The sequence below is a fragment of the Paenibacillus turicensis genome (assembly GCF_050461185.1).
Lineage (GTDB): Bacteria > Bacillota > Bacilli > Paenibacillales > Paenibacillaceae > Fontibacillus > Fontibacillus turicensis_A.
The window spans coordinates 57672-115342 of the sequence record NZ_JBCMOR010000009.1; the positions used below are offsets into that span (position 1 = coordinate 57672).

At 40.2% G+C, this 57671-nt stretch carries 45 protein-coding genes (2 of these 45 cut by a window edge); 44 read left to right on the forward strand and 1 reads right to left on the reverse strand.

Translation table 11 applies throughout. The features are described 5' to 3' along the window. The 22 genes from ABE099_RS14680 to ABE099_RS14785 form a co-directional block, all read left to right on the forward strand. Nucleotides 1–179, forward strand: the 3' portion of a protein-coding gene (locus ABE099_RS14680) for a TIGR01440 family protein (protein ID WP_430031888.1). 412 nt of this gene lie to the left of the window's left edge; only the last 179 of its 591 coding nucleotides appear in the window; its start codon lies beyond the left edge, outside the window; it ends in the stop codon at nt 177–179. Between the two features lie 57 nt (nt 180–236). Next, nucleotides 237–1487, forward strand: a complete 1251-nt coding sequence (glyA, locus tag ABE099_RS14685; RefSeq protein WP_430031889.1) for a serine hydroxymethyltransferase — start codon at nt 237–239, stop codon at nt 1485–1487. A 184-nt stretch (nt 1488–1671) separates the two neighbouring features. Further along, a complete protein-coding gene (gene upp, locus ABE099_RS14690; RefSeq protein ID WP_430031890.1) occupies nt 1672–2301 on the forward strand; it encodes a uracil phosphoribosyltransferase in 630 nt (209 codons plus the stop codon). A gap of 49 nt (nt 2302–2350) precedes the next feature. After that, complete coding sequence (wecB, locus tag ABE099_RS14695; protein WP_430031891.1) at nt 2351–3493, forward strand: non-hydrolyzing UDP-N-acetylglucosamine 2-epimerase; 1143 nt, start codon at nt 2351–2353, stop codon at nt 3491–3493. A 378-nt stretch (nt 3494–3871) separates the two neighbouring features. Then, nucleotides 3872–4249 carry an ATP synthase subunit I gene (locus ABE099_RS14700; RefSeq protein WP_210090539.1) on the forward strand — a complete coding sequence of 126 codons (378 nt, stop codon included), beginning with the start codon at nt 3872–3874 and terminating at the stop codon, nt 4247–4249. A gap of 32 nt (nt 4250–4281) precedes the next feature. Beyond that, nucleotides 4282–5049, forward strand: coding sequence for a F0F1 ATP synthase subunit A (gene atpB / locus ABE099_RS14705; protein WP_430031892.1), 768 nt, complete (start codon nt 4282–4284; stop codon nt 5047–5049). A gap of 98 nt (nt 5050–5147) precedes the next feature. After that, entirely contained in the window at nt 5148–5360 is a 213-nt protein-coding gene (gene atpE / locus ABE099_RS14710; RefSeq protein WP_210090541.1) for a F0F1 ATP synthase subunit C, read from the forward strand. 141 nt (nt 5361–5501) lie between these two features. Next, nucleotides 5502–5993, forward strand: a complete 492-nt coding sequence (gene atpF / locus ABE099_RS14715; RefSeq protein ID WP_430031893.1) for a F0F1 ATP synthase subunit B — start codon at nt 5502–5504, stop codon at nt 5991–5993. Beyond that, nucleotides 5990–6538: a F0F1 ATP synthase subunit delta gene (locus ABE099_RS14720; RefSeq protein WP_430031894.1), complete on the forward strand. Its 549-nt coding sequence runs from the start codon at nt 5990–5992 to the stop codon at nt 6536–6538. Before atpF ends, ABE099_RS14720 begins: the two co-directional genes overlap by 4 nt. A gap of 15 nt (nt 6539–6553) precedes the next feature. Beyond that, complete coding sequence (gene atpA, locus ABE099_RS14725) at nt 6554–8068, forward strand: F0F1 ATP synthase subunit alpha (protein WP_210090544.1); 1515 nt, start codon at nt 6554–6556, stop codon at nt 8066–8068. Between the two features lie 199 nt (nt 8069–8267). Continuing rightward, nucleotides 8268–9128, forward strand: a complete 861-nt coding sequence (gene atpG, locus ABE099_RS14730) for an ATP synthase F1 subunit gamma (RefSeq protein ID WP_210090545.1) — start codon at nt 8268–8270, stop codon at nt 9126–9128. Between the two features lie 73 nt (nt 9129–9201). Continuing rightward, nucleotides 9202–10602: a F0F1 ATP synthase subunit beta gene (gene atpD / locus ABE099_RS14735; protein ID WP_430031895.1), complete on the forward strand. Its 1401-nt coding sequence runs from the start codon at nt 9202–9204 to the stop codon at nt 10600–10602. Between the two features lie 61 nt (nt 10603–10663). Then, a complete protein-coding gene (locus tag ABE099_RS14740) occupies nt 10664–11077 on the forward strand; it encodes a F0F1 ATP synthase subunit epsilon (protein WP_430031896.1) in 414 nt (137 codons plus the stop codon). 269 nt (nt 11078–11346) lie between these two features. Next, nucleotides 11347–11592 carry a DUF1146 family protein gene (locus ABE099_RS14745; protein WP_430031973.1) on the forward strand — a complete coding sequence of 82 codons (246 nt, stop codon included), beginning with the start codon at nt 11347–11349 and terminating at the stop codon, nt 11590–11592. Between the two features lie 267 nt (nt 11593–11859). Continuing rightward, nucleotides 11860–13203, forward strand: coding sequence for a UDP-N-acetylglucosamine 1-carboxyvinyltransferase (gene murA / locus ABE099_RS14750; RefSeq protein WP_430031897.1), 1344 nt, complete (start codon nt 11860–11862; stop codon nt 13201–13203). 168 nt (nt 13204–13371) lie between these two features. Further along, entirely contained in the window at nt 13372–14568 is a 1197-nt protein-coding gene (gene spoIID, locus ABE099_RS14755; protein ID WP_430031898.1) for a stage II sporulation protein D, read from the forward strand. 60 nt (nt 14569–14628) lie between these two features. Beyond that, nucleotides 14629–15372 carry a peptidoglycan DD-metalloendopeptidase family protein gene (locus ABE099_RS14760; RefSeq protein WP_430031899.1) on the forward strand — a complete coding sequence of 248 codons (744 nt, stop codon included), beginning with the start codon at nt 14629–14631 and terminating at the stop codon, nt 15370–15372. Between the two features lie 216 nt (nt 15373–15588). After that, on the forward strand, nt 15589–15873 hold the full coding sequence (spoIIID, locus tag ABE099_RS14765; RefSeq protein WP_430031900.1) for a sporulation transcriptional regulator SpoIIID: 285 nt from the start codon (nt 15589–15591) through the stop codon (nt 15871–15873). 282 nt (nt 15874–16155) lie between these two features. Continuing rightward, nucleotides 16156–17154 carry a rod shape-determining protein gene (locus ABE099_RS14770; RefSeq protein WP_342453977.1) on the forward strand — a complete coding sequence of 333 codons (999 nt, stop codon included), beginning with the start codon at nt 16156–16158 and terminating at the stop codon, nt 17152–17154. A 104-nt stretch (nt 17155–17258) separates the two neighbouring features. Further along, nucleotides 17259–18140, forward strand: coding sequence for a flagellar hook-basal body protein (locus tag ABE099_RS14775; protein WP_430031901.1), 882 nt, complete (start codon nt 17259–17261; stop codon nt 18138–18140). A 15-nt stretch (nt 18141–18155) separates the two neighbouring features. Further along, nucleotides 18156–18998: a flagellar hook-basal body protein gene (locus ABE099_RS14780; protein ID WP_430031902.1), complete on the forward strand. Its 843-nt coding sequence runs from the start codon at nt 18156–18158 to the stop codon at nt 18996–18998. A gap of 11 nt (nt 18999–19009) precedes the next feature. Further along, nucleotides 19010–19306: a DNA-directed RNA polymerase subunit beta gene (locus ABE099_RS14785; RefSeq protein WP_430031903.1), complete on the forward strand. Its 297-nt coding sequence runs from the start codon at nt 19010–19012 to the stop codon at nt 19304–19306. A 127-nt stretch (nt 19307–19433) separates the two neighbouring features. Here the strand turns inward: ABE099_RS14785 and ABE099_RS14790 are convergent, their stop codons facing one another. Continuing rightward, on the reverse strand, nt 19434–20381 hold the full coding sequence (locus ABE099_RS14790) for an Rpn family recombination-promoting nuclease/putative transposase (RefSeq protein WP_430031904.1): 948 nt from the start codon (nt 20379–20381) through the stop codon (nt 19434–19436). 377 nt (nt 20382–20758) lie between these two features. Here ABE099_RS14790 and fabZ point away from each other — a divergent pair, with 377 nt between their 5' ends. The 22 genes from fabZ to ABE099_RS14900 all read left to right on the forward strand — a co-directional run. Then, nucleotides 20759–21181 (forward strand): 3-hydroxyacyl-ACP dehydratase FabZ, encoded by a 423-nt coding sequence (gene fabZ / locus ABE099_RS14795; RefSeq protein WP_210090556.1) that lies wholly within the window; start codon nt 20759–20761, stop codon nt 21179–21181. 108 nt (nt 21182–21289) lie between these two features. After that, on the forward strand, nt 21290–23005 hold the full coding sequence (locus ABE099_RS14800) for a phospho-sugar mutase (RefSeq protein WP_430031905.1): 1716 nt from the start codon (nt 21290–21292) through the stop codon (nt 23003–23005). A gap of 103 nt (nt 23006–23108) precedes the next feature. Beyond that, nucleotides 23109–25130 carry a DUF5693 family protein gene (locus tag ABE099_RS14805; protein ID WP_430031906.1) on the forward strand — a complete coding sequence of 674 codons (2022 nt, stop codon included), beginning with the start codon at nt 23109–23111 and terminating at the stop codon, nt 25128–25130. Then, nucleotides 25100–26257 (forward strand): polysaccharide pyruvyl transferase CsaB, encoded by a 1158-nt coding sequence (gene csaB, locus ABE099_RS14810; RefSeq protein ID WP_430031907.1) that lies wholly within the window; start codon nt 25100–25102, stop codon nt 26255–26257. Before ABE099_RS14805 ends, csaB begins: the two co-directional genes overlap by 31 nt. A gap of 5 nt (nt 26258–26262) precedes the next feature. Further along, complete coding sequence (locus tag ABE099_RS14815) at nt 26263–27021, forward strand: WecB/TagA/CpsF family glycosyltransferase (RefSeq protein WP_430031908.1); 759 nt, start codon at nt 26263–26265, stop codon at nt 27019–27021. A 112-nt stretch (nt 27022–27133) separates the two neighbouring features. Then, nucleotides 27134–28252, forward strand: coding sequence for an MraY family glycosyltransferase (locus ABE099_RS14820; RefSeq protein ID WP_430031909.1), 1119 nt, complete (start codon nt 27134–27136; stop codon nt 28250–28252). Between the two features lie 311 nt (nt 28253–28563). After that, nucleotides 28564–32532, forward strand: a complete 3969-nt coding sequence (locus ABE099_RS14825) for an S-layer homology domain-containing protein (protein ID WP_430031910.1) — start codon at nt 28564–28566, stop codon at nt 32530–32532. 161 nt (nt 32533–32693) lie between these two features. Beyond that, nucleotides 32694–33035 (forward strand): hypothetical protein, encoded by a 342-nt coding sequence (locus ABE099_RS14830; RefSeq protein ID WP_430031911.1) that lies wholly within the window; start codon nt 32694–32696, stop codon nt 33033–33035. 844 nt (nt 33036–33879) lie between these two features. Further along, nucleotides 33880–37206, forward strand: a complete 3327-nt coding sequence (locus ABE099_RS14835) for an S-layer homology domain-containing protein (RefSeq protein WP_430031912.1) — start codon at nt 33880–33882, stop codon at nt 37204–37206. 736 nt (nt 37207–37942) lie between these two features. Next, nucleotides 37943–40462, forward strand: coding sequence for a hypothetical protein (locus ABE099_RS14840; RefSeq protein WP_430031913.1), 2520 nt, complete (start codon nt 37943–37945; stop codon nt 40460–40462). A 145-nt stretch (nt 40463–40607) separates the two neighbouring features. Continuing rightward, nucleotides 40608–41144, forward strand: coding sequence for a hypothetical protein (locus ABE099_RS14845; RefSeq protein WP_430031914.1), 537 nt, complete (start codon nt 40608–40610; stop codon nt 41142–41144). Nucleotides 41145–41323: 179 nt separating this feature from the next. After that, nucleotides 41324–41599 carry a small, acid-soluble spore protein, alpha/beta type gene (locus tag ABE099_RS14850; RefSeq protein WP_430031915.1) on the forward strand — a complete coding sequence of 92 codons (276 nt, stop codon included), beginning with the start codon at nt 41324–41326 and terminating at the stop codon, nt 41597–41599. A 462-nt stretch (nt 41600–42061) separates the two neighbouring features. Then, the gene (locus tag ABE099_RS14855) at nt 42062–42403 is read left to right on the forward strand and encodes a hypothetical protein (protein WP_430031916.1); all 342 of its coding nucleotides are present in this window, start codon (nt 42062–42064) and stop codon (nt 42401–42403) included. Nucleotides 42404–42665: 262 nt separating this feature from the next. Further along, nucleotides 42666–43868, forward strand: a complete 1203-nt coding sequence (gene metK / locus ABE099_RS14860; protein WP_430031974.1) for a methionine adenosyltransferase — start codon at nt 42666–42668, stop codon at nt 43866–43868. A 259-nt stretch (nt 43869–44127) separates the two neighbouring features. After that, nucleotides 44128–45525 (forward strand): helix-turn-helix domain-containing protein, encoded by a 1398-nt coding sequence (locus ABE099_RS14865; protein ID WP_430031917.1) that lies wholly within the window; start codon nt 44128–44130, stop codon nt 45523–45525. Beyond that, nucleotides 45488–45613, forward strand: a complete 126-nt coding sequence (locus ABE099_RS14870; RefSeq protein WP_430031918.1) for a hypothetical protein — start codon at nt 45488–45490, stop codon at nt 45611–45613. The genes ABE099_RS14865 and ABE099_RS14870 overlap by 38 nt, the downstream gene beginning before the upstream one ends. A gap of 229 nt (nt 45614–45842) precedes the next feature. After that, complete coding sequence (locus tag ABE099_RS14875) at nt 45843–49610, forward strand: SwmB domain-containing protein (protein WP_430031919.1); 3768 nt, start codon at nt 45843–45845, stop codon at nt 49608–49610. Between the two features lie 946 nt (nt 49611–50556). Beyond that, complete coding sequence (locus ABE099_RS14880; protein ID WP_430031920.1) at nt 50557–53298, forward strand: stalk domain-containing protein; 2742 nt, start codon at nt 50557–50559, stop codon at nt 53296–53298. 49 nt (nt 53299–53347) lie between these two features. Continuing rightward, a complete protein-coding gene (locus ABE099_RS14885) occupies nt 53348–54520 on the forward strand; it encodes a sensor histidine kinase (protein ID WP_210090576.1) in 1173 nt (390 codons plus the stop codon). Next, on the forward strand, nt 54513–55229 hold the full coding sequence (locus tag ABE099_RS14890; RefSeq protein ID WP_430031921.1) for a response regulator: 717 nt from the start codon (nt 54513–54515) through the stop codon (nt 55227–55229). The genes ABE099_RS14885 and ABE099_RS14890 overlap by 8 nt, the downstream gene beginning before the upstream one ends. 153 nt (nt 55230–55382) lie before the next feature. Beyond that, nucleotides 55383–55973, forward strand: coding sequence for a hypothetical protein (locus tag ABE099_RS14895; protein ID WP_430031922.1), 591 nt, complete (start codon nt 55383–55385; stop codon nt 55971–55973). A gap of 277 nt (nt 55974–56250) precedes the next feature. Then, a protein-coding gene (locus tag ABE099_RS14900; protein ID WP_430031923.1) for a DEAD/DEAH box helicase crosses the window boundary here: on the forward strand, nt 56251–57671 show its 5' portion. The gene runs 1105 nt beyond the window's last position; only the first 1421 of its 2526 coding nucleotides appear in the window; the start codon lies at nt 56251–56253; the stop codon falls past the right edge of the window.

Sequence of the window (57671 nt, forward strand, 5' to 3'; positions counted from 1 at the left end):
TTGGGGAAACGATGATCGGGATGCACCTTCGTCCTGTTGCAGTTCCAGTAAGAACCTACATTCGTTTTATTGGTCACGCTAGAGTGAACGCCGCTTGGACTCGTCCGAAGCTTATTGGTGGGGCGAGGGCACAATATGCGCAAGCAGAGACATCTGGTAATACAAGCAGCTGTGAGTAAGGTATTAACAACTTTATCATAAACAATCAAATTCACTTATTCGGGAGGAAATGGAACATGGATCAATTGAAGAAGCAAGACCCTGCTATATTAGAGGCAATGAATTTAGAGCTACATCGTCAACAAAACAATATCGAGCTGATTGCCTCTGAGAATATCGTCAGTGAAGCAGTAATTGAAGCAATGGGTTCTGTACTAACGAACAAGTATGCAGAAGGATATCCGGGAAAACGTTACTATGGTGGCTGTGAGCATGTGGACATTGTTGAAAACATTGCTCGTGACCGTGCAAAGGAATTGTTTGGTGCAGAACACGCTAACGTACAACCTCATTCTGGTGCACAAGCGAACCTTGCGGTTTATTTGACGGCATTAAAGCCAGGTGACACTGTACTTGGGATGAACTTATCACATGGGGGTCACCTTACGCATGGTAGTCCTGTTAATGCTTCAGGATTGCTGTATAACTTTGTTTCCTATGGCGTTCAAGAGGATAGCTTCTTGATTGATTATGATGAAGTGCGGAAGGCGGCGTTTAAGCATCGCCCTCGTCTAATTGTAGCTGGAGCAAGTGCATATCCGCGCATTATTGATTTTGAAAAGCTAGGTCAAATTGCGAATGATGTAGGCGCATTGTTTATGGTCGATATGGCACATATCGCAGGTTTGGTTGCAGCAGGTCTTCATCCAAATCCAGTACCTCATGCACATTTTGTGACCACAACTACACATAAAACGTTACGTGGACCTCGTGGTGGTATGATTTTATGTCGCCAGCCTTGGGCAGCAGCGATCGATAAAGCGGTATTCCCTGGTACACAAGGTGGACCATTGATGCATGTGATCGCTTCTAAAGCGGTAGCACTTGGTGAAGCCTTAGCACCTGAATTTAAGACATATGCACAAAATGTAATTGATAATGCAGCAACTTTAGCAGCTACACTTGTTGAGGAAGGCTTAAACCTTGTTTCTGGAGGTACAGACAACCACTTAATGCTGATCGATACGCGTAATTTGAATATTACAGGTAAAGACGCTGAACATGTGCTTGATGCTGTGGGCATTACTGTGAATAAAAACTCTATTCCGTTTGATCCAACAAGTCCATTTGTGACAAGTGGAATTCGTGTAGGTACGCCTGCGGTGACTTCTCGTGGTATGGACCAAGAAGCGATGAAGGTGATTGGTAAAACGATTGCGCTTGTGTTGAAAAATCCGAAGGATGAAGCAAGCTTAGCAGAGGCACGCAAAAATGTAGCGGAATTAGCTTCTAAATTCCCGATTTACACAGGACTTCGCTACGAATAAAACAGAATGCTTCTAGCTCATAATAATTGAAGCTACTTAAACGTTGTTAAAACAAACCTCTAGTCATAATGAACATTGTGATTGGAGGTTTTTGTTTGTATGCTCATGGCATTCGCTTAGCGACAGTGATATAATAAACGGGATTTGTAGAAAAAGACTCAGCAATATACCGGAGGGACTAACAATGCCAAAATTGGTGATATGCGATCATCCGTTGATCCAACACAAACTTACAATGATTCGCGATATGCGGACAAACACGAAAGACTTTCGTGAATTAGTAGATGAAGTAGCTACATTGATGGCTTACGAAATTACGCGCGAAATTCCTTTAGAGGAAATTACAGTACAGACTCCTGTGGCAGAAGCGAAGGTACGTGTAATTGCAGGACGTATGCTTGGGCTAATTCCAATTTTACGAGCAGGACTTGGCATGCTTGATGGCGTTCTGAAATTGTTGCCAGCTGCAAAGGTAGGGCATGTTGGTCTATTCCGTGATCCTGTCACTTTACAGCCTGTAGAGTACTATTTGAAGTTGCCTACAGATGTGCAAGAACGTGAACTGATTGTCATTGATCCTATGCTAGCTACTGGGGGATCTGCAATTGCAGCGATTGATGCACTTAAAAATCGTGGTTGTACTCAAATTAAAATGATGAATCTTATTGCAGCACCTGAAGGTGTACAAGCTGTGCATGAAGCGCATCCTGATGTTGATATTTATGTGGCTGCTTTAGATGAACGATTAGATGAACATGGATATATTATTCCAGGTCTTGGTGACGCTGGTGACCGTCTATACGGAACAAAATAATATTCCCTCGTAGGAGCAGCAAGAGATAAGCTGTGGAAAGGAAGCCGTTATGTCTAAAATTAAAGTGATGACGATATTTGGTGTGCGACCAGAAGCGATTAAAATGGCGCCACTTATTCTCGAATTACAAAAGCATCCTGAACATATTGAATCAATAGTATGTGTAACTGCACAGCATCGTGAAATGCTGGACCAAGTGCTTGATGTATTTAAAATCGTACCTGACTATGATTTGGATGTCATGAAACCAAGCCAGACGTTAAACGAGATTACAATTCGGGTGCTCCAAGGCTTGGAGGGAGTGCTTCGTGAAGCGAAGCCGGATATTGTGCTGGTGCATGGAGATACACTTACTACTTTCCTTGCCAGCTATGCCGCCTTTTTGCAAGGAATTAAGGTTGGACATGTGGAGGCGGGCTTGCGCACGTGGAATAAAATGTCTCCTTATCCAGAGGAAATGAACCGTCAATTAACGGGTGTTCTGGCTGATTTACATTTTGCGCCAACCTCAGGTGCAGCTGGGAATTTGTTAAAGGAAAATAAGCCAAAGTCAAGCATATATATCACAGGCAATACAGTAATAGATGTGTTTCAATATACTGTACAGCCCGATTATAAAGATTCTGTGCTTGAATGGGCCCAAGGCAAACGCCTTATTTTAATGACGGCTCATCGTCGTGAATCGCAAGGAGAACCACATTTAAACATTTTCCGTGCAATCCGTAGAATTGCAGATGAATTTGAGGATATTGCCATCGTTTATCCTGTTCATCCAAGTCCTGCGGTTAAGATTCCGGCGTATGAACACTTGGGAAATCATCCTAGAATTAAGCTCATCGACCCTCTTGATGTTGTGGATTTGCATAACTACTATCCACATACACATCTGATCCTAACGGATTCTGGTGGCTTGCAAGAAGAAGCGCCTACACATGGCGTACCTGTACTCGTCTTGCGTGACACAACAGAGCGTCCAGAAGGAATTGAGGCCGGTACGCTAGAGCTTGTTGGCACCGATGAGGAGATGGTTTATGAACGTACGAAGGTATTGCTCAGTGACAAGGAAACATATACCAAGATGAGTCTTGCGGCCAACCCATTTGGGGATGGGCATGCATCAAGAAGAATTGTGGAAGCAATTTTACATCATTTTGGAGTAGTGAGTGAACGTCCTGAGGAATTTAAGGTATAAAATGGAACAAAAGTACTAATGTTCTAGTTCAGAAGCACCGACCATACATATGAACTGTATGGTTTGACGCTTTCACAGTGATCATTATCACATTTGTTAGCTTTTTTAAGTAATTGACAAAAAGTCGTCACATTCAGTAAAATGAGTTGGGATTAGTTTAAATAAGCTTAAAGGCTTATGAACAAGCTGCAATAGCGGTAGAATTGTGTCGAATTTTGTACAATCTTCTAAAATGTAGCTCCATGCATAAACTCCTTGCCAAAAAATTCCGATTATAATAAGGGAGCAAAGCGGTATATGCTGGTAAGGGTTATCGTTTTATATGCTTGTGACTGATATGCAGGACTTTTAATTATCAAAGTCAATGGAGGGAATGAAATGGATCAGCTACACTCCATTACTGTGACCGTAACGAGGATCACGATAATTATATTATCTGCCTTGTTTATGGGATGGGCTTTTCTTCCTGCACACCGAACTATCCTATCTGGAGTTATGTTGGGTCTGGTTGTTGGTTTGGTGAATACCACCTATCTTTCTAACAGAGTACGTAGACTAGCTCAAATTGTGGTAACTCAGGAGAATAGTCGCTTTAGTTTTGGCTTTCTAACGAGAATGTGTCTTGTGGTGCTCACCTTTGCGGTTGCATTTAGGCTTGATACTTTATCTATGGAAGCAACGATTTGTGCGCTATTTGTCCCACAGCTTCTTACGATCCCTGTCGGTATTTTTGTATCGCTTCGGAACAAGTCTTAACCAGTTTAAAGGGAAAGGAGGGAATCATATTTATGCATGATGCACCAATTATTAACCTTGGAGGCTTTCACCTAGATCTGTCTGCGGTTTTAATGTTGCTTGTTACGATGATTATCGTATTTGTCTTATGTTGGTTGGCAACAAGAAATCTGTCAGTTGAAAATCCATCTAAGGTTCAAAACTTTATGGAATGGATCGTTGAATTTGTACAAGGGATTATTGGAAGTGCTATGGATTCAAAGAAGGGAAGACCTTATTTATCTTTAGGTCTAACACTTATTCTTTTCATCTTTGTATCTAACTTGCTTGGTTTGCCATTAGGTATTGCCACAGAGGTGGATCATCCAGTCACTATTTTTGGATCTGTGATTGAGGCAACCGAAAATCTATCAGGCGGAGCACATGCTGAGATAATGTGGTGGAAATCACCAACCGCTGATATTTCTGTGACAGCTGGTTTAGCAGTGATTATCTTTATCCTGATGAACTATTTAGGAATTAAAAATAATCGCAAGCATTATTTCAAGCACTTTATTGAACCATTCCCAATCTTCTTACCGCTAAATATTATCGAGAACTTATCGAAGCCAATTGCACTTGCAATCCGGTTATTCGCGAATATTTTTGCGGGTGAGGTACTGATTACCGTAATTCTGAAATTGAAATTTATTGGTATTCCGTTTATGGGATTATGGCAAGGGTTCAGTGTTTTCGTAGGTGGACTTCAAGCTTACATTTTCACCATCTTAACCATGGTGTATATTGCTCAATATACAATCCATGATGAGAAGGCTCATTAAGGAAAGACATTAATAAACTCTAAAGGAACATCATGATGTTCATATCAAAGAGTTATTATATTTTAAAAAACTTTTCAAATTCTAAGGAGGATTTTTAAATGAACTTTTTAGCAGCAGCAATAGCAGTTGGTCTAGGAGCACTTGGTGCAGGTCTTGGTAACGGTATGATCGTAAGTAGAACAGTAGAATCTATCGCTCGTCAACCAGAAGCTACAAGCTCACTTCAAACAACAATGTTTATCGGTGTAGGTATCGTAGAGGTTGTTCCTTTGGCAGCAACAGTAATTTCATTCCTAATCATGTTTTCTTAATATTAAGGTTTGGCGGGGACGGCCGATGCCATCCGCGCCTTCGTTTTTAAAATGTAGATTTGTAGAGTAGTAACGTAAAGCTAACAATCTATATTTTCTACACGAAGCACCATAGTGCTTAATGGAAAGGGGTGCCATCAGTTGACAGTCTTATGGGAAAATATTTTGATTACCATGGTTGCATTTGGGATCTTGTATTGGCTATTGAATAAGTTTGCATTTGGGAAGCTATTTGCAGTTATGGAGCAACGTCGTGAACTGGTGCTTGGCCAATTAGAAGAAGCAAAGAAAACCAGAGAACAAGCTACTGTATATGTAGAAGAGCAAAAAGATGCGCTTAAACAGGCACGTCAGGAAGCCTTTGAAATTATCGAGCAATCGAAGCAAAGCAGCAGCAAGCAAGCTAAAGACTTACTTGAACAAGCTAAAGTTGATGCAACTCGTATTAAAACAGAGGCAGTGCGTGATATTGAAAGTGAACGTAACAAAGCAGTGGAAGCATTACGTGCTGAAATTGGTTCGTACTCCGTAGATATTGCATCTAAATTAATTCAACGTGAGGTTGAAACTAATCCGGCAGAGCAAGAAAAACTCGTTGATCAATATCTCGAAGAGGTAGGTAAAAAATCATGAGTCGCGAGGCTGTAGTTGCAAGCAGATATGCTAAAGCAATGTATGAAATTGCAGCACAGGAAGGTCGCACCTTAGAGACCGAGGATGAACTCCGTAGCTTAGTCGTTGTGTTAAACGATGACCAGCTAGTGAAGCAATTTATTGACAGTCCTAACGTTTCTGAATCTGAGAAATGGAAGGTTCTTGCGGCTGGATTAGAAGAAAAGGTTTCTAAGCCTGTTTTATCATTAGCGAAATTGATTATAGAACGAGGTCGTGTAGAAATTTTGCCGGAGCTTTTGAACAGCTATATCAAAATCACTAGTGATGCACTAGGTTTGGCTAATGCTACTGTGTATACAACATATCCTTTGAGCGAGCAGGAAAAGGAAAATGTAGCCACTGAGTTTGGCGCTTTACTAAACAAAAAGATTCGTGTCATTAACGAAATTGACTCGGAGCTATTGGGCGGGATGAAGGTCAGAATTGGTGATACATTGTATGATGGTAGTTTGGCTGGTAAATTAAAACGGCTTGAGAAGTCGTTTCGAAGACAAGCACTGTAGATAGGGGTGAAACACTTGAGTATCAGACCTGAAGAAATCAGTACACTGATTAAAAGTCAGATTGAACAATATAAATCAGAAATTGAAGTGGCCGAAGTTGGTACCGTTATTCAAGTTGGTGATGGTATTGCTCGTGTACATGGACTTGAGAACGCCATGGCAAACGAATTGCTTGAGTTTGAAAACGGCGTTTTTGGTCTTGCCCTCAACCTAGAGGAATCTAATGTCGGGGTCGTAATTCTAGGACCTTACAGCGACATTCGTGAGGGAAATCAAGTGAAGCGGACTGGACAAATTATGCAGGTTCCAGTTGGTGAAGCATTACTTGGACGTGTTGTAAATCCATTGGGCCAACCTGTTGATGGTAAAGGTGCAATTGAAACCACTGAATTCCGTCCAGTTGAAAATAACGCACCAGGCGTTATTGATCGTAAGTCTGTACATGAACCTATGCAAACAGGCATTAAAGCGATTGATTCCATGGTTCCGATCGGTCGTGGACAACGTGAGTTGGTTATCGGTGACCGTCAAACAGGTAAAACTGCGATTGCAATCGATACGATCATCAACCAAAAGGGCAACGGAGTAAAATGTATTTATGTTGCTATCGGTCAAAAGCAATCCACTGTTGTAAACGTAGTTGAAACGTTACGCCGTCATGGTGCTTTGGATTATACCATCGTAGTTACAGCAGCAGCTTCTGAGCCATCTCCACTCTTGTACATCGCACCATATGCTGGTGTAGCTATGGCTGAGTACTTCATGTACAAAGGCGAGCACGTGTTGATCATCTATGATGACTTGTCTAAGCAAGCAGCAGCTTATCGTGAATTGTCCTTGCTACTTCGTCGCCCTCCGGGTCGTGAAGCATTCCCAGGTGATGTATTCTACTTGCACTCCCGTTTGTTAGAGCGTGCAGCAAAATTAAGTGATGAGTTAGGTGGAGGCTCCATTACAGCACTTCCATTTATCGAAACTCAAGCGTCTGACGTATCGGCGTACATTCCGACGAACGTAATTTCCATTACAGATGGACAGATCTTCCTTGAGTCTGACTTATTCTACTCTGGTCAACGTCCAGCGATCAACGTTGGTATTTCCGTTTCCCGTGTAGGGGGTTCAGCACAGATCAAAGCGATGAAGAAGGTTGCTGGTTCCTTGCGTCTAGACTTGGCGCAATATCGTGAGCTTCAAGCGTTCTCTCAATTTGGCTCTGACCTTGATAAATCAACACAAGCTCGTTTGACTCGTGGTTCTCGTATGATGGAAATCCTAAAGCAAGGTGTCAACCAACCACTTCCAGTTGAGAAGCAAGTTGTGTCCTTGTACACTGCGGTTAAAGGATATCTTGATGACATTGCATTAAACGATGTTAGACGTTTTGAAGCAGAATTTTTGGCATTTGTAGATAGCGAGCATCCAGAAGTATTGCAATCTATTACAGATACTAAGGATTTAACTGCAGATAACGAAGCAGCATTAAAAGCAGCAATCGAGAAATTCAAACGTGGATTTGCATCCTCTCATTAATTTTTCGTCATAGTTAGCTGTGAAAATATAGATTTAACGTGACTTGCTTACGAAGTAAAGTAATGCTTACGAAGTAACTTTAACCTTTGGTTAAAGTTTAGGTTTATGCTTTCGAAGTAACTTTGATTCTCCAAATCAAAGTTAAGTTAATGCTTACGATGTAACTTTGACGTTGTCAAAGTCTTAAGGTGGTGAAATCATGGCAAAAGGGATTCGTGAAATTAAGCGTCAGATCAAAAGTATTCAAAGTACACGTCAGATCACTAAGGCGATGGAAATGGTAGCTTCGGCAAAGCTAAGAAAAGCACAAGAGAAAGCACAGGCCTCTCGTCCTTATGCTGAAAAGCTAAAGGAAGTCGTGTCTAGTATTGCTGCTGCAGGTTCTGATGGTATTACTCATCCGATGTTAGTCACTCGTCCAGTTAAGCGTGTGGCATATATCGTAATTACATCTGATGGTGGTTTGGTAGGTGGTTATAACACTAACCTATTGCGTAAAGTGATGGACCAATTAAAAGGCCATGCCTCCAAAGATGAATACGGCTTGTTTGTCATCGGACGTAAAGGTCGGGACTACTTTAATCGTCGTGAGCTTCCAGTCGTGAATGAAATTACAGAATTGACGGATACCCCTAAATTCGCTGATATCAAATCATTAGCTTACGCTGCTGTTCAAGGCTTTGAAAATGAAGAGTATGATGAGCTATATGTGTGCTATAACAAATTTGTGAATGCCATCACACAGGTTCCAACAATCGAGCGATTGCTTCCTTTTGATCGTGTAGAGGTGCATGGAACAGCGGCAAACTATGAGTACGAGCCTTCACCTGAGGTAGTGCTTGAAGTATTGTTGCCGAAATATGCAGAAACTCTGATTTTTGGTGCTCTTCTGGAAGGTAAGGCAAGTGAGCTTGGTGCAAAAATGACAGCGATGGGTAGCGCAACAAAAAATGCAACAAAAATGATTGGTGAGCTTACCTTGACGTTTAACCGTGCTCGTCAGGCTGCAATTACCCAGGAAATTACGGAAATTGTTGCTGGCGCTAATGCGCAGAGCTAATCAATTTCATATTCGGTACATGGATCTATGAGATTGATTCGTAATAGTACGGATTTTTAGGAGGGAAACATAAATGAACAAAGGACGCGTGGTTAGCGTAATGGGTCCGGTTGTTGATATTGAGTTTGAACGTGGACAGCTTCCGGAAATTTTTAACGCTATTAAAATTGTGAATCCAAACGCGGAAAATGGTGCTGGCGACTTAATCTTGGAAGCCTCCAACCATCTTGGTGATAATCTTGTACGTTGTATTGCAATGTCTACAACAGATGGTCTCGTTCGTGGAACAGAAGCTATCGATATGGGATCACCAATTTCCGTACCTGTAGGTGAAGCTACACTTAGCCGGGTATTTAACGTACTTGGTAATACGATTGATAATAAAGGTGATGTGGCAACAGAAGCAAGAAAGCCGATTCACCGTCAACCTCCTTCATTTGAAGAGTTATCAACCCAATCTGAAATCCTTGAAACAGGGATTAAAGTTATTGACTTGTTAGCTCCTTATGCTAAGGGTGGTAAAATTGGATTGTTTGGTGGTGCCGGTGTAGGTAAAACCGTTACAATTCAAGAATTGATTAACAATATTGCGCAAGAGCATGGTGGTATTTCTGTATTTGCGGGTGTAGGTGAACGTACCCGTGAAGGAAATGACTTGTACCATGAAATGATGGATTCTGGCGTTATTAATAAAACAGCGATGGTATTCGGACAAATGAACGAACCACCTGGCGCACGTCTTCGTGTTGCGTTAACTGGTTTGACCATGGCAGAATATTTCCGTGATGAAGAAGGCCGCGATGTGCTTCTGTTCATCGATAATATTTTCCGGTTTACTCAAGCTGGTTCAGAAGTATCCGCGTTATTGGGACGTATGCCATCTGCGGTAGGTTACCAACCAACACTTGCAACTGAAATGGGTCAGCTTCAAGAGCGTATTACTTCCACGAAAAAGGGTTCTGTTACTTCAATTCAGGCGATTTACGTACCTGCGGATGACTATACCGACCCTGCTCCTGCAACAACGTTTGCTCACCTTGATGCAACAACGAACTTGGAACGTAAAATTTCTGAAAAAGGGATTTTCCCAGCGGTAGATCCGTTGGCATCCAGTTCTCGTATGCTTGCACCAGAAATCGTAGGCGAAGAGCACTATAACGTTGCGCAAGGCGTTAAACAACTATTGGCTCGTTATAAAGAGCTTCAGGATATTATTGCGATCTTGGGGATGGATGAGTTGTCTGAAGACGATAAATTGATCGTTGCTCGCGCACGTAAAATTGAACGCTTCTTGTCACAACCATTCCACGTAGCTGAACAATTTACTGGCTTCAAAGGTAAATATGTACCTATTGCTGAAACTGTACGTAGTTTCAAAGAAATTCTTGATGGTAAGCATGATGATCTTCCTGAAGCAGCTTTCTTGTTCGTAGGTACAATCGAAGAAGCTGTTGAAAAAGCGAAGACCTTGTAGAAGAAACCGTTAAGGCGGATACTTCAGAAATGAACTGTCCCGCGAATAGGAGGGATAATAGGTGAGTACCTTTTTATTAGAAATCGTTACACCAGAGCATGTCGTGTTCTCACAAGAGGTGGATAGCTTAGCTGTCCGTGGTCTTGAAGGAGAATTAGGAATTTTAGCAAAACATATTCCACTTGTAACTCCACTTCAAGTTGCACCTATTACTGCGAAGATAAATGGTAAAACAATATCCATCGCAGTACATGGAGGATTTGTTGAAGTACAAGGCGACAAGGTCATTGTTCTTGCTGAGAGTGCAGAGCTACCCGAAGCGATCGATATCGAGCGCGCCAAGGCAGCACGTGAACGTGCAGAGCGCCGTTTATCCGCACGTAGCAATCAAGATCGTATTGATCATCGTCGGGCAGAGCTTTCGTTACAGAGAGCGATCACTCGGATTAATGTATCTAGTCGTACAAAGGAATAGCAATGTACCGGGCATCTACAAGGATGTCCGGTCTTTTTTCAGAAAAAATATAAAAAATATTTTAAAAAATATCTAGTGTAAGCCCTCTCAATTACAAACTAGGACTGGATTATTATTACAAGTCCAAGTATGATATATAAGGTCACTATTTTTACATCTGCTTTACACCTTTTTTGCATCTATATACATCTTATTTTTTAGAGGATTAACAAAAGCTAGGTGAGTAGCATAGATATATACATGAGTAGGAGGTACACTTAGCGGTGGAGATGAGAGATACATTTCAAGAGATGGCTGGGGTAAATGGACTTACTGCAATTATTGTTTCTTTAATTTGTATTGGATTATCCTGGTGGGCTATGCAAAATGTGAAATGGGAATTATTCATACGACATCCAAGAGGCGCGCAAGGTAAGTTATTACAATTGCTGTTAGCCGTAATCATCGGTCATTTTGTAGCTGCCTTTGTTATCGACTATTTACGCTATACGATTATGCTACGTTACATGTTTTAACATAAGTCTATGTAGATAGACCTACAGTCGCTGAGCTAACTGGTTCTAAAATTGTCGAATAACATCAGCACAAATTGCTAACAATGGGGAATAAGGACTATATCTTATTACTTATGGAATGTGGCATAATATTTCAGAATGCGACATTAGTGTTTTAATTATGAGTTTATTCGACAGCAATAGAGCCTTGTATGTATGGGGTATATAATGCTATTATGAAGTTTAGGGGATTTTAAGGAGAAAATGATACGCGCGGAGGGAACCAAGATGAGCAAATTTATCGTCCGCGGTGGCAATGTTTTGACCGGGAACGTTAAAGTTAGCGGAGCAAAAAATTCAGTGCTACCGATCATTGCAGCATCACTACTAGGAGAAGAGGAAATTAGCATTATTCGTGATGCACCTCCTTTGGATGATGTAATGACCATTAATAAAGTATTGGAAGCGTTAGGTGCAGAGGTATCTTATGACCGTGAGGTTATTACCGTTAATGCACAAAATATAGCTTCCTGTGAAGCACCTTATGAGCTGGTGCGCAAAATGCGGGCGTCTTTTCTTGTCATGGGCCCTTTGTTAACGAGAAAAGGATATACACGTATTTCACTTCCAGGTGGTTGTGCGATTGGAACTAGACCAATTGATCAGCATTTAAAAGGCTTTGAAGCGATGGGAGCAGAAATTACGTTAGGTCAAGGTTTTATTGAAGCTCGTTCCAATGGCCGTTTACACGGTGCTAAAATATATCTGGATGTAGCGAGTGTAGGTGCTACTGAAAATATTATGATGGCGGCAACCCTTGCTGAAGGGACAACGGTAATTGAAAATGCAGCGAAAGAACCTGAAATTGTTGATCTCGCTAACTATTTAAATAGTATGGGTGCAGTTGTACGTGGAGCAGGCACTGGTGTTATCCGTATTGAGGGTGTAGAAAAGCTACGTGGTACAGATCATACCGTTATTCCAGATCGCGTTGAGGCAGGAACCTTTATGATTGCCGCAGCAATGACGGGTGGAAATGTATTTGTAGAAGGAGCTATCGCAGACCATTTAGGTCCAGTGATCTCTAAGCTAGAAGAAATGGGTGTTACCGTTGATGCTCAAGAACACGGAATTCGTGTTATCGCAGATAAGCCGTTAAAAGCAGTGGATGTAAAAACATTACCTTACCCTGGATTCCCAACAGATATGCAATCTCAAATGATGGCCTTGTTATTGATTTCTCAAGGAACAAGTGTTGTGACTGAGACCGTATTTGAGAATCGCTTCATGCATGTGGAGCAATTTCAATTAATGAACGCAGAAATTAAAGTAGAAGGTCGCAGTGCGATTGTAACGGGTGGCGCTAAGCTTAGCGGTGCTAAAGTATGTGCTACTGATCTTCGCGCAGGTGCAGCCTTAATTATTGCGGGGCTTGTTGCAGAAGGTACTACAGAAGTTAGCGGTACACATCATATCGATCGTGGATATGTACATTTAGCAGAAAAATTAGCTGGTTTAGGCGCAGATATTTACCGTATTAGTCTAAATGAAGATGTCAAAGCAGCGGCTGCTGAAGGTGTCACTAATAAAAAAGTGTTCCAAAAACTCAATATTCAGCCAACTTTGGCGTAACTTGTATATAATTAAGACGGAGCATGTCTGCAAAAGGTTTCTAAAATTGCAGACTTGTTTTTTTTTATTTTGACAAATAAATCATCTCCCTACTTTTTCGTTCTATTAAAACCTTCAAAATCATAGGCTATAAATATAGCAGTTACACATGATGGAGGTAATCAATAGATGTCATTTAATAAACGCTACCATTCGTTGCAGTCGTTACGCCAAGCCTATCGCCGACTTATCCACTATAAGTATTTCCCTCACCTCATGAGCTGTCTAGCTATAGTAATTCTAGCTATCGTTATTCCAGCGTTACTTACACTTGGTCGACCCTTTCCTGTCCCTACTGATTCTAAAGTACAAGAAGATAGCAAAATAAATAAACCCAATAAATCAATCCATCCTAGTAAATCAAATAAAGAAATACAGAGTGAAAAACAGCTGTTGTCTCAGTTTGGACTCACAGGCACACTCCTTTCTCCTAAGCAAACGATAAGTGTGTATTTGCATAAAACAAAACAAGTTGAAGTTGTATCACTAGAACAATATATAATGGGTGTCATCGCAGCTGAAATGCCAGCAAAGTTTGAACTAGAAGCCTTAAAGGCACAGGCGGTTGCAGCGCGTACCTTTATTGCACGACGACTCGCGGCAGGTGATGTCAGCGGTGTTCCTGATAATAAGGCTGATGTAACGGATACAGTTGCACACCAAGCCTATATATCGAAGGAGGAGCTAGCAGGTTGGTCTAGTAATGGGAGTGGGGACAAGCTAGCGAAGCTTAAGCAGGCAGTGAAAGAAACAGAAGGCATTATTATGACTTATAAAGGTAAACCAATCACAGCCTCTTTTTTTTCAGCGAGTGGTGGGTATACAGAAAATTCAGAGGATTACTGGAGCCAAGCCGTTCCTTATTTACGGAGTGTCCCTAGCCCTTGGGATCCCAAGCTACAGGAAAATAACGAGGTGACCGTGAGCTTTTCACTTGATGAATTGTTTCGTAAGCTAGATTTGAGTCCACCGGCTATTCCTGCTACTTCCATGTCAGAGAAGTCAATAGCTAGTCTCTTCAAAACTTTATCTACTACTAAAGGGGGAAAGGTAAAGAAGATTTCCGTCAATGGCATTCCGATGACTGGCAGAGAGATGAGAGAGAAATTAGATTTGCGTTCGAGTCAGTTTAAGATTGGCTATAAAGATAATAAAATACAGATTACAACGTATGGTTATGGTCATGGCGTAGGTATGAGTCAATGGGGAGCGGAAGGGATGGCACGTAGTGGCTATAGTGCAGCGCAAATATTAAAATACTACTATACTGGCATTTCCTTCGATCAGGTAGAGAAGCTACTCTCAAATAAACTTTCAAAAAAATGATATATTGGGAGTATAAAAGATTTAGCCCTCGGTAACAATGGTTATTGAGGTGATGATCAAATGAAAGAAGAAAACCAAAAAAAGCAGAACCATGAGGAATCTCCTAAAAATTTGATAGGAGCAACGGAGCCATCCACATCCACATGGAAGAAACTGTTATCTAAGAGATGGGTATATCCAGCAGCTTATGTAGCAGCAGCGGCAATTATATTAACTTTAGTATGGGTCTATCAGGATGCCGGTTCTAACAAACCGCTTCAATCCGATACTACAGTTACAAATTCCGCAACGTTACCAGCAGGTGGCTCACCAGAAGTAGATAATGGTAGTGACAAAACAGTAAATACGATGGCAGTCTCAGAAGATTTCGCATGGCCAGTTGCAAATGTGAAAGAGGTTAAAATTGTAAAGCCGTTCTATGAAAAAGAAGGAACACCAGAAGACCATCAAGCAGCATTAGTGCAATACAACGATACATTTATTCCAAACACAGGTATTGACTTAGCGCGTGAGGATGGTAAGCCATTTGAAGTTAAGGCTGCAATGAGTGGTAAAGTAACACGAGTTGAGGATCATGCGGTTTTAGGGTATGTCGTAGAAATTACACATGCCAAAAATTTAAAAACAGTGTATGAAAGCTTAACAGATGTTGCAGTGAAGCAAGGTCAGGAAGTAAAGCTTGGTGACAAAATTGCATCAGCTGGGCGGAATGAAATGGAGAAGGACCTTGGAAATCATGTACACTTTGCTGTGTACGAAAATGATGAATTGGTCAATCCAACGACTGTACTTCCTCAAAATTAATTTAAAATCACGCAAGCAGAGGGAATTTGCCCTCTGCTTTTTTTATTTTGTACAACTTTTTAAAAATGCTGTTACTACGCAGGATGTACAAGTTATTTTCATCATGAAATTTGCAAAAACCATGCTTGGCCAAGCTTGTCACGTTTTAAAACAAAGAATATATAGTCACGCCCCTCATATAATGTACCAAACTATCTCGAATAGGGAGGCGGGAGCGTGCATGATTACATCAAGGAACGTACAATTAAAATTGGCCGCTGCATCGTAGAAACCAAACACACAGTTAGAACAATTGCCAAAGAATTTGGGGTTTCTAAAAGTACGGTGCATAAAGATTTAACAGAACGTCTACCTGAAATAAATCCAGACCTAGCAGATCAGGTGAAGCACATACTTGAATATCATAAGTCGATCCGCCATCTGCGCGGGGGAGAAGCAACTAAGATAAAATACAAGAAGAAGGGAAAAGAAGAGCGAGAGGTGATTAGCTCGGCAAAATAAAGGGTAAATATTCTGTTTCGTTATCGTGGAAGTTTATTGAATAAACCCCCTAAAGTATGGTATTTTTAAATATGGTATGAGAATGTGGAATTTTATCGATATTCCTTGAAATCTTGGTCATTTTGCAGAATTTCATCGATCTATATTAAATTTTCTATAAATTTCTATAAATCAATCTCGTATCAGTACATTTTGCATGAATTTGATTAAACCGGTTAGACCCGCTCATCATGTAATTATGCAGAATGTTAAGTTCAATAAAATACGCTTTGGGGGATCACGATAATGAGTAAGGATATCGGTATTGATTTAGGTACAGCGAATGTGCTTATACATGTTAAAGGAAAAGGTGTTGTATTAGACGAACCGTCTGTTGTTGCCATTGATAGCGATGCAAAACGTGTACTTGCAGTAGGTGAAGATGCGAGAAAAATGGTAGGTCGTACGCCAGGTAACATCGTGGCCATTCGTCCACTTCGAGATGGAGTTATTGCAGATTTTGAAATTACGGAAATGATGCTTAAGCATTTTATCGATCGAGTGGGGGCGCGTAGCTGGTATAGTCGTCCACGCATTCTAATTTGTGCACCAACGAATATTACCTCTGTAGAGCAAAAGTCTATTCGTGAAGCGGCAGAGCGTAGTGGTGCTAAAGATGTATTTTTGGAAGAAGAACCTAAAGCCGCAGCGATTGGTGCTGGCATGGATATTTATGAGCCAAGTGGCAATATGGTCGTAGATATCGGTGGAGGTACAACAGATGTGGCGGTGCTCTCGATGGGAGATATCGTCACAGCTTCCTCCATTAAGATTGCTGGTGACAAGTTTGATGCTGCGATTATTAAATATATTAAAACTAAATATAAGCTCATGATTGGTGAACGTACTGCTGAGGATATTAAAATCGGCATCGGTACTGTACATCCTTCTGGTCGCAAGGACGAAATGGATATTCGTGGTCGTGATATGGTATCGGGGCTACCACTTACGATTACAGTCACTGCTGCAGAAGTTCAAGAAGCTTTAAATGACTCTGTAGTTGCGATCATAGCTGCTGCAAAATCTGTGTTGGAGCGTACTCCGCCAGAGTTGTCCGCGGATATTATCGATCGTGGTGTTATTCTTACAGGTGGTGGTGCGTTGCTTAATGGATTGGACGAGCTGCTAGCTGAAGAGCTACGTGTACCTGTTCTTATTGCAGAAGATCCAATGCATTGTGTTGTAAAAGGGACAGGCATTATGCTAGATAATCTTGATCGTGCTATTAAGAAAAAATTCTAATTTGCCGATAACAAGAGGTATATGTTGATAATTTTAACAGAAGTATTGTACGGTAAATAAGTCATTCTAAATTTTATGCAGATACTTGTCTGGAGGTTTGTTCCATGTTGAGAGGGCTTTACACCGCAACTGCGGGTATGATTGCAGAGCAACGTCGTCATGATACGGTGACGCAAAATATTGCCAATATGAATACACCGGGTTATAAGCAGGTGAATAGTATTTCACGTACTTTTCCTGAGATGCTGGTGGCACTACAAAGCAATGGTCAAAAACCAACGTCACGTAACATTGGTAGACTTGCAACAGGGGTGTTTGCAGAGGAAAGTATGCCTTCTTATGCTCAAGGTGATATTAGAGATACGGGTAGAAATACGGATCTTTCGCTTAAAAGTAATATTGAAGTTAATGACCCTGCAACTGGACAAGCTATCGCTTTTGACTCCTCAGGCAAGTATGTCAATGAAAATGGAGAAGTTATGTATCGTCCAGAAGCATTTTTCTCTGTGATGGACAATAACAATAACGTGAAATATACACGTGATGGTTCCTTTCAAATTGGTGCAAACGGAGAGCTACTCACTGCGCAAGGATATCGTTTGCTGAATCAAGCAGGGGAGCCAATCACGTTTCCAGCGGGCTTATCTGTTGACAATCTCACCATTAATGCGGCAGGAGTAATGACAGATGGTGTGAATCAGTTTGGACAGCTTGGGATTAAAATTGTGAACCGACCTCAAGAGTTGGTTAGTGAGGGAAGCAACACGTATCGCGCTGAAGACGAAGAGGTAGCTGACATTCGAGATTTGCAGGCAAATGATGCTGTAGAGATGAGACAGGGTGCACTAGAGGGCTCGACTGTAGATCCAACTCAATCGATGGTTGATTTAATGGCTGCACAGAAGGCCTATGAATCCAATCAGAAGGTCATTCAATTTTATGATAAAAGCTTAGACAAAGCCGTCAATGAAATTGGCAGAGTGTAGAATAGGAGGCTCCACATGAATAACTCCATGATAAGTGCAATGGTTTCTCTCGGTGGGACACAACAACGACTTGACCTGCTGGCAGATAATCTAGCGAATGCAAATACAGCGGGGTATAAAAGTAAGCAAGCGACATTTGAAGAAACTTTAACTGCTGTCAAAAAGCAAGGGGACAAATTTAAGCTAGATGGACGAGCTACACCGATGGGATTTCAGATGGGCTTTGGTTCTAAGCTTTCATATATATCGCAAAATAATAAGCAAGGTAATCTGATTGAGACGGGTAATAAAACAGACATTGCCATTCAAGGGAATGCTTTGTTCAAGGTTTCATTATCTGAGGATGGTCCCACCGCTTATACAAGGGGGGGAGACTTTCATTTACAGCCTAACCCTGAAAACGAGGAGGAAGCTTATCTCGTAAATGGTCAGGGCTATTTTGTGCTGAATGAAGAAAATCAACGAATTACCGTCCCGGCTAATGGGGAGTTTAATATTGATCCGAATGGGAATATTACAGCTTTGCAAGGAGATGAAGTTGTAGGCTTAGGCGCAATTAATGTATCTGTTGTTATTCGTCCTGATGCATTAGAGCGTCGTGACAATGGTCTTTATGTAATTGCCTCTGGTGGGCAAGGAGAAGAAGGAGAACAAGCTGTACTCCAAAACAACAGTACGATTGATCCTCAGTCATCACAGCGAGCTAAATTGCAACAGGGTGTAATCGAAAATTCTAATGTAGACATATCTGGAACGATGGCGGAATTAATTCAGGTTCAGCGCACATATCAGCTTGCAGCACGCGCATTAACTTCTAGTGACAACATGATGAATTTAGCCAATAATTTGCGTGGGTAGGTGATGAGGGTATGAGTCAGGAAAATCCCCCCGTAAAGGAAAAAGAAGAAGCACAACAGTTTAAGCAGTTGCAACGGGAAAAAGAGACAAAAGAGAAAAAGGACACAAAGGACACAAAGAAAGTTAAAGAGCAAGGGAAGTCAGGCTGGTGGGTACTTCTTCGCATTGTCGTTATTATTGTGGTCTTAATTTTGGTCTTCTTTGGGGGAGCAGTTGTAGGATTTGTAGTTTTAGGTAAACAAGATCTTTCACACGTGTGGGACCTTAATACATGGAAGCATGTATACGATTTAGTGTTTGCGCCATAGCAGTGCATGGTAGCTTAGTGTTCGCAAGTGTGAAATAGACTTTCAATAAAAAAGAGCCATTCTTTCTAATGAGGTTCGGGGCTATTACCCGAGGTGTATCATTAGGATTGAATGGCTCTTTTGCTTATTATTTATTCTCCTGCTTCAGGGCTGTAATTTCAGCCTCAGATAGACCGCTTGTTTTGGCAATGATGTGGACGGGAATTCCTTCTTCAAGTAGGCCTTTAGCCATTTGGATAGCTTTCTTGCGCTCGCCTTCCTCTAAGCCCTTTTTCAAACCTTGCTGCATACCCTGTTGCATACCTTGCTGCATACCCTGCTGCATACCCTGTTGCATTCCCTTTTCCATCCCTTGCTTTAGTCCCTTTTCCATAAAATATTCCATAGAAGAGGCTTCATCATGCAGAAATTTTTGTCTCTGCTCGTATCGCATTCGAGCTTCCTCATCTTGACTTAAATATTCTAATGTATCCATTGCTTTTTTAAGCTTAGGTTCATTCATTTGAAGCACCTCCCAATTTGATTTGTCGCTTCCCTTTAAGAAGAGAAGCCAATTAATTAATCCACCCTGAATTGGAACAGACATTTGCTCTAATTTGGCTAACTCCAAAAAATGGATTTCAATATCATCAGACAATGAAATGTCGGTATGGTCTTCTCTTAAATGAAATATATTATGATACCTGTCGTTTGGCAAGAATGAATAATTCAAAATATTAATGGTAACACACTTTTTAAGTTCTCTATAAGATTGACTTTCTTGTAGTTGAGAAGAGTAGCGTTTGCTCCAATAAAATAGTGTACGCTTCTCAATGTCATATTTATTAAATAACTGCATTTCTATATTAATAAGTTCACCTGTCTGTGTTTTTGCCCAAATATCAAAAATAGATTGTTTATCAAGCGGAGCATCTTTATCAGTGTATGGATTCAGTAATGTAATTTCACTAAGAGGCTCTTCTCCTGCTTCAATAAAGGTTTGGTTGAGGAAGGCTAAAAGGACATCCTTATTGGCTTCACTTCCAAATATACGCTTGAATACAAAATCGTTGCGTGGATTAAGTAGCTCACTCATCTGAATTCATCTCCCTTTCTTTCTTAAATTATATCACAGAAGTTAGGTTACCTTGAGTGAGTCAGTCTTTAGGTAAGGTTTCGCAAGCTATTACGTGTTATTAATTAACTTCATACTTGTGCTTAAAGAGAGTGAACAGGAAAGTTTACGCTGGCAGTTGGAAAAGGTATAATTAGATGGATGTATTATGTGAATAAATAGGCATACAGCTCTTTGATGACAAAAGGGCTGATGTCTCCTTTATAGCTTGTGAGCTACAAAGGAGACCAGCCCCTTATCTGAACCTTCGCTTCTGCAGAGGCGAAGGATATACACAGTATTGCCCTTTAAAGTCATTTTTATGCCAATATTCGTAAATATTGAAGGAGGATTTATTAATGTTAGATTCTAAACAAATTCAAGAAATTATCCCACATCGCCCGCCATTCCTACTTGTAGATAAAATCGTGGAGATGGAAGAAGGCAAACGGGCAGTGGGAATTAAAAATGTTACAATAAATGAGCCGTTTTTCCTTGGTCATTTTCCACAGCATCCAGTAATGCCGGGTGTATTGATTACAGAAGCATTAGCACAGGTAGGTGCGGCTGCGATTTTGTCTTTGGAGCAAAACAAAGGGAAAATTGGCTTTTTGGCTAAGCTGGACAATTTCCGCTTCCGTGAACAAGTTGTTCCTGGCGATACACTTCGTCTTGAGGTAGAGATCATACGTGTGAAGGGTCCAATCGGCAGAGGATATGGTATAGCGAAAGTGGAGGATAAGGTTGTAGCTGAAGGCGAAATTACATTTGCTTTATCGTAATATTAGAACCGTATAATATTTTTATATTATTAGGTGTGTCTGTAAAGGCGGTAACAGGTGGACTTGAACGAGTTTTCAGACACGCCTTAGATAAGGGAGTATGTAAATATGTCAGAAATGATAAGCAAGGTTAAGGAAAAAGTGCAAGAATGGTTAAATGACCCTACGATTGATGATCAGACCAAAGAAGAACTACGTCGTCTACAGGACAATCCTGCGGAGCTAGAGGATTCATTTTATCGTGACCTTGAGTTTGGCACAGGTGGGCTTCGTGGTGTCATTGGGGTAGGCAGCAATCGAATGAATGTATATACAGTTGGCTTGGCGACACAAGGCTTTGCACAATATATTTTGAAGGCGCATGGAGCGAAGGCAGGCAAACCTTCTGTTGTTATTGCCCATGATTGTCGTCACTTCTCTCCTGAATTTGCATTAGAGGCAGCTTTGGTATTAGCCGGTAACGGGATCGTTGCTAAACTATTCCCATCACTTCGTCCTACACCTCAGCTTTCGTTTTCTGTACGTAATTTACAAGCTACGGGTGGTATTGTCGTGACAGCCAGTCATAATCCTCCAGAATACAATGGCTACAAGGTTTACAATGCAAGTGGAGGCCAATTAGTTCCTGATGAGGCAGCTGAAGTCATTGGAAATATCGGAGACTTACATTCCTTTGCCCAAATTAAACGTTTAACCAAAGCACAGGCAGAACAACAAGGACTCCTTGTGTGGTTAGATGAAGAAGAAGATCGCAAATTCGCTCAGACCGTAGCTGAGATGAGCTTAAATGCGGAGCTGCTCCAACAAGGTGCTGGAGATAATCTTGTAGTGGTATACACTCCTTTGCATGGTACTGGTAACATTCCAGTTCGCCAAGTGCTTGCTAGAAATCACTTCAACAATGTACATATTGTACAAGAGCAGGAGCTCCCGGATGGCAATTTTTCTACAGTGAAGTCCCCAAATCCAGAAGAGCGTGAAGCCTTTACACTAGCGATAAAGCTAGGGGAGCAGGTGAATGCAGATATTTTGATTGGAACAGACCCTGATGCAGACCGCATGGGTGCGGTCGTTCGTAACGCTAAAGGTGAATATGAGATTTTAACGGGTAACCAATCGGGCTCTTTACTCGTCTACTATTTGTTAAGTCAAATGAATGAACGTGGTACATTGCCAAGTAATGGGGCGGTTGTGAAAACCATCGTAACAAGTGAGTTTGGAGCAGCCATTGCTGAACATTACGGTGCAACTGTATTTAACACATTAACAGGCTTCAAATATATCGGTGAGAAAATGAACCAATTTGAACAGTCTGGTGAATATACGTACCTATTTGGCTATGAGGAAAGCTATGGTTACCTTGCAGGCAATTATGCGCGTGATAAAGATGCTGTTGTCGCTTCGATGCTTATTTGTGAAGCAGCAGCTTATTATAAACAGCAAGGTAAGACGTTGATTGATGTATTGGAGGAGCTATACCAGCAGTTTGGTTATTATCGTGAATCGCTTGTATCTCGTACCTTAAAAGGAAAAGATGGGCTTGCGAAAATCGGAGAGCTAATGAGCAGCTTCCGTAACGATCCACCTAAGCAGGTTGCAGGCATCAATGTAGCCAAATTGCTTGACTACTCACTTGGACTTGATGGCTTGCCAAAAGAAAATGTGCTTAAATTTTTATTAGAGGATGGCTCATGGTTTACTTTACGCCCATCAGGTACGGAGCCTAAAATCAAATTTTACTTTGCGGTACGCGGAGAATCCATGGCTCATGCCCAAGACTTGCTTGCAAATATTGAGGCAGAGGTATTAGCGCGAGTAGATTAATAACTTAGCAAATTCAGTACGATCATATTCAACAAATAACAAGCGGCGATTAGCTCGAAATATTGGGCAGCCGCTTTCGTAGCGATTAAGAGGAGGTAAATAAGTGAATCAGAATTGGCAACGATGGAACAAAGCATCGCATAAATGGTTGTGGGTGCTCGTAATTGTCGGAATTATCGCCACTCTACCGATGATCATTGACCGTGTAAAAACAGAATCTTCATCTAATAAGGTGGAGGTTGTATTCAATTTTCGTAATTTATTAGAAATTTCAACCTTTAAGGGAAACCCCGATCAGTACTTAGATCATCAGTTATCAGAGCTGAAACAAACAGGCGTGACCACGATGGCGTTGTTCGAAAGCACATTGGACGAAATGGCTAAGGCACACCAGATTATGACCTTTAGTTCTCTAGACTTAGCAAAAATGGAGCAAAGTTTATTGACTGGTCAGGAAAACAAAACTTACATTGCATTTACAAGTGCGGAAAATGAAAAAATACTTTCGCCAATTATTGAAAAAGCATTCCGTAATTTAGATATCCCTGTCTCTCCTTGGTCATATAAGAACTATGCTGGACTTGAAATTGGTGCTGCTTTAGATGAAGCAAATCTCAAAGTGATGCAGCCTAACCCAATCCTTATGTCTAAGCTACATGAGCGTGGATTTTATATTCTTCCTCGGATGAGTGATAATGCACCCTACAATCAACAGGATATGGATGACTTACTGTCACAATATAAACAGCTTGGTATCACAAAAGTATTGTTTGATGGTGAGGCTGTGAAAGGCTTTAACGATAACGAGGATATGAACAGCCTAGAAGGCTTTGCTGATTTGTTAAAAAAATATAACATCGGCATTGTAACGATTGAAAACTTAAAAATGCCGCAAAAAGGCTTTAGCAAACTAGCTTATTTGACGGATTATAACGTTGTGAGATTGTTTTCATTACCGGATAGTGATGCCAGCTTGGCACCAGAGCTCCTAGCAGATAAATTTGTATTAGCAACAAAAGATCGTAATATTCGTATGATTTACTTAAATGCTCAGCCAGTTAAAGATGGCTTAAAGGGAAGCGTTACTAATCCGGTTAACAATTTAATTGAATCATTGGGAGAACCGGGCAATGCTTTAAAGTCGATTGAAAAAAACGGTTTTGAATTTGGACAAGCTGAAAGCTTTACGGTGCACCACTCTACTTTGCAAAAATTTAGTGAGCCGATTGTTATCCTAGGCGCGGTTGCCTTTATCGCGTTGCTTATCTCTTACTTTGCGTCACCATTTACATTGCTTGCGTTCATCGTTGGATTGTTGGGAAGTGCAGGACTGTTTGTATTAAAACCAGCATTGCTAGAACAGGCACTTGCATTATTTGTATCGATTAGTGCGCCAACGATTGCGGTAGTACTTGCCATTCGCAAGGTGGAAGAGATGAGGATCAACAATGCTTCAATAAGTACAGGACGCCGAGTCGCACATTCCATTGTGTTGTACTTTAAAACTGCGTTAATTTCACTTGCAGCAGTACCGTTTATTATTGCGTTATTAAACAATATTACGTATAGCTTGGTTATTACACAATTCCGAGGTGTTAGCTTACTTCACTTAGTCCCAATTATGCTAATCGTATTATACGTATTCCTTTACTTAGGAAAGTCTGTATGGCAGGAGCTACAAAATTGGCTTAAAACGCCTATTACCCTATTATGGGTTGTACTTTTTGTTGTTCTAGCGGTTATCGCTTTCTTCTATTTGTCTCGTACAGGTAATGGAGGTACTTTGTTGCCAGGAGAGGCGCAGTTCCGTACGTTCTTGGAGAATACATTTGGTGTAAGACCAAGAAACAAAGAGTTCCTATTTGCACATCCAATTTTCCTTGCAGGCATATTTGCAGCATTCCGTTATCGTAAAGCACTGTATGCCATGATTATTGTTGTGATTGGTCAGCTTTCGATGGTAGATACCTTTGCACATATCCATACTCCGATGGTATTGTCACTCATTCGTGGATTGCTAGGTCTAGGTTTAGGTTTAATTGTTGGATTCGTTCTTCTACTTGTGTGGTATATAGTTGAAAGGTGTTGGGATAGATGGTCGCCAAGACTGCTCAAAAAATTATAATATCCGGTTATTACGGCTTTAAAAATAGCGGTGATGAAGCGGTGTTGACATCTATTTTGTATGCTTTAGAGGAAGCAGGGCAAGCGGCAGGAATACAGATTACACCAGTCGTATTATCGATTGATCCTGAATGGACAACAAAGACCTATGGCGTAGAGGCTGTACACCGGATGAAATTGGGAGATGTAAAAAAGGCGATTCAGCAAAGTGATGGTCTCATTAGCGGAGGCGGTAGCTTATTGCAGGACGTTACAGGCTTAGGCACAATTCCTTACTATTTAGGTGTAATTAAGCTGGCACAATGGTTAGGCAAGCCAACGTTTATTTATGCCCAAGGTGTAGGCCCTGTTCAGCGAGGTTTTTTCCATCCCTTCATTAAAAGTGTCATGAAAAAATGTAAATATATTTCCGTACGCGACCAACAATCTGCTGCATATCTACAAAAAATCGGGATCGGGCAAGAGCGTATTCACGTTGTGCCTGATCCTGTAATGGGATTTGTGCTTCCAGAGCAAGTACAAAATCATGTTGAGCACCATCATGGTGAAGATCGAAGCCTAGCCCAAAATGAAGCGGAAAAAGTAAAACCTGTTGTGGGTGTGTCCGTACGTTTTTGGAATGAGGATCGTTCTGAACTGCTTAGTTTAGCAAAAGGGTTATCAAAGCTAACTACTGAAATGGATGTCACATTAAAGTTTCTTCCTTTTTATTTCCCAGGTGATGATGAAGCATCACGCTTTGTCATAAAGCACATGGAGCATGGAGCAGAGGTTGCCTCTGTCATTGGTGAATGTGAGCATCCTTCCGAAATGGTGGAGGAAGTGAAAAAGTGTGATTTGCTAATTGGGATGAGACTGCACAGCTTAATTTATGCGGCATCGCAAGGTACCCCGATGATTGGGATTTCCTATGATCCCAAAATTGATCAGTTTCTGGCTCGGTTGAATATTTCACCAGTTGGCAGTCATAAAGCATTAGATGGTGACCAAGTAGCTATAACAGCTGCATCCATATTAAAAGCTAGAGAAGCTTGGCTACAAGAGCATATGGAATACATGGAAGTTATGCGCCGTGATGCTAGGGTGCCTGCTCATCAAATTACGCAATTTTTAAAAGGTAGAGGGTGAATGACATGGATGAAAAAAAGATACCGAGCGTTTCTATCTTTGGTATTCCTGTGTGCAAGTGGGGAATGAAGGATGTGGTATCGTATTTGACAGAAGTTATTTTGTCTGAGCAATACCATCAAGTCATTACCGCGAATCCGATTATGATCAATGAGGCGCTGCATAACCCTCAGTTTAATGAAGTCATGACCCAAGCAGAGCTTGTCATTCCAGATGGAACGGGTGTCGTCTGGGCTGCGAAAATGGGTGGAGAGCCTGTAGAGGAGCGTGTTCCTGGCATTGAACTGTTGCATGAGTTGATGAAGCAAGGTGAAAAGCATCGTTGGAGAGTATACCTGTTGGGTTCTACCGCTGAGGTGGTGCAGGAGGCGGCGAAAAAATTAGCAATCGAATATCCGTTAACGCATATCGTCGGTGTACGTGATGGTTATTTTAATTCCGAACAGGATGCGGAGATCATTGCTGAGATTAGAGCGGCTAAACCACATTTATTGTTTGTAGCAAGAGGGTTGGATACGCAGGAGCCCTGGATTGCCAAGCATAAGGAGCAGTTAGCAGTTCCTGTTATGATGGGCGTTGGTGGAAGCTTTGATGTCATCTCTGGTAAAACAAAGCGTGCACCAAAGGTTGTCCAAAAGCTACGTATGGAATGGTTATATCGAGCGTTAAAGGAGCCTTCCAGAATACCAAGATTGATGGCCATTCCTAAGTTTGCTTTGCGTGTTCTGCGAGAAAAAGATACAATAACTAAAGTGAAGCAATAAAATCGTAACATTAATGATTGAAATTTCCCATCAAAGAGCGTAATATTGCTAAGGATGATACTATGATAATTTGAATCATTTTTTGGCAGAACAATTGGGGGTTGGAATTTACATGTGGATGATATATACCATAGGTTTCCTAGCTGCTATGGGCTTAGCTGCAGCATTGACACCACTGGTAAAGAAATTTGCTTTTAAAGTAGGCGCCGTAGATATGCCTAATGCTCGTAAGGTACATACACGAGTGATGCCTCGTCTTGGAGGTTTAGGGATTTATATCGCATTTGTTGTTGTATTTGCTGGATTTATCATGTTTATACCTGAGACCTTTACAGTAAGAGAAGGCAACTTCATTAAAGCATTTCTTGTTGGTGGGACAATGACGATTTTGCTAGGCGCGTTCGATGATAAATTTGATCTGCCTGCTAAATTCAAGTTTTTATATCAAATTGCAACAGCTTGTATTGTTGTGTTCGTATTCGATATTCAACTCGAATTTGCGAACATTCCTTTTCATACGTATGGCTCTGTTCAAGATTGGATTGGAATTCCGTTTACAATCCTTTGGATTGTTGGCGTAACGAATGCGATAAATCTGATTGATGGACTTGATGGACTTGCTGCAGGTGTGTCTGCGATTGCAATTGGAACGATTGCGGTCATGGCATTTATTATGGGAAATGTGTTAGTTGCACTCATTAGTTTATTGTTGCTTGGAAGCATTATCGGATTTTTATTTTTTAACTTCCATCCAGCTAAAATATTTATGGGCGATTCGGGAGCCTTGTTCCTCGGATTCTCACTGGCGATGTTATCCTTGCTTGGCTTTAAGCAGGTAGCGATTGTATCCTTCTTGACGCCACTCATTTTGATTGGTGTACCCTTGTCTGATACATTTTTTGCAATCATTCGTCGTTGGAAATCGAAGAAACCGATTTTTGCTCCAGATAAAGGACACTTGCACCACTGCTTACGTGAGTTAGGCTTTAGCCACCGTCAGACGGTACTTATTATTTATGGCATTGCAGCATTTTTTGGTGTACTTGCTATTATTCAATCTACTGCGGCATTAGCAAATGCTAACTGGGTGACCTTTGTTGTCATTTGCGTTATGGTATTCTTTATGCAAATTGGCGCAGAAGTGATTGGGCTCATCGGCAAAACAAAACGTCCAGTGCTCGATTTTATTGCTCGTCTTCGTATGAAGGGTGTGGAGCGGGGCTCGAAATAATTTGAAAGAAATCTTTTAGAGTACAAGCATCATAATACTTTAAAATACATCGCCTTCTTTAGTGATTATCGCTAAAGGAGGCTTTTTTGTCTCCATCTCTAAATAACGTAAATTATAAGTCTCATTTAGTAACATTTGGTCTTTTTCCATGTTATTAGATTGAATTTTATGAAATGACTAAAAGTTAGGGATGTCTTGTCCGATAAACTACATATATGACGATTTTTTTCCCATGTTGCTTTTAGGGAGTGTTTTTACGCAGGAAAATCTAAATTTATTATACAAAAGGAGTGGATATCTACATGCAAAGCATGAAAAAGTCATTAGTATGGCTTACCTTATTTTCAATGATTATTGCACTATTTCCCGTGGGGTTGATTTCTACGGCTGAGGCGGCAAGTGCGACTTATTTTATTCCAGATGATACACAGATTAAAAGTAGTGCAAATATGGTTTTATCTAAGCAAGATGTGAGATCTGAGAATGCAATTAAAGTAGTTAGTACGCCAACGATTCAAATCAATGGTTCCTATTCTAAAGTGTCTGGAGAGACCCTGTCAGCTCAAATTGACCTTTTAAAGTGGGTTGATGCTAAGGATAGCAAGCCAGCGGGCTGGGAGCCAGACAAGCAGTACTCAACCGTAGGAAATGTTCAAGTAGATACAAGCAATAGCAATCGATTTAATGCACCAGCTTTAACTTTGTTCCCAGGGTTGAATAAAATTACGTTAAAAGGCCGTTTCGGGAACGTAGAGGGTTCAGATGTCTTTTATGTGTTGTACGATAAGATTCCTTACTTCACGAAGCTAACCTTAAATGGTAGCGGAATTGCGGATATTGTTAATTTAAATGAAGATACACGTGTTCTGTCTAAAAATCCAATGGTATATATCACTGGTGATGTATTTAATGCAAACAAGGCAACTATTTCTGTAAATGGTGGACAAGAGTTGTCTTCAGAAATATTTGATAACAAAATGAGTAGCTCACCAATTACACTCAAAACAGGTTTAAACCAAGTGAAAATTACTTTCACCAATGGTTCAGACTCCTTTAGTATTACGAGAGAAATTTATCATTTTACACAAGAACAACCGTTTATTGAATTGATTGCTGTGGATCAAAACGCAAAAGGCTCTAACCTTTTAAACAACAAGCCTTATGTAAAAACACAGCCAAGTAAATTTATAGCACAAATGATGTTGCCTTATAACTCTGATACAGATTTGTTTTACAAACAAGATAATAGCTTAGTTAAGGTTAATGGAACTGCTGTAACGCCAACGGCGATTTCCTCTAAGCTTTATGATGATAAAGGTGTATTTGCTCCAAAGGCAGTAACTGCGGGTGAAGAAGAAATTATTATTAGAGATTCGACGGGTCCGGTATATCGGATGATTACCTTTGAATTTACACCAGCGACTGCAATTACTCAAAATTCAGATGGAAGCTATACCCCTGAAATTGAAGTAAACTATAGTTTAAATACCAATAATAGCTGGAAAACAACGGCGAAATATATTCCTACTTATTATGTAGATAATAAAATAGCAATTGAACAAATTAACTATCTTCCTGATTATACGGAAACAAACCCAAACTTCCTAAATAAAGTTCCATTAAATGGAGCGGTTATTAATAAGGATGCTTACTATATTGAGGTTGTAACCGACGATGTACTGAATGGTGACTTGAAAATGAAGTATCTCCCAGGCGGAGAAGAACTTACAATTGCTCCTGTGACTATTAGCACCAATAATCCTAACAGCAAAATTTACAAGATCACAGGTAATGCAGCTGGAGAACGTAAAATTAGATTCACTGTAGGAAACGGCTTACCAAAAGAAGTAACGGTATCCTTCTCTACAGCGATTGGGATTATTATTGATAACTTAATTGATGGACAAAATTATACTATTAATACAATGAATACAGGAGCTATTCCTCCACTAGTTGTAACAGGTAAATATTCAGGTACTACTAAGTGGGAGGATGGAAGTGCTGAATATTTTGTAAATGGTCTTCGGAACGATGGCACTATAAAAAATAGTAATGAATTAACAAATCCAGCAGGCTTCACTCTAAAAATTGATATCGATGCAATAAAGGGCCCGCTCACGGCTGGTGAAAACACAATTGAGTTCAGAGGACAATATCGAGATTCAATTGGTAACTTAGTGCCAGTTAGTAAAAAAATAAGAGTGTATATTGTAGATGAAAATGTAGCTAACGTGTCTAATTTCTCCCCGGGAATACCGGAGAAGGTAATTACATTACCTGGTAATGATGATTTCACCGCTTCGCCTAGAACTGCTGATACTGAAAAAACAATTAGTGAAATTCTTAAAGTGCCAGTAGAGTTTTCTTATAAGGACAGTAGATATACTACAGGCGAAGATGAATACAACTTAGTCATTCGTGGTAATGGTGCGCGTTTGGTCAATCTAAACTTTGGTTCTGATCAGTTGTTTACTATTAATATTCCTGAAAAGGGGCAACCTTGGAATTTTACTCAACCTACTAATTATAGACTTGAAGCAGTAGGAAATCAGGACGACTTTATTATTCGTATTAGTAATGCGGCAGAAAACCAAGGGGTAATGCGTTTTGAACGTGGAGCTAGTGGTACGCATGTCTACGCATTAGAGCTAATTAATAAAACGGGTGCGCGTACTAGCCAACGGATGGAGGTTACGCGTGAGCTTGGTGGATACCGAATTCTTGCGCCTAAACCAACCGTAGGTGAACAAATTGTTGTGAATAAAAACTTTGTTCGCTTTGACATTGAAGCTGAAGGTGCAACAAAGGTTGTTATTGGTAAAGAAGAAGCAGTTAGAAGTATTGATCCAAAACAACCGGATAGATTTACTTTGGACTATGTAGGACTTAAACCAGATAAGTCTAATGCAATTAAACTCCAAATCGTTAGACCTGGTAGAACGATTAATGACACAATTAATGTGTATTACACTAGTTCAGTAGGTGTAGATTCACAATATATGGCTGAGAAAGTATCTAATAAATATACTGTCTTTAATAAAGGTTTAACGTTATCTTTTCCAAAAGGTACAATTATGCAATCCATAAATAGAGTTGACAATCAGCAAAGGGAACGTAAGTTTTATCCGAATAATAAGCTTTTATTTGGAATTGCGGACCCAACTAACGGGGTTGTAGAACGTGTTGATGACTATGGACGTCATTATATGAACTATGCGAACTCTAATGATAAATTTGGTAGCGGTAATGACAGCTTCTTAGATTCTTATAAGGCTAACTTTACTTCAACTGCGCAAACCTTTAACTTTACGAGAATATCTGAAATCTATTGGCTTAGCGGTGGGTTAGCCGAGTATGGAACTGAGCAAGCAACGAATGGCGTAGCACCTTACTCTAAACATGGCTTCTTTACATCACCAGAGCTTTCTAATCGTGATATCGTGCCATCAGAGCGTGGAACCTTAACTATTAGCTATGATAAAAACGTGGTAAACGATGCTGGAACACAAGTGACTGTATTTAAATATACAGACGTTGGTGGTCGAGGCATGTGGCAACGGGTGCCTGGTACTGTGAATACGGGTCAACATACCGTTACAGTTCCATTTGATGAGTTTGGTTATTATGCTGTTTATAAACTAAACCGTAGCTTTAGTGATGTGACTAATCATCCTTGGGCACGTAATATTTTAAATGCGTTGTATTCTAAAGGAATTATGGAATACCTTCGTGCAGATGCCTTTGGTGCAGATGATCAGACAACACGAGGTGAATTTGCAACCTTGCTAGTTAAAGGGCTTAGCTTGCCTATTAATGCTTCTGATTCTCAGCAATCCTTCTTCGATGTTCCTTATGGTGCAAAAACAATCACATGGGATTATGAGCATCTAGAAACAGCAGCTAGAGCAGGGATCATTACAGGTAAAATAGAAGGCTTCTTCTCACCTAATCTGCCAATCACAAGACAAGAGGCTGCGGTGATGATTGCGAGAGCAGCTAAGCTGAAGCTAGATACCAACGACGATAAGCTTAGTGCGAAGCTAGCTAAATCTTATTTGGATTCAGGCAAAATTGAATATTATGCTAGACCAGCTGTACAAGCGGTATCAGGAGCAAAAATTATGTCTGGTAGCCCAGTTACACTGCAAGGAGCGAAAAAAGCTTCCTTCAACTTTAATCCGACAAGCAATATGACGAGAGCGGAAGCAGCTAAGATCGCTATTGAATTGTTTAAGAAGAACAAGACTACTAAAGATATGTTCCCTAAAAACTTCAACTAAAAATTTGGTATAAAAGAACGACTGCAGGGAGTTCCTGTGGTCGTTTCTCTTATTTTCCAGTCAATACATTTTGTAATTTGCCAGAGATTGCGTTACAATGTAACTTGTATGAATCTGGTACTAGGAATTAGATTTTAATGCTAAAGGGTGAATATGAGTAAATGAAACCGATGTTATCTAAGGCACAATTGGCTTATATGAAGGCGAAGAATAAATTTGAGGATAGATCCAGAGTTTTGGAGAAGAAGATTGAAGAAACTGCCAAGCTTCAGGAAGTAACTCAAGAGGTAATGGAAGGGCTTGTACTAGAAACAGGTTTCCATGATGCATTTAATGAAATGCGTAAAGCAGAGCAAGAGCTTATTGATTGGTCCCATGTGACAATGAAGCATGAGAAATCGTATAAAGACAATAAGCAAGCCATTGACGACATGTACGAGAAGCTGGAGACTGATCCTAAAATGCGTGCGCGTATTATCCAATTGGCGATGAAAGTAAGATAGGGAAATTATATTTCAAATAATATATTCTCTATGAACTGTATAATATGAAGGAAGTGACCTAGAAGGCAAGCTTTTGCCTCGGTGGGGTCGCTTCTTTTTTGCACCTTTTTGTAACAGTTAAGTCATATTTGTGGTTCGCATTCATACATTTAAGGGTATGTACATAATAGAAGTTAGAATACTTTTAAGGTTCTATTTAGAAATTAGACATTAACTACGATAGGAGTCTGGAAGCTACGATTCAGAGCGTTCTTGCGATTATGTTAAAGTCATATTCCTTTTTATTAAAGCCTATTTATGAATGAAATTTGATTTTAAGAGACAATCTTCAGAATCGCTCTGTCTCTTCGCTAGCTTGGGTTAGCAGTCAAGCACTAATTTCATATTGAGTCCTTTATATAGTTGAATATATAATTTAATTTGGAAAAAGTTGCTTAATGACTGGCATATTCAGGTATGATATACTAATTTCCGTCAGCAGGTAAGCTAGACAAAATGATGTAAAAGTGGTTAGCCTTAACAAAGGTAACATTCCTGAAATATTTTTTTTTAAGAATGTGCAACTTTTTGAAACCTACTGCGTTTAAGAGTATGAGCATGAATGATGGGAGAGAAAGACGTCAAGATTTGACATCCAAGATGTCCCTGATAGGGAAACTTGTCTTTCTATTAGAAAAATTAGCTTTACTGCACTACTTGCCCATTGTATAATGTTTAGGTAGGATTAGGAAACTACTCTAGTTTCTCATGTTTGCTTTTAAATTGTTTACAAGTTTCTGTGGCTCTCGTCGCAGACCTAAATTATAGGAAACCGCTCAAACTCTGGAAAGGGGGTGCAATGACTATGAGTAACAAGAGCTTTTCAATTAAAGAAAACCCTTATATGAAAGATATTCAAGGAGGAGAAAAAAAGGTTATGAAGAAAATTTTATCCGTAGCGTTGTCTACAGCAATGGCATTCTCAATGTTTGCATCAGTTGCATTTGGTGCTGACGCAGAAAAATTAACACCTGAACAACAATTTAATGTACTTAAGGAAGCTGGTATCGTTGACGGGTTCCCAGACGGTTTGGCTCACTTAGACCAAACAGTAACTCGTGCACAATTAGCTAAAATCATCGTTAAATCTTTGGCTCTTGAAGAAGTAACTGGCGTTGCTACTTACAAAGACAAAAACTACACTGCAAAACACTGGGCAGCTCCTTTCATCGAAGCAGCTACTAAAGCTGGTATTCTTGAAGGCGTAAGCACTAACCCAGCTAACCCATTGTTCAACCCAACTGGTAACGTAACAGTTCAAGAGTTGGCTAAAGTATTAGTAGTAGCTAACAAATTGGAAGTTCCAACTGAAGCTAACAACACTGCTTCTGAATGGGCTAAAGGTTATGTAGCTGCTGCAATCAAAGCTGGTTACATCGCTGAAGGTATCAACTACCAAGCAAACGCTACTCGTGCACAAACAGTTGTAGCTGCTCATGCTATCTATGAGTTCAACAACTTCAAAGTGACTAAAGCAGAAGCAATCGATGCTAACAACGTTAAATTGACTTTGTCTACTGGTGAAGTAGTAGAAGTTAAACTTGAAAAAGCATTGGAAGCTAACAAAGCTACTGAATTGACTTACAAAGCTAAAGACGGCCGTGAGTTGAAATATACAGTAACTTATGTAGTAACTGAAGCTACTAAATTAGAATCTGTATCTGCAGATAACTTGAAACAAATCGTTGTTAAGTTTGACGGTGAGCTTGATGCAGAAACAGCTAAAAACGTAGGTAACTACAATGTTGGTAAAACAATTAAGTCTGCAACTTTGTCTGATGATAAAAAGTCGGTAACATTGTTGTTAGATGGAGAAGTGTTTGGCCAAAACTCTTTAGCTAACCAAAAAGAAGCTAAGTTAATCGTTAATGGCGTGAAGAGTTCTTTGAAAACAAAAACATTCAAAGAAGAAGTCAAATTTACTCCTGTAGATGTAACTGTTCCTGCAATTAAAGAAGTAACTGGTCTTGGAACTAGTGCATTCAAAGTAGTATTCAGTGAGCCTGTTGAGCGTGCATCTGCAGTTTCTACTATTAATTATAAAATTGATGGTAAGTCAATTGCTGGTATTGCAGAATTCCAAAGTCCTAATACTGTAATTATTTCTACAACTCTTGCTACTGGCGATCACAAATTGGTAGTAAGCAATGTAAGAGATTTCTCTGATCTTAAAGTATTGCCTTTAGAAACTGCATTTACTGTAACAGAAGACAAAGCAGCTCCAGAAGTAGTTTCTGCTAAATCTATTGATTTCACTAAAGTTGAAATTGAATTTAACGAACCAATTAAATCTGTTGGTAAAGTTTACAATGGAATCTCTTCTAGAACAGCAAAAACTGTAACTCGTGATGGTAATAAAGTGACAATTGAGTTTGATACTGATAAACCATTAACTTATAGTGAAAACAACATTGTCCTTGAAGCTGTAACTGATTACAGTAACAATAGTTCAAATCGTGAAGTTAAGGTTACACCAGTTCCTGATACTGAGCGTCCAGCAGTTTCTTCTGTAACAAATGAAGTTGTTAACGGAAATCATGAGATTACTGTTACTTACAGTAAAAAAGTTGCAAACGGTACTGACAAAGCTAATTACACCTTGCGTGATAAAGATGGAAAAATTGTAGTTGGTAAAGGTACTGATGCAAATGGTCATCCAATCCAAGCAATTGGTGAAGTTACTGCTAATGGAACAACTAAGTATGTAATCAAATTGGCAGGTGTACTTGACACTGGTGATTATTCATTAGATATCAATGGTGTTAAAGATACTGCTTATGTTCCAAACACAATTCTTCCATACAGTGCATCTTTGAAAATTTCTAATTCAGCAACTCCTGAATTGAAAAAAGTATGGGTAGAGAAAGCAGACGCTTATCAAGGTAAACAAGACTACTATATCTATGCAACATTTACTAAAGATTTTGCAATTGAAGGTAATGGTAGTGCATTAGAACGTGCTAAGTATAACGTTGAGTTCTCCACAACTAATGTAGAAGCTCTTCCATCTGACGCACAAGTAGAAGCTGTAACACCTAATACAGTTAGAATTACTGTTCCTCAAGCAACACAAGGTAAATATGATCCTGCATTTAGTTTGCGTGTTAGCTTGATTTCTGATGTAGATGGTAACTTTGGTTATAAAGATTCTGGCTATGCTGGTAAATTAGCTAAAACTACTTCTAACTCTATTGGAGTTGTACCAGGTGAAGCTAAAGCTACAGCTAAAAATGAATTAACTGTAAAATTTGATGGCGCATTAAACAGTATCAATGCTAATGATTTTGCAGTAACTGTTGCTGGAACTAAACATGTAGCTAAATCTGTTAAAACTTACAGCTATACTAATGGTAATACTCTTGTTACATTTACATTTGCGGATGATACTCTTCCAGCAAATACAGAGCTTACTCCAAAAGTAACATTTGGTTTTGCAACTAATATAAATAATTCAAATACTACTACAACTGATGCATTTGGAGTTAAAGTAGATGTGACTACTCCAGTAGATGTAACAGATAAAATTGCTCCAAAAGTAGTTGATTTTAATAGTGCTAAAAAACCATTTGAGTTGACTAAAACAGGTGCTAACACTTACAAAGCACAAGTGAGATTTAGTGAAATTGTGACTGCAGTTCCTGGAACAGGACTTGTAAAATTAGTTGTTGCTGGTCCAACTGCTATTACTGTATCTAGTGTCGACATTGCTTCTAGCGGTACTGATTTGTTAGATGTGACATTCGAAACAAGTAGAGATCTTACTTCTAATGATGTTGTTTCAATTAGCTTACCAAGTGGTGACGCAACTCATGTAGTTAAAGATGCTAATGGTAACGCTGCTGCTGACTTTGCAATTAGCGATTCCGTAAGCAATGTGTTCACTGCTGCAGCTCCAGCTGCACCAAGTGGTTTGACTGCAACTGCTCAAACTGTTGCAGGTACTAATGATGGAAAAATTTCAGGTGTAAATGATACTATGGAATACAGACTTGCTTCAGGAACTTGGACTTCTGTTCCAGCAGGTGCAACTGAAATTTCAAATTTAGCACCAGGATCATACGAAGTTCGTGTGAAGGCAGCTGGCTTAACACCAGCTGGTGCGGCAGCTACAATTGCTGTTAACCCTGCTTAATTTTATTTTTAAAAATCACCCTAATCTTTATGGTTAGGGTGATTTTTTGTAAAATGGAATGTAATCTTAGATATTTACGACATAATCCTTTCCACCCCTGCAACGATATAATATAGGTTTCTTATATAAAATAGGGATTTATTTGATATAGTAATAAATTCTCAATGATGTTGAGATTATATAGTGTATAGTATAGATGACTCATTTGGACTGGTATTGCAGATACCAAAGATGACGAGTAACCTTGTTTAATAACACGAGATATTCATTTCTGCTGCATATAATCAGGATTGATACAAGTGGACAAACAGCACTGGCTCGCCAAAACGACTTTCTGATAATTATATCCTACCGCTACAGGAACATCTTTAAATTTAGCTGCGGTAGTTGATGATGGTAAATTTCAAACTACCTTATTACATGGTGAACCGAATGTACCCACTAATGCAATAAGAAAAAACTTATTTGTACCTGAAGGTGGAACAATTTATTATAGAATTGCAAATGATTTATCTGTTGCAGTGAAATATAAATTTTATATTCAAGTTTTTTACTATTAATACTACAAGAATCCATTTTTTTTGAATTTATATTTTTTACTTCATTAGTGTTGGGTGAGATGGCTAACACTTTTTGTTATTGTGTAGTTAAATCTAATTTAGTTATACATCGCAACCTTTCCCTCCCCCATACGTCTATATAATATAGACTTTTCACGTATAGGAGGAAATCCGTTTTGAAGAAAATCCCCGTAACTGCGGCTGCGCTTAGTGTGGCGTTGTTGTTGGCTTATGCACCTGATGCCTCAGCAGCAAATGCTACTCAAACTAAAGCTGCGCCTAAAACTACAAATACGACGACTAAGAAACCAGTCGTACATACCCTAGCTAACCTTCCAGCGGTGAAGATTTCTGCTAAGAGCAGTGTGTCTTTAACAGATATTAATATTATGACCCAAGATAATGAAAGTATACTTACGTATACCCTTACAATTCGTAATGGCGACAGTAAAACATTAAATTTAGTCGATTATTGGTCTAAGGTGAAAACAAGTGGTGGGACAACCTATAGCACAACCTTAATGAGCAAAGACAAAGATAAGAAAAAGGTTGCTGCGGGTGCTTCTACTACTTTGACTTATGTTGCAACGGTTGCTAAAAACACAAAACCTCAAGATCTTATTTTTCAAGTGGTTAAATGGGATTTTAGTCAACCAGGATATGAAGCATTAAAGGGACAATTTAAAATTCCAGCAAGTTACGTGACAGCTACACCAGCAGGTGGTGCATTAACTTTACGTGTAACTGATATTCCTGTGAAAGCAAGAGTCCGTCAAATCGCTTCCTTTAAATCAGGTGACTACAACTACGTAAGTGTTGGGCTAAACCTAACCAATGGTGGGTACCGTATTTTTGAAGACCCTAAGTTAAAATTTGTAATTAAAACTGGGGATGGTGTAAGTTATCCACTTTCTGCTGACCCTACGAGTGTAGAGTACAAAATTCAACCACAAGACAATAAAACCTTAAATCTTATGACCGCAATTCCTAAAAGTATTAATTTGAACAAAATGGAGCTACAGGTGTTGCAGGATGATGAAACAGCAAAAGTGACGTTACCTATTGGTACGATTCAAATGCCTAACCCAGCAAATAAATCGCTTGCTACAGAACCAAACCAAGATGCTACAGTACAAATTGGTAACGGTAAAGTAGCTGTAAGTGTGACTGGCATGACGACAAACCAAAGCTTTGATGAGCACAATGTGTCGATTCGTGTTCGTATTTTAAATTCAAGTGGTAAAGTTGTTACATTACCTAAATACCAATTTGAGTTACAAACAACAGATGGCTATCGCTTGCCTATTTCTACAACGGCTCTCGATAATGCAAAAATGCAGCCATTAGAAGAAAAAAATGTGACATTAACGACTACAATTCCTGCAAACGTAAGTGCAGAAAGTCCACAGCTCTTTATGAGTGTACCAAGTGCAGAGGATAGCAAGGACAACTTTAATTATCCTGTTGCTATTTTCAATATGCCAGAAGGTGTACCAGCACAAAATACGATTGGTGAAAAACAATTTGTTCAAACAAATCAAGGTTTAGTTGGCTTCTCTTTAGATTCCTTACAACGTTTGCCTTGGACAGATGGTGATTTAATTGTTGCTAAAGTGACAATTCGTAATCCAAATATGAAGACGATGTTAGTACCTGAATTGTTAGGTGAACTGAAAATCGATTCTGCGAAGCTGACAAGCGATACTAAGCTTGTGTCTGCACAAGGTGGACGATTGCTTGGTGGATTGACTTCTACTGAGGTGTATGCTGTAGCCAAGGTCCCAAGCTTCTTGGATTTCAAGCAGGTTCAGGTGTCTTTACTTGAAAAAGTAGGAGAAAGCAGCTCTGAATGGATGCAGTTCAGCTATGCAGGTAAGCTACCAAGCCTGCCAGTTATCACGAAGGATAAGAGCTATAAGCTAGAGGCTTCAGGCCGTACGCAGGACTTCCGTGTCCATCGTTCCTTTGTATATTCAGGTACATCATCCGATATTATCTATACTGAGCTTGAAGCAACTAACCTAGAGGATCGTCAACTTGACTTATCACAAATTACAGGAGCTTACCAAGCAAGTGGAGGTCAAACTTACAAAGCTACTGCGAAGCAAATTGAAACCTCTACAGGACCAGAAGAGAAGAGCATCATTACGTTATGGGCAAAAATCCCTAAAAAGATTTCCACTACAGATATGAAGCTCGTCATTGGAGAAGGTATCGCGGATAATAAGCTAGCGCCTGTAAAAGGTGATATTACTGGCTACGTAAATGCTGCAGCAATGGAGCTAAATGTGGTACAACCAAATGTCAAAGGCAACTTGAGTTCTCTCGACATGTTCCCTTACACACTTAATGTGAAAAATGTACGTGCAACGTTAAGTGGTTCTACTTCGGTAAGCCTTGTGTTTGATTACTCACAAACTCGCAATATGGATTATGCGATTGGCGAATTTGAGCATAAATATTTAATCGAGGTTGTGGATTCAACAGGTCGTACGTTTGAGAAGGAATTTACTCCTGAAACTGACTTGAAGGTAAGTAACGGCGCAAGCGCAAGCTTTAGCTTTGATGATGCTGTATTTGAAAATCGCAGAGGTGGATCATTTACCTTTAACGTCTATGACTTGTTCCAAGGTCAAAAGGTTAAATTAGGTGGTCAAGGCTTCTATTATATGAATTCTAATTTCATGGATAGATAGTAATATTTTAACGTTGTTACAGTTATAAGTTGTTATTTTAGTGATGGTATGTAAGAAAAAGCTAATCGTAGTTGTGTCTGGTGTGAGCCGCAAAACTTATACTAGATACAGCTACGTTACATATTTACGAACATTGGAGGGAAACATGAAAAACACTTGGAAAGTAGTAGCGGCAGCAATACTTATTGGTGGTGGCGTGTGGGCAGGATCGTTGTTAAATACAACTGCAGAAGGTGCTGGAGTAACTAATCAACCTGGTACAGCGGATGATCCTGTTGTCACTAAAAGCTATGTAGATCAGCAAATTCGCCAAGCTTTAAATGGTGGAGCACCCTCAACTCCTGTTAAGGACGACGCTGGTAGCTCAGAAGCTAAACCATCAACTAATCAAAGCAGTAGCAGCAATGCTCAAAAACTAGAAATTGTAACCGTTAAGGCAGGGCAAAAGCTAATGGCGGCAGGTGGCACGGAATTTATTGTGCGAATTGGACAAGCTGTTGTATATACAGCAGATGCTAATGGTATCTCTGATCTAACGGATGGTGTAGATGTTGCCCCAGGGGCAAGTGTGGCTAACAATCATTTATTGCTATTCCCTCGTGATGGACGTGGGCTAGCGGTAAAAGAAGGCGCAACAGGTGGTTTAACCGTCATGGTACGTGGCAGTTATGAGTTAAAATAATAAGTTGTAACAATGATTTATAATTTGTTAACAATAAGTTATTTCCATTTAAATAATGGTAGGGGTAACAAACATTACGTTGTGTAACAATGAGGACGACGAAGCATATTAATCCTGAGTAATGATTCATAAATGATTTCATTTATAAATTTATACAAATCTCAGGAGGTGTATGGAACATGGCACGTAATAACCGCACAGTCGTTCCTGAATGTAGACAAGTATTGCACAACTGGAAATACGAAATTGCTGCTGAATTAGGTTTACCTGTAGGTTATGGTGGTGGATACTCTGCTGCTGATACTGAATTTGCAGGTGAACTTGGTGAAGCAGGTAGTACTTCCATGGGTAGCTATGGTGGAAGCTGGGGACATTTGACCTCGCGTGAAAATGGCTCTGTTGGTGGAGAGATCACAAAACGTCTCATTGCAGAGGCGCAAAAAAGCTTACTATAGCACTGACCACCAAGCAAGTGAATAGCAAATAAGTTTTTTGATAAGTAAAGCAAACTGAGTTCAATCTCTAACTTTGTTATTAAGTACAGCTACAACTCTAAAACACTACCTGAAGCTAAAATTTGATTAAAATGAAAAGTAAAATGTGAAGTGTATTGTGGAATTTATAAGGAAAGCTACTGATAGAGGGGTAACCTATCTTTCAGTAGTTTTTTTTAGTATTACTTGGTTCGTAATTTAAATATTAACGTAATTTTATTTAATACTTGGCTAAAATCTGAGATGAACACATTAATGCTGATAGCAGTATATTAGTAAGAGTATTATGCGTTATATATACTATAAGTAGTTTATAGGTAAACTTATAGTTCAAATAATATACAAATATTTTCAACAATTATTATAGAACTCACGCAATATATTTGCTACAATTGCATTATTAAGCCATAAGGAGCGATAGTCATGGCGAACGATGAACTAAAGGAATTGTTACGTTCAATATTACAGGAAGAGCTTCAGCCCGTTCACGAGCAACTTTCAGAGATTAAGCAAGAACAGGGATCAATGAAGCAGGATATCACAGAGATTAAGCAAGAACAGAGATCAATGAAGCAGGATATTGCGGAGATTAAGCAAGAACAGCAGTCAATGAAGCAAGATATTGCTGAAATTAAACAAGCTGTGTTAGAAACGAATGAAAGAGTTGTTAGAATTGAATCAACTGTGGACAAGCAACAGGGAGTTATTGAATTGTTAGCTGCTCGATCCATCCAGCAGGAAGCACAGTTGAAAAAGATTATATGAGGATACAACAAAAATTCCTGATGCGTATGCATCATTTTTTTTGTCCCATTTTGACAATAGAGCGCAAAATAAGTTAATATGACTGTGAGGATATTTAAATGTCGCCTTTTCCGCTAGGGGAAGGTTTATTTTAAAATATTGAAGTTGTGGCTTCCTAAAATCATGAGGATGAGGGGAGCCTTTAGGCTTGTACTGATGTGTAGATATAGTCGATTACATAAAGTACATAAGTACTTGATTTAGAGGGAGAGGAATGAGAAGTATGGCGATTCAAGGCAAACATTTATTTACGTCCGAATCTGTAACGGAAGGACATCCAGATAAAATTTGTGACCAAATTTCTGATGCGGTATTGGATGCATTTTTGGCAAATGATCCTAACGCACGTGTAGCTTGTGAGGTTTCTGTAGCTACGGGGCTAGTTTTGGTTATCGGGGAAATTAGTACGAAGTCAGAATATGTAGATATTCCTGCGCTTGTACGCAAAACTTTAAAGGAAATTGGTTATACTCGTGCCAAATACGGATTTGATTCCGATACATGTGCAGTATTAACGTCACTAAATGAGCAGTCCGCAGATATTGCCCAAGGAGTAAACGCAGCATTAGAGCATCGTGATCCTGCTTCAGTGGACAAGGAAACGGCAAACATTGGTGCAGGTGATCAAGGCTTGATGTTTGGTTTTGCTACCAATGAAACACCTGAGCTTATGCCACTACCGATCGCATTGTCTCACCGTTTAGCACGTCGTTTGTCTGAGGTGCGTAAGGATGGTACGTTAGCATATCTTCGTCCAGATGGCAAAACCCAAGTGACGATTGAATATGTGGATGGTAAACCGAAACGTGTGGATACGATTGTTGTTTCAACTCAACACGCTGAAGAGGTTACTTTGGAGCAAATTCAACGTGATATTAAAGAGCATGTTATTTTGCCTGTAGTTCCTGCTGAGCTATTAGATGAAGAAACAAAATATTTTATTAATCCAACAGGTCGTTTTGTTATTGGTGGGCCTCAAGGAGATGCGGGTCTAACTGGGCGTAAAATCATCGTAGATACTTATGGTGGTTATGCTCGTCATGGCGGCGGTGCTTTCTCAGGTAAGGATCCTACTAAAGTAGACCGTTCTGCTGCTTATGCGGCTAGATATGTGGCGAAAAACCTCGTTGCTGCTGGACTTGCGGATAAGGTAGAAATTCAGTTAGCGTATGCGATTGGTGTTGCTTCCCCTGTATCTGTGAACGTAGACACCTATGGCACAGGTAAAGTATCAGAAGAAAAATTAGTAGAGTTAGTGCGTGAGCATTTTGACCTGCGTCCTGCTGGCATTATTTCGATGCTTGAATTGCGTCGTCCGATCTATCGTCAGACTGCGGCTTATGGTCACTTTGGCCGTACAGACCTTGATCTTCCGTGGGAACGTGTAGATAAAGCGGATGAGCTTAGAAAACACGCGGGAATTTAACGAGTTAGACACAAATAACTTAAATTTTTCTTGATTCGTGCAGTCAGGATTCGCAATATATACAATGTAATATTAAAATGAGAAGTGGTCTATGAAGGTTTATCGCCTGATTAGGATCACTTCTTTTTATGTGTTGTCTTAATTGGATATCTTTTTTGGAAACATATTTTGAAGTAAAAGATGTAATATATTGACAAGTGTTGCTTCGAGCCATAATATATACTTATGTAATTTATGTCAGTCGTTTTGCTGAAGGGTGGTGGCAATCTTGGACTCATTAACCTCAATTCGTACGCAATTAGAAGTTTTTTTGAGAGAAAATAAATTAACCCTTCGTCAATTTGCAACAATGACTGGTATCAATCAGGGTTCGATAAGTAATATTTTAAATGGTCATCGTTTTATTGCAATTGGACAGTTAGATGAGATCACTTCAGGGATGGGATTGCCTGAGGGACATTTTTATGAGTTATATATTGATGAATGTTTATTTAGTGCGAGTCCGCATTGGCGGCGGATTGGTGCTTATTTGGAGCGTTGTGCTCAGCTAAATAGATTGGATTGTATTAAGCGTGTCGTGGATCGACTAATGGATAACTTAGCTTATGCTCCCATGTTGTTTGAGAAGGGCGAGCTATTTTATGAGCAAGGTTATTTTGAGGCAGCTCGGATTTTATACACAGGGGTAGCAGAAAGTGAAAGATACCAGCACTCAGAGCGCTTGGCATTGTGCCATTATCGGCTTTTTAAGCTTAATTTGGGTGAGGATCAGTCGGCAAACTTAGTTGCGGCGTTGACCTTTGAGCCGTTTGTGGATCGGTTGGATGAGGAGTATCAGTTGGATGCGTTGAGAGAGTTGATAAACTTAAATGTATCCTTACATCGTTTAGATGTAGTAGATTTGCTTGCAGAGAAATTAGGAAGAAAAGCATTAGCTCAATATAATAGTGTGGGCAAAACTAGTAGGCTGAAGCAGGAAGGGCCAAGACCACTTTTGTTCTATATTTTATATGCTTATTTAATTAGGTCTAGTGTTTGCTTTGAACGAGGAGACTACGAGCAATTTATTTATTATGTAAAAAGGTCTCATATTGTAGAATGGTTGACAGAGCCAAATGAGATAGAGAAAAAAACAATAGAGCAGTTTACAGAATGGTCTGTAGGGAATTATCATCTTTATGGCCTCATGACAGGAGATCCTAACGCACTTCAAGAGTATGTAGAATATATTGCAGTTAGTGAAGATGAAACCTTTCTTGGGTTATGTCATATCATGCTAGCGGCAAACATTCATCATTATACTGTTGATCATATTATAGAACGTTTTTCAAGCTACTTATCCTATGCAGTTCAAAAATCTGAAATAGGTAAAGTTAACGAGCAAATTACGGCAGATCGCTATAGTCGTTTGTTAGGTGAGTTAGGGGCATATTATTTAAGCACAGATCGAATACAGTTAGGTATAAAATATGTGCTTGATAGTCTGAATTTTTGCATTAAAATTGGAAGTGATCGTGGTATAATTAGGTGTGTGGGACTGTTTGAGCAGTTTCGTGAATATACAAATATGGAGACGCAATTACTCTATAAAAAATTAATAGGTGAGGTGCACAAAAGTAATGAAAACAAAATTGGCTGCTCTATTAGTTATAGTTAGTCTTGTTTTTGCTGTTAGTGCTTCAACTTCTGTCCATGCAGAAGAAGATGTAGTTATTAAGCCACTTGTACATGGTGTAGGGAATTAAAGCATTACAATAGTTTTTTACAATTTAACCACAGACATTCTCACTCTGAGAGTGTCTTTTTTGATGATTTAAAAAATAAACGCCAACTAAACCCGCCATTCGCTCAAACTTCGCTAAAGTAAATGGCATATTTAACCGTTAATAAGTATAGGTGTCTCTTTTTGACGTAGGGAGATTATGTGAAGAATAAGCGATGTACATAGTATAGAGAAATGAGAGGAGTATTTCGATGTCTAAAAGGAAGATTTCACTAGGCTTAATTGTGGTGCTAGTGATGAATTTGTTGATGAGTATGGGGGCGTTGGCGGCAGGGGAGGATAATGGTGGGACATCCCCGACGGTAGTTGCACCAGTTCTGGTATCAGGGAATTCGTTATCCCCAGTTGGTAATGTAACAACTGCTAGCTCTCAAAAGATTTCAATTTTATTTGATAAGAATACGCCTGTTAAATTAGTAGAACCTAATAATCTTAATGATTCAGACAAAGTTAATAACTATATTAGAGTCTATACTAAGGGGAACAACAATAATATATTATACTCTGATATAAATTTAAAAACTCTCAGTCCGCAAGTTGATTCTAATGGGAATACTGAGTATTCATGGACGATGAGTAATGTGCCAGCAGGAGAATATTATGTCAATGTTGGAAGTAGAACGTTTATCTCTAGTTCTGCTACAGATACAACTGATCCTAACGCTTTTTATGCTGGGATAAATAATGCCAATGACTGGACATTCACTGTATTACCTAAGACAGTAGCTGGCCCTATAATTTCAGTTACGCCGTCTACAACGACAGCAAGTGCAACGTTTACCTTTACTTCAACTAAGCTTACTCGTGCAGGAACTGATTTAATAGAAATCTTTGAAGGGACAATAGTTGGGGAGGAAAATAAAGGGATTCGACCGGGTGTACAGGAATGGGGAAATGATATACCATTTACAGTTAGATTTTCAGAGCTAAAGCCAAACACAGAGTATATCCTTGTAGCAAGAGAAGGTGCATTTACTAATACATTAGGAGATCGTTCGCTTCAAGCAACTGCAAGGTTTAAAACTTTACCAACATCTCCTACTCCTACTGCACTTACATTATCTAACTTTACACCAACATCAGTGGATACTTCTGTAAATCCGAGACCTACATTTTCGGCTATTGGGAATCAAGCGATTACAGTGAATTCCACTGCGAATAATGGTGGTATCTATTTATTTAAAGAAGGATATCCGAATGAACGTATCTATACAATAGGAGCTGGTACGAATAATTCGTATGTCACTGGTAGTAGTACGCTTAGCTTTAGACCAGTTCAGGATTTAGAACAAAATGTACGGTATTATGTTGTAATTAATTCAGGAATTGTTACAGGAACTGTTGGTAATCTATCCTATACACAATCAAGCAATTGGATACTTTCAACCACTTCCAACGACAAAACCCCACCCGTCCTACAGGACGCTACGATGTACACCAATAATACAGTCCGCCTTCGCTACAACGAAGCGTTGTATTCAGTCGGCAACCTATATACATCTGCCTTTACGGTTTCTGTTAACGGGGAAAATCGTAGAATCTCCAATGCTTATGTGTCTGGGGAATATGTGTATATCACCTTAGATTTGGGGGTTGCGGTTGGACAGGTCATTCGAGTTAGCTACGCAGCAAACACTGCGTGGGGCAGAATTCAAGACTTGGCAAGTAACCCTGCGGCGGGCTTCTCTAATCGTGAGGTAACAAACGGAGTGGATTCTGTATTGCCTAAGCCAAAGGATGGCTATGTCAATGGGAGTACGTTGTATCTAACCTTTAGCGAAAGCTTAAAGGGCTTATCTAGCTCTTACGCTTACGAGCAATTTACAGTTACAGCAAATGGCTCCACCAAATCAATTAAATCGATCTCTTCCTATAACGGAAGTAGCGGTGTAACGTTAAACTTGGATAGCTCAGTAGGAAATGGCGAGGTCATTAAGGTTTCCTATCAACCTGGCTCCTATCCATTACAAGATTTCCGAGGCAATAATATCGCACCATTTACAGACTTTTTTGTTCGTAACTATAATGACACCATTCCACCTGAATTTACAGGTGTATCGGGGTCTGGCAACAAAATTATTTTAACGTACAATGAGCCATTAAGGACGTCTCCACTTCCGCTAAAAAGTCAATTTTCAGTGCTAGTGAATAATACGGCGGTTTATGTGAACGCAGTGGAAGTTGTTTCTAACCAAGTTATCCTAACGCTGGCTTCTTCGTTTACCCAAGAGCAGGCAGTGACGATATCCTATGTGTCAGGTTATGGGGGGACGGCAGACTTAAATGGAAACCTTGCTGGATTTATTAATTTACAGCCAGTTACCTACAGCAATGTAGCGCAAGGCATCCAGTCAGCGACAGTAAGTGGAGATACGATTAAAATTACGTATAACAGTACGTTACGTTCGGTGAGCTTTTTGCCACCAAATCAATTTGCAGTTTTGGTTAACAATGCCCAGGTTGGCGTGCAATCTGCATCGATTAGTGGCAACACAGTGACATTAAAGCTATCTTCCCAAGTGGCTGCTAATCAGTCTGTAACCTTATCGTATATGACAGGCTCAACGCCTTTATATAGCGTATCAGGTGAAAAATTGAATACATTCTCGGGCATGACAGTTCAGCACATCAGCAACACAGCTAACAACAATACAGGTGCAAATGGGCAACCAAGCTATGTATCCGTAATGTCAACTTCAACCTTTAACAAAATCGGCTATGTTTTAAATGTATCTACAGCAAAAACATCTTCCAGCCAATCCTATCGTGGTGTGTCTACGAACAGATATACGATCGATACAATACAAATGCAAAATGCATTTAAGTTTTTAACGACATTAGCAGCAAATCGGATGCTAGTGTTTGAGGTTCCGCCTTCTGAGCGAGCTGCGGAGGTAGCTATTCCTTTAAGTGCTTTATCTACAGTCATTGGTGGGACACAGACGTATTCGATTGCGGTGAAATATAAGGAAAGCTTATATGAGATTCCGCTAGAGGGGATTTCTCTTTCAGAAATAACCCGTGCCTTGAATGTGAGTACATTAAATTCTGTCTACTTAATCATTCAGCTAGAAACTGTGCAACGTTCCCAACTAAATATGCCAACCGTGATTAATGGCGTATCTGTAAGTACACTAATGGAGCCTGTAGAAATTCGTGTCGTAGCAGTAAATGGGAATGGTTCTACAAACAGTGGCATCAGCGTTGGACACGCTGGCAATTATTATTTGCGTATGAGTGGTAGCCGTGTTACGACAACACAAACGACGTTAGTAAATTACAATCTCACACTCAATATTATGGAACGTATGTTAGCTTCTGTAGCTGGTGGAAACGGAAATCTTCTATTTGTTGCAAAGCTCAACGGCAATTCGATTATTGGTCCTGTAATGGGTTCTGTCTTTTACCCAGACATTAATAACCATTGGGGCAAAGGGGACATCAACGAGCTTACTTCAAAGCTAATTGTGAGCCCGCGTTCCGCTTCAACAACTGTATTTGAACCTAACCGCAACATTACTAGAGGTGAATTTGGAGAATATATCGCTAAAGCGTTAGGTCTAACAAGCAAAACGACTGCACGTAGCTTCCCAGATGTCCCAGCAAACACTAGAGGTGGTTATATTGCCTCTGCTGTAGACGCGGGGATTATTACGGGTTACCCTGACGGCACCTTTAAGCCTGAGCAGCCGATTACGCGTGAGCAAATGGCGTTGATGATGGTACGTGCAATGAGCTATGCGAAGCAAAATGTAACCTTAAATGGTACAGCAGCACAAACATTATCTAGATTTAAAGATGCAGCTAAAATCCAAGATAAAGATACGGTAGCAAAAGCAGTTCAATCTGGCATTATCCAAGGCATGAGTGCAACCTCATTCCAGCCAAAAGGCAATGCAACACGTGCGCAAGCGGTCGCTATGATTAAACGTGTGTTAAGCAAATTAAATTACTTGTAATTTTAAAGATTAATAATAATTAGTGGTTGGCAGAGAAGATGGAGGCTACGTAACAGAGGGTTCTTCCAATCGTTGTTAAAACCAGATCCCTTTGTATTAATAACAAGCTTAAAGGTTGGAATCTAGTTTGAAAGACGAACGTTTCACTTTTCCAGAATCCCTCTGCTCCTTCGCTGACATGAGAGTGCTAACCACTAATTTAAATATTTAACTTTATCTAATTACTGATCACAAAGTGTAATAGTTATCAGGCTCAATCTTGAAATTAGTTCTTGACCGCTAACCCAAATTAGCGAAGAGACAGAGCGATTCTGAAGATTGTCTTTTAAAATCCAATTCCATCCATCAATAGACTTTAATAAAAAGGAATTTGATTTTAACACAATCGCAGGAACGCTCTGGATCGCAGCTACCAGACTCCTATCGTAGTCAAGTACTAATTTCTAAATAGAGCCAGTAATCAAAACATTAATTACAATAGCCATTGCAAACATAATAGCATTAGCAATTTTACCAGCCTCTTACTCTCTGGGATCAATCTCATTCCCCTAGAGATAAGGGGTTTTTTCTATGTCTATAAGTCCTGTCCATAAGTTCAAAACTAGCATCCTCATAAGCAAATCTAAAGTTTAAATGCTAAAGTTATTTGTTTTTCGTAACTTTTTCAAAGTTTTGGAGTCTATTAAAGTGACAATGAACTTTGGTAGATAACGTTTATTAGATGAAGATAGATGAAATTAGGCTCAATCTTGAAATCAGTCCTTGACAGCCAACTACAACTAGCGAAGAGATAGAGAGATTCTGAATGATTTTAACAACAATCGCAAGAACTCTCTGCATCGTAGCTTCTAGCTTGCAGTGGTGGTTAAGTACTGATTTATAAATGGAGCCGAAATTATATAGTGATAATCATATTTTGCTAGAGATGGGAGCGGTATAAAAGAAAATGGTAGTTAAAGCTGGGGAGAATCAAAACGGACAAGTAACATGGAAGCAGGTTGCGCTTAAACAAGGGAAAAGATTAGCTTTAGTAGGTTTAGCAGGTTTGCTTTGGATACAGCCAGTTTTAGAATTAAATTGGCTTAGTAACACATCAAGCATCGTAGCAGCCGCAGAAGCAACCAAAACAGGCGAAGAGATGATTACTTCAGGTGCAAAGCTCATGAAATACACTTATACCACAACACGTTCAGGCAAAGCAGTTAAAGTACTTATGGATGTTGTTGAAGTAGATTTAAGCAATCCGTATGTGCAAATGGACATTATGACGGGTAAAAATAATCAGCTTACCACACGGCAAACGGTGGAAAAAATGGCGCAAGAAACAGGTGCAGTTGCAGGCATAAATGGAGACTTTTTTGTGATGAATGGTCAAGGTGTGCCGATGGGTGCTGCGGTTTCCAAAGGGACGTTAGTAAGTAGCCCTGCCCAATTGTCAGGAATGTATGCTTTTGCTGTAAGTAAAGAAGGCAATCCGATGATCGATTTGTTCAGATTTAATGGCAGTGTGACGGCAGAGGATGGCTCAACCTATCCTTTAGCAGGGATCAACCAAGAATCATATAAGCTAGAGCCTGAAAATGTGTACAGTCATGTTAATAATATGTTTATTTATACAAGTGCATGGAAATCTACAGAGCGTCCAACGGCAAGCTTTACTACGCCAACAGAGGTGCTTGTCCAAGGGGATGTCGTTCAGCAAATTTCTCTTCAGGCTCCTATTCAGGGAACGATCCCAGAAGGTGCATATATTTTGCGTGCGCATGGCACAGCAGCAGACTACATTGCTCAGCATTTAAGCGTAGGGCAACGAGTGAGTGCTGCCTATCAGCTTGTTGCTCAATCTAGTGGGCAAACGGTCGATCCTGCAAGCCTACAAATGATGATAGGTGGACATACGTTGCTCGTAGACCAAGGGAAAGCCTCTGGCTTTACACGTTCCATTACAGGCATTAGTGGCAGCAGTGCGGTAGCTAGAACGGCTGTGGGGTACTCTAAGGACGGCAAAAAGGCATATATGATTACCGCTGAAAAAAATAGTAGTAGCTCAGGCTTGACGTTAAAGGAGTTCCAAAGCTTTATGGTAAGCATCGGGGTTTGGAAAGGGATGAACCTGGATGGCGGTGGCTCCACAACGATGGTTAATCGTCCACTAGCAGAGACAAATGCAAGCTTAACCTTTACTACCTCCAACGGAGCGGCAGGGCAACGTGCTGTCGTGAATGGTTTAGGCGTGTTTAGTACAGCGCCTCAAGGCACGCTTAAAGGATTAAAGGTAAGTGGCAACACAAGACTGATGATTGGTGAAAGTGCGTCCTATACGCTAAAAGGTTATGATACCTATTACAATCCAATAGATACTTCTAATATTGGGGCAAAATGGAGTGCTAGTAATAGCAATCTAGTAGAAAGCAATGGTAGCTTCAAGGCGGCTAAATCAGGAGCATCACAAGTTGTTGCAACGAGTAATGGGGTTAAAACGAGCTTAAATGTAAACGTGCTTGGTGGTAAAGATCTCGAAAGCCTAACGCCATCTACCACATATGCTCCCCTAGAATCTGGAACTAGCATTAACGTGCCAGTAACTGCTAAACTGAAAAGTACCGTAGCTACAGTAAATGTGCCGGCGGAATCTATTAAATGGAAATTTAATGGAATCGATGCTGTCGTGAAGGATGGCGTTTTAAAAATAAATAAAGTGAATACAGGTGTGAAGGTAGCCTATGCTACACCACAATATGATGGCTTTAGTGGTACACCAATCGTCTTCTCTACTTCTGAAGAGCAAGTATGGGAAAACTTTGAAAATGTGAGCTATCCACTTAGCTTTACAGGACTTCCAGCAGGCACGACTGGAGCGGTATCTGTGGTTCAAGGTACAAGCTCAGCTACAGGGAATGCAGGTCAAGGCGCTAAAGTGCTGAAGCTCGACTACGATATGACAAATGGAACTGGAAATCGTTTTGCATATGCTCAGTTTAATGGCACTACAGGAAGGGCTATTCCTACAGGCGCAACACAAATGTCGATTGACGTATTAGGGGATGCAAGCCAAAACTGGCTAAGAGTTGAATTTGAAGATGCGAACGGTAAAGCGATATATGGAGACCTTACGAAGCAAATTGACTTTAACAACTGGCAAACGCTGAAGCTAGATTTAAGCACGCTAAACTTGAAGCAACCAGCGAAGCTAAAACGGATTTACCTCGTTAATTTAGAGGAAGGTCAAGATGAGAGAACATTACAAGGTAGTATTTCGCTAGATAACATTAAATTTACAGCACCTGCAAGCCAAGGTGGAAGCTCCGTCAATACTGGAGTTACTGCGGTAATGACGATCGGCAAAAAAGCAATGACCGTAAATAACAGCACGAAGACATTAGATGTTGCCCCAGTTTTACAAAATGGTGTGACCTATGTCCCGATTAAATATATTATTGATTACTTTGGTGGCGAAGCGAATTGGGATGGACTAAATAAAAAGCTTACCATCATTCAAGGTAAAACGACTTTGGAGCTAACGGTAAATAAAAAGGAATTTTTATTAGGTGGCGTGAAAAAACAAGGCGAGGCAGCGCCAATTATTTCGAATAATAGGACTTTAGTCCCGTTAAGACTTGTGTCTGAACAACTAGGCATCCAAGTAAAATGGGAACAGATAACCAAATCCATCACTTTAAAATCATGATATGATAGGTTGAGATATTCTGGGATTTGAGGGAATGGAGAAGGGACCAGTGGATTTTCAAGCAGATGCTATTGACAGAGTAATAAAAAATGCAATCGGAGTCATGGAGAGCAGTAAGGTCCAGATTCTTGAAATTCTTGAAACAGCGCGTAGAGAGCTGACTACACTGAACAATGAGCTTCAGCAGGTGATGAAGGAAACTGCGGAAACCGTTGAGAAGGTAGACCAACTTGAAATTAATTATCGTCGCTCACGTATCCGGCTAACCGAGGTTAGCCGTGATTTCGTGCGGTATAAAGAAGAAGATATAAAGCAGGCCTATGAGAATGCAACCCAATTGCAGCTCGACCTGCTTATTTATCGTGAAAAGGAAATGTACTTGAAGGCTCGCCGAGATGATTTGCAGCAACGGGCACGAAGTGTGGAGAAATCTGTAGAACGTGCCGAAACCATTGGTTCGCAAATTGGTGTGGTTATGGAATATTTGTCAGGTGAGCTTGGGCAGGTGACACGTATTTTAGAAACCGCAAAAACGCGCCAGCTTATTGGACTTAAAATTATTCTTGCTCAAGAAGAAGAACGCAAACGAATTTCCAGAGAAATCCATGACGGTCCCGCTCAGCTACTAGCTAATCTAGTGCTAAGGACGGAAATTGTCGAAAGAATGATCGTTAAGCAGGAATTTAAGCTAGTGCAGGACGAAATAGTTGACTTGAAAGGTCAAGTACGTGCTAGCTTGGAGGAAATGAGAAAAGTGATCTTTAATCTTCGTCCAATGGCACTAGATGACCTAGGCTTAATCCCGACTTTACGCAAATATGTGCATGATTACGAAGAAAAGACTAAAATAAGAACAACGTTTGAAACGAGAGGAAAGGAATGTAGACTCTCCTCTGCAATGGAAGCCGCTGTCTTCAGACTCATTCAGGAAGCGTTAAGTAATGCAGCAAAGCATGCTTTACCTTCTTATGTTGGGGTCGAAATTACGTATCAAGCACAAATGGTTAAAATTATGGTTAGTGATAATGGCTTAGGATTTAAGGTAGAGCAGCTAGAGGAAAAAACAAAATCTCATGCTCATTTTGGCCTCATTGGTATGCGTGAGCGGGTAGAATTGCTAGATGGTAGAATGGAAATAGAATCAACGGCAAATGTCGGAACAAAGATTATTATTCATATTCCAATTAATACGGACAAAGGAAAGGAGAATCAGGATGGATAGTGTTAAACCAACAATTAAAGTCCTTTTAGCGGACGATCATCAGTTATTTCGTGAAGGCTTAAAGCGTATTTTGAACATGGAACAGGATATTGAGGTTGTAGGAGAATGCGGAGATGGCTCTCAGGTGTTAAGTAGTTGTGCCATGTATCGTCCCGAAATCGTCTTAATGGACATTAATATGCCTTTGCTAAATGGTGTAGACGCGACAGCACAGCTTCGCCAATCTTCCCCTGATATTAAAGTGATCATTTTATCAATTCATGACGATGAAAGTTATGTGTTTGAAACGTTGCGTAAGGGTGCAACAGGATATTTGCTGAAAGATATGGAGGCAGAATCACTCATAAATGCGATCCGTACAGTAGCAGAAGGTAACGGCTTTATTCACCCTAAAGTAACAGGGAAGCTTATTCAACAGCTTCGTCGTATGGAATATGTAAGTGAGACAGGTGCAATGGCACAGGATCACGAGCTGCATGAGGCAGGTGTTAAGTTTGTTGCAGGCGATAACAACCCATTAACCCGTCGTGAAGCAGAAGTACTTCGTCTAATGGCAGAAGGACGTAGCAATAAAGTCATCGGCGAGCACCTGTTTATTAGTGAAAAAACAGTTAAAAACCACGTGAGTAGCATCTTGCAAAAAATGGATGTAGACGATCGTACACAGGCTGTTATTAACGCGATTAAATTTGGTTGGGTAACATTGTAATTCATAATTGTTAGTAATTATCGAAAAATTAAATGATTAAGTTTGCTATGAACTGAAATTGTACATATGTGAGCATTTGGCATATAGGCAATGCCCCGCCCAGTAACAGAAGCATCCTCTACGGCATACATTGTCGTATGGGAGGTGAGCTCCATGATTCCCTTCATGGGTTATATTTTATTATGTTACGGTGTGGCTGCAATTGCGGTTCATGCCATGTATAGATGGCACGTTCATAGACATCCAAAGTCTGTAAAGCGTGTTCATTATGTTCTAATTACGCAAAATCACGAAAATCAAATGGAGTGGGTACTAAGAGCGTTACACTGGTACTGCAAAATGAAGGGCATTGCACTTCGCGTCACTTTGCTAGATAATGAATCTAACGATGACACCTTGGCCATTGCTCAAAAGATGCAGACACACGGCATGGAAATCACCGTGGTTCAGGCTAAAGATCACCAAGCGGAAGAACTTCTTTCTAGACCTTTTTCGCAAAAGGGGACCGTAAATGAGACTACACGATTCGCTAAAGCTAAGCCAGATGATGAAACTGAAGTTGCTGACGGAGATGAAGAAGCTAGAGGAGCTTTAGAATCCAACAGATCTGTACAATCTAACGGAAATGTAGCGGGCAAAGGATTTAAAAGAGCGCTAGAAGTTGAATTTAACGAGGAAAAGCAGTTTTGCATAGACCTTCGGCTTCCGCAGGAAGTGAATCAAATCCCTTATGTACAAGTTTAATATGTTAGTGCATTCGGTATTACAGGAACCAAACAATATAGACCATGTGAAGTTAAAGCTGAGCAATCTCACTGATTTCTGTACATGGATAGTGTGAAGCACACACTTTAGGAAAAAACCTAAAGCTGTGTGCTTTTTTTGTTGTCTTTGAAAGTAGAAGGATGAGCTTGCCTGTGGTGTAACGGACTAAAGATCATCATTTGTAGATACGGAGTAATAAATCGTTTTTTATCACTCCACTTGATTTGATCAGAAGAACTTTTAAAGGAGGATAAACATGCGAGTCGCATTATATGCAATAAGAAGACTAGATTCAATGACTGATAATGCTATGTCATCGTCTAACCATGCTAGCAAAATAATAGATAAGTGGGAGCTGTTTGTTAGTCTAAATATTTGTATGGACATCTTATGGTGGAGTCATTGGGAACAGTGGAATCAAAAAGATGAAAGAGACAAAAAAGATGAAGAACAATATAAAAAAGATTTAGAACACCCAGGACACCCACAAGATCAACAACTAGATCAGTATCAGTATGCTACCTGTGATCAGAAAAATAACTTTAAATTTGCTCCTCCTGCTGCAATGCTCTTGCTGTCTTCCGATCTACCACTAGGCTGGGCGGTAATGCTTCGAGATAACTTCATATGTCAATCCCAAATGGATCATTGGACAAGCTCAGCTTGGCTAAAGTATTTAAATGTGCAATTATCGCCCTTGATGAAGGAGGAAGGCGTAGCTTTAAAGCAACAGTTTGGCAGTAATAGTAATAGTAATAGTAATAGCAAAAGCAATAGTAGCAGATTTGACAGAAGAGGAGCCAGAGGAAACGGTAATGTCGGTTTTACTAGTGATGCTACTTATAGGCTCCACATGCCGATGTGGTTATGGAGCCTGAATCAAGGGCTGACAATACAGGGCAGAGCTATGGTTAGTGAGATTACAGTTTATAAATCAGATGCGCTTGAAAATGGTCTTTCAGACCTCGAAATGCAGGATGAGTATTTTCCACATTTATTGTTAGAAGATGGGAGATTAAATGCAACAGTGGCAGGTTATATTGAGACTGGCTCTGATCGGTTATCCAATTTACTGGCGGGGCGCTCTTTGTTAGAGCAGGAGCTTTTGGTTTTACTGGAGGGCAGTGATGAATCGAACAAACATCTACCCCAAGAGACATACATACAGAGCCATGTAAAGCATCAGATAAATTCACAGGGATTAAATTTACATTATGAGGGGGGTGCCATGCCACTTCGTGGCGCATGGCGATTGATGGTGCAGCACGCCCAACTGTGTGGGCGTGTGGTGTTGACGTCTGCTGTTGCAGTGGCACATAGCAGACATGGGGGAGCCTCCGATCACGATGCTGCGCCCGCGTATCGGAGGCTCCCGCGCTTGCGCCGTGCTGCCCTGTTAAAATGGGCAGCACGGCGCAAGCTGGTGTACCGCTGCCGACGATGTGGCAGCGGGGTGCATGTCCGCACACCCTGCGGCTCGTGCGGATCACTGTGCTGCGCCTATTGCGAGGCGTGCCTCACGCTGGGGCGCAGCAGGGCGTGTGCGCTGCTGGTGCAGGGCAGCGCACACGAGGTGGCTGTGCCGATGGTGGCACAGCCGGAGCCTTGCCCCACCCCGTCCGTATTGGACAGGTGGGGCCTAAGTCCAGCGCAACGCGCAGCCGCAGGCGCGGCGCT

Excerpts from the sequence above, each read along its gene's own strand:
- glyA (WP_430031889.1), top strand. The coding sequence starts at position 237 with ATGGATCAATTGAAGAAGCAAGACCCTGCTATATTAGAGGCAATGAAT.
- upp (WP_430031890.1), top strand. The coding sequence starts at position 1,672 with ATGCCAAAATTGGTGATATGCGATCATCCGTTGATCCAACACAAACTT.
- wecB (WP_430031891.1), top strand. The coding sequence starts at position 2,351 with ATGTCTAAAATTAAAGTGATGACGATATTTGGTGTGCGACCAGAAGCG.
- ABE099_RS14700 (WP_210090539.1), top strand. The coding sequence starts at position 3,872 with ATGGATCAGCTACACTCCATTACTGTGACCGTAACGAGGATCACGATA.
- atpB (WP_430031892.1), top strand. The coding sequence starts at position 4,282 with ATGCATGATGCACCAATTATTAACCTTGGAGGCTTTCACCTAGATCTG.
- atpE (WP_210090541.1), top strand. The coding sequence starts at position 5,148 with ATGAACTTTTTAGCAGCAGCAATAGCAGTTGGTCTAGGAGCACTTGGT.
- ABE099_RS14720 (WP_430031894.1), top strand. The coding sequence starts at position 5,990 with ATGAGTCGCGAGGCTGTAGTTGCAAGCAGATATGCTAAAGCAATGTAT.
- atpG (WP_210090545.1), top strand. The coding sequence starts at position 8,268 with ATGGCAAAAGGGATTCGTGAAATTAAGCGTCAGATCAAAAGTATTCAA.
- atpD (WP_430031895.1), top strand. The coding sequence starts at position 9,202 with ATGAACAAAGGACGCGTGGTTAGCGTAATGGGTCCGGTTGTTGATATT.
- ABE099_RS14745 (WP_430031973.1), top strand. The coding sequence starts at position 11,347 with ATGAGAGATACATTTCAAGAGATGGCTGGGGTAAATGGACTTACTGCA.
- murA (WP_430031897.1), top strand. The coding sequence starts at position 11,860 with ATGAGCAAATTTATCGTCCGCGGTGGCAATGTTTTGACCGGGAACGTT.
- spoIID (WP_430031898.1), top strand. The coding sequence starts at position 13,372 with ATGTCATTTAATAAACGCTACCATTCGTTGCAGTCGTTACGCCAAGCC.
- ABE099_RS14760 (WP_430031899.1), top strand. The coding sequence starts at position 14,629 with ATGAAAGAAGAAAACCAAAAAAAGCAGAACCATGAGGAATCTCCTAAA.
- ABE099_RS14775 (WP_430031901.1), top strand. The coding sequence starts at position 17,259 with ATGTTGAGAGGGCTTTACACCGCAACTGCGGGTATGATTGCAGAGCAA.
- ABE099_RS14780 (WP_430031902.1), top strand. The coding sequence starts at position 18,156 with ATGAATAACTCCATGATAAGTGCAATGGTTTCTCTCGGTGGGACACAA.
- ABE099_RS14785 (WP_430031903.1), top strand. The coding sequence starts at position 19,010 with ATGAGTCAGGAAAATCCCCCCGTAAAGGAAAAAGAAGAAGCACAACAG.
- ABE099_RS14790 (WP_430031904.1), bottom strand. The coding sequence starts at position 20,381 with ATGAGTGAGCTACTTAATCCACGCAACGATTTTGTATTCAAGCGTATA.
- fabZ (WP_210090556.1), top strand. The coding sequence starts at position 20,759 with ATGTTAGATTCTAAACAAATTCAAGAAATTATCCCACATCGCCCGCCA.
- ABE099_RS14800 (WP_430031905.1), top strand. The coding sequence starts at position 21,290 with ATGTCAGAAATGATAAGCAAGGTTAAGGAAAAAGTGCAAGAATGGTTA.
- csaB (WP_430031907.1), top strand. The coding sequence starts at position 25,100 with ATGGTCGCCAAGACTGCTCAAAAAATTATAATATCCGGTTATTACGGC.
- ABE099_RS14815 (WP_430031908.1), top strand. The coding sequence starts at position 26,263 with ATGGATGAAAAAAAGATACCGAGCGTTTCTATCTTTGGTATTCCTGTG.
- ABE099_RS14820 (WP_430031909.1), top strand. The coding sequence starts at position 27,134 with ATGTGGATGATATATACCATAGGTTTCCTAGCTGCTATGGGCTTAGCT.
- ABE099_RS14825 (WP_430031910.1), top strand. The coding sequence starts at position 28,564 with ATGAAAAAGTCATTAGTATGGCTTACCTTATTTTCAATGATTATTGCA.
- ABE099_RS14830 (WP_430031911.1), top strand. The coding sequence starts at position 32,694 with ATGAAACCGATGTTATCTAAGGCACAATTGGCTTATATGAAGGCGAAG.
- ABE099_RS14835 (WP_430031912.1), top strand. The coding sequence starts at position 33,880 with ATGAGTAACAAGAGCTTTTCAATTAAAGAAAACCCTTATATGAAAGAT.
- ABE099_RS14845 (WP_430031914.1), top strand. The coding sequence starts at position 40,608 with ATGAAAAACACTTGGAAAGTAGTAGCGGCAGCAATACTTATTGGTGGT.
- ABE099_RS14850 (WP_430031915.1), top strand. The coding sequence starts at position 41,324 with ATGGCACGTAATAACCGCACAGTCGTTCCTGAATGTAGACAAGTATTG.
- ABE099_RS14855 (WP_430031916.1), top strand. The coding sequence starts at position 42,062 with ATGGCGAACGATGAACTAAAGGAATTGTTACGTTCAATATTACAGGAA.
- metK (WP_430031974.1), top strand. The coding sequence starts at position 42,666 with ATGGCGATTCAAGGCAAACATTTATTTACGTCCGAATCTGTAACGGAA.
- ABE099_RS14870 (WP_430031918.1), top strand. The coding sequence starts at position 45,488 with ATGAAAACAAAATTGGCTGCTCTATTAGTTATAGTTAGTCTTGTTTTT.
- ABE099_RS14875 (WP_430031919.1), top strand. The coding sequence starts at position 45,843 with ATGTCTAAAAGGAAGATTTCACTAGGCTTAATTGTGGTGCTAGTGATG.
- ABE099_RS14880 (WP_430031920.1), top strand. The coding sequence starts at position 50,557 with ATGGTAGTTAAAGCTGGGGAGAATCAAAACGGACAAGTAACATGGAAG.
- ABE099_RS14890 (WP_430031921.1), top strand. The coding sequence starts at position 54,513 with ATGGATAGTGTTAAACCAACAATTAAAGTCCTTTTAGCGGACGATCAT.
- ABE099_RS14895 (WP_430031922.1), top strand. The coding sequence starts at position 55,383 with ATGATTCCCTTCATGGGTTATATTTTATTATGTTACGGTGTGGCTGCA.